At 74.3% G+C, this 54,415-nt stretch carries 55 protein-coding genes and 12 pseudogenes (1 of these 67 cut by a window edge); 33 read left to right on the top strand and 34 right to left on the bottom strand.

Going from position 1 to position 54,415, the window contains the following annotated elements; translation table 11 throughout:
- Positions 1 to 384, top strand: a 384-nt coding sequence (locus KPL57_RS19885) for an EamA family transporter (protein WP_226352727.1), incomplete at its 5' end; no start/stop codon positions are given.
- Positions 385 to 543: 159 nt separating this feature from the next.
- Positions 544 to 693, top strand: a pseudogene (locus KPL57_RS72345) (DUF397 domain-containing protein); the annotation flags it as partial.
- Positions 694 to 738: 45 nt separating this feature from the next.
- On the opposite strand, the gene KPL57_RS19895 reads toward KPL57_RS72345, so the two are convergent.
- Together KPL57_RS19895 and KPL57_RS19900 are read right to left on the bottom strand one after the other, a co-directional pair.
- Positions 739 to 1,605 (bottom strand): helix-turn-helix transcriptional regulator, encoded by an 867-nt coding sequence (locus KPL57_RS19895; protein ID WP_226352728.1) that lies wholly within the window; start codon positions 1,603 to 1,605, stop codon positions 739 to 741.
- A 178-nt stretch (positions 1,606 to 1,783) separates the two neighbouring features.
- Positions 1,784 to 2,404, bottom strand: a complete 621-nt coding sequence (locus KPL57_RS19900) for a thioredoxin domain-containing protein (protein ID WP_226352729.1) — start codon at positions 2,402 to 2,404, stop codon at positions 1,784 to 1,786.
- Positions 2,405 to 2,628: 224 nt separating this feature from the next.
- On the opposite strand from KPL57_RS19900, the pseudogene KPL57_RS72350 reads away from it, so the two are divergent.
- The 3 genes and pseudogenes from KPL57_RS72350 to KPL57_RS72355 form a co-directional block, all read left to right on the top strand.
- Positions 2,629 to 4,858, top strand: a pseudogene (locus KPL57_RS72350) (heavy metal translocating P-type ATPase).
- A gap of 159 nt (positions 4,859 to 5,017) precedes the next feature.
- A complete protein-coding gene (locus KPL57_RS19910) occupies positions 5,018 to 5,500 on the top strand; it encodes a cupin domain-containing protein (RefSeq protein WP_226352730.1) in 483 nt (160 codons plus the stop codon).
- Between the two features lie 152 nt (positions 5,501 to 5,652).
- Positions 5,653 to 5,823, top strand: a pseudogene (locus tag KPL57_RS72355) (helix-turn-helix domain-containing protein); the annotation flags it as partial.
- Positions 5,824 to 6,133: 310 nt separating this feature from the next.
- On the opposite strand, the pseudogene KPL57_RS72360 reads toward KPL57_RS72355, so the two are convergent.
- Positions 6,134 to 7,033: pseudogene (locus tag KPL57_RS72360) on the bottom strand (MFS transporter); the annotation flags it as partial.
- A gap of 65 nt (positions 7,034 to 7,098) precedes the next feature.
- Positions 7,099 to 9,008, bottom strand: a pseudogene (locus KPL57_RS72365) (cytochrome c oxidase assembly protein).
- A 380-nt stretch (positions 9,009 to 9,388) separates the two neighbouring features.
- Here KPL57_RS72365 and KPL57_RS19925 point away from each other — a divergent pair.
- From KPL57_RS19925 to KPL57_RS19945, 5 genes are all read left to right on the top strand, one after another.
- A complete protein-coding gene (locus tag KPL57_RS19925; protein ID WP_226352731.1) occupies positions 9,389 to 9,568 on the top strand; it encodes a hypothetical protein in 180 nt (59 codons plus the stop codon).
- A gap of 39 nt (positions 9,569 to 9,607) precedes the next feature.
- Positions 9,608 to 10,456, top strand: coding sequence for a cytochrome c oxidase assembly protein (locus KPL57_RS19930; RefSeq protein WP_226352732.1), 849 nt, complete (start codon positions 9,608 to 9,610; stop codon positions 10,454 to 10,456).
- 782 nt (positions 10,457 to 11,238) lie between these two features.
- Positions 11,239 to 11,499, top strand: a complete 261-nt coding sequence (locus tag KPL57_RS19935; RefSeq protein ID WP_226352733.1) for a hypothetical protein — start codon at positions 11,239 to 11,241, stop codon at positions 11,497 to 11,499.
- On the top strand, positions 11,496 to 12,203 hold the full coding sequence (locus KPL57_RS19940) for an MFS transporter (RefSeq protein ID WP_264198333.1): 708 nt from the start codon (positions 11,496 to 11,498) through the stop codon (positions 12,201 to 12,203). The genes KPL57_RS19935 and KPL57_RS19940 overlap by 4 nt, the downstream gene beginning before the upstream one ends.
- Positions 12,173 to 12,427, top strand: coding sequence for a hypothetical protein (locus KPL57_RS19945; protein WP_226352734.1), 255 nt, complete (start codon positions 12,173 to 12,175; stop codon positions 12,425 to 12,427). The genes KPL57_RS19940 and KPL57_RS19945 overlap by 31 nt, the downstream gene beginning before the upstream one ends.
- 6 nt (positions 12,428 to 12,433) lie before the next feature.
- Here the strand turns inward: KPL57_RS19945 and KPL57_RS19950 are convergent, their stop codons facing one another.
- From KPL57_RS19950 to KPL57_RS19960, 3 genes and pseudogenes are all read right to left on the bottom strand, one after another.
- On the bottom strand, positions 12,434 to 12,679 hold the full coding sequence (locus KPL57_RS19950) for a helix-turn-helix transcriptional regulator (RefSeq protein ID WP_226352735.1): 246 nt from the start codon (positions 12,677 to 12,679) through the stop codon (positions 12,434 to 12,436).
- A gap of 153 nt (positions 12,680 to 12,832) precedes the next feature.
- The gene (locus tag KPL57_RS19955; protein ID WP_226352736.1) at positions 12,833 to 13,315 is read right to left on the bottom strand and encodes a cupin domain-containing protein; all 483 of its coding nucleotides are present in this window, start codon (positions 13,313 to 13,315) and stop codon (positions 12,833 to 12,835) included.
- Positions 13,316 to 13,474: 159 nt separating this feature from the next.
- A pseudogene (locus KPL57_RS19960) lies at positions 13,475 to 15,699 on the bottom strand (heavy metal translocating P-type ATPase).
- Between the two features lie 224 nt (positions 15,700 to 15,923).
- Between KPL57_RS19960 and KPL57_RS19965 the strand changes: the two are divergent.
- Together KPL57_RS19965 and KPL57_RS19970 are read left to right on the top strand one after the other, a co-directional pair.
- Positions 15,924 to 16,610, top strand: a complete 687-nt coding sequence (locus tag KPL57_RS19965; protein ID WP_226352737.1) for a thioredoxin domain-containing protein — start codon at positions 15,924 to 15,926, stop codon at positions 16,608 to 16,610.
- 113 nt (positions 16,611 to 16,723) lie between these two features.
- The gene (locus KPL57_RS19970; RefSeq protein ID WP_226352728.1) at positions 16,724 to 17,590 is read left to right on the top strand and encodes a helix-turn-helix transcriptional regulator; all 867 of its coding nucleotides are present in this window, start codon (positions 16,724 to 16,726) and stop codon (positions 17,588 to 17,590) included.
- Here KPL57_RS19970 and KPL57_RS19975 read toward each other — a convergent pair.
- Complete coding sequence (locus tag KPL57_RS19975; protein WP_226352738.1) at positions 17,587 to 17,784, bottom strand: DUF397 domain-containing protein; 198 nt, start codon at positions 17,782 to 17,784, stop codon at positions 17,587 to 17,589. The two genes, KPL57_RS19970 and KPL57_RS19975, sit on opposite strands and share 4 nt — an antisense overlap.
- Before the next feature lie 159 nt (positions 17,785 to 17,943).
- A complete protein-coding gene (locus KPL57_RS19980; protein WP_226352739.1) occupies positions 17,944 to 18,888 on the bottom strand; it encodes a DMT family transporter in 945 nt (314 codons plus the stop codon).
- Between the two features lie 55 nt (positions 18,889 to 18,943).
- On the opposite strand from KPL57_RS19980, the gene KPL57_RS19985 reads away from it, so the two are divergent.
- Entirely contained in the window at positions 18,944 to 19,576 is a 633-nt protein-coding gene (locus KPL57_RS19985; RefSeq protein ID WP_020625334.1) for a CGNR zinc finger domain-containing protein, read from the top strand.
- Here the strand turns inward: KPL57_RS19985 and pcaD are convergent.
- Positions 19,548 to 20,318 carry a 3-oxoadipate enol-lactonase gene (gene pcaD / locus KPL57_RS19990; protein ID WP_043279851.1) on the bottom strand — a complete coding sequence of 257 codons (771 nt, stop codon included), beginning with the start codon at positions 20,316 to 20,318 and terminating at the stop codon, positions 19,548 to 19,550. The genes KPL57_RS19985 and pcaD overlap by 29 nt on opposite strands.
- Before the next feature lie 123 nt (positions 20,319 to 20,441).
- On the opposite strand from pcaD, the gene KPL57_RS19995 reads away from it, so the two are divergent.
- The 3 genes and pseudogenes from KPL57_RS19995 to KPL57_RS20005 all read left to right on the top strand — a co-directional run.
- Complete coding sequence (locus tag KPL57_RS19995) at positions 20,442 to 20,777, top strand: aldehyde dehydrogenase family protein (protein WP_374203751.1); 336 nt, start codon at positions 20,442 to 20,444, stop codon at positions 20,775 to 20,777.
- Positions 20,778 to 20,780: 3 nt separating this feature from the next.
- A pseudogene (locus KPL57_RS20000) lies at positions 20,781 to 21,678 on the top strand (IS5 family transposase).
- Positions 21,675 to 22,835, top strand: a pseudogene (locus tag KPL57_RS20005) (aldehyde dehydrogenase family protein); the annotation flags it as partial. The pseudogenes KPL57_RS20000 and KPL57_RS20005, both read left to right, overlap by 4 nt.
- A gap of 316 nt (positions 22,836 to 23,151) precedes the next feature.
- Here KPL57_RS20005 and KPL57_RS20010 read toward each other — a convergent pair.
- The 9 genes and pseudogenes from KPL57_RS20010 to KPL57_RS20045 all read right to left on the bottom strand — a co-directional run.
- Positions 23,152 to 24,061: pseudogene (locus tag KPL57_RS20010) on the bottom strand (IS5 family transposase); the annotation flags it as partial.
- A gap of 89 nt (positions 24,062 to 24,150) precedes the next feature.
- Positions 24,151 to 24,690 (bottom strand): Rieske (2Fe-2S) protein, encoded by a 540-nt coding sequence (locus KPL57_RS20015; protein WP_308252948.1) that lies wholly within the window; start codon positions 24,688 to 24,690, stop codon positions 24,151 to 24,153.
- Positions 24,657 to 24,791, bottom strand: coding sequence for a DUF6529 family protein (locus KPL57_RS66905; RefSeq protein WP_264198336.1), 135 nt, complete (start codon positions 24,789 to 24,791; stop codon positions 24,657 to 24,659). Before KPL57_RS66905 ends, KPL57_RS20015 begins: the two co-directional genes overlap by 34 nt.
- 79 nt (positions 24,792 to 24,870) lie before the next feature.
- A pseudogene (locus KPL57_RS69940) lies at positions 24,871 to 25,698 on the bottom strand (DUF6529 family protein); the annotation flags it as partial.
- Positions 25,688 to 26,230: a hypothetical protein gene (locus KPL57_RS20025; protein WP_226352782.1), complete on the bottom strand. Its 543-nt coding sequence runs from the start codon at positions 26,228 to 26,230 to the stop codon at positions 25,688 to 25,690. The pseudogene KPL57_RS69940 and the gene KPL57_RS20025, both read right to left, overlap by 11 nt.
- A gap of 57 nt (positions 26,231 to 26,287) precedes the next feature.
- On the bottom strand, positions 26,288 to 27,229 hold the full coding sequence (locus KPL57_RS20030; RefSeq protein ID WP_226352741.1) for a hypothetical protein: 942 nt from the start codon (positions 27,227 to 27,229) through the stop codon (positions 26,288 to 26,290).
- On the bottom strand, positions 27,226 to 27,972 hold the full coding sequence (locus KPL57_RS20035) for a DUF4142 domain-containing protein (RefSeq protein WP_226352742.1): 747 nt from the start codon (positions 27,970 to 27,972) through the stop codon (positions 27,226 to 27,228). The genes KPL57_RS20030 and KPL57_RS20035 overlap by 4 nt, the downstream gene beginning before the upstream one ends.
- Before the next feature lie 237 nt (positions 27,973 to 28,209).
- Positions 28,210 to 29,586: a ferric reductase-like transmembrane domain-containing protein gene (locus KPL57_RS20040; protein WP_226352743.1), complete on the bottom strand. Its 1,377-nt coding sequence runs from the start codon at positions 29,584 to 29,586 to the stop codon at positions 28,210 to 28,212.
- A complete protein-coding gene (locus KPL57_RS20045) occupies positions 29,583 to 29,750 on the bottom strand; it encodes a hypothetical protein (RefSeq protein WP_158071556.1) in 168 nt (55 codons plus the stop codon). Before KPL57_RS20045 ends, KPL57_RS20040 begins: the two co-directional genes overlap by 4 nt.
- 242 nt (positions 29,751 to 29,992) lie before the next feature.
- Between KPL57_RS20045 and KPL57_RS20050 the strand changes: the two are divergent.
- Positions 29,993 to 30,902 (top strand): annotated as a pseudogene (locus tag KPL57_RS20050) (IS5 family transposase); the annotation flags it as partial.
- Between the two features lie 180 nt (positions 30,903 to 31,082).
- Here the strand turns inward: KPL57_RS20050 and KPL57_RS20055 are convergent.
- From KPL57_RS20055 to KPL57_RS20070, 4 genes are all read right to left on the bottom strand, one after another.
- Complete coding sequence (locus KPL57_RS20055) at positions 31,083 to 31,898, bottom strand: trans-aconitate 2-methyltransferase (protein ID WP_226352744.1); 816 nt, start codon at positions 31,896 to 31,898, stop codon at positions 31,083 to 31,085.
- Positions 31,899 to 32,007: 109 nt separating this feature from the next.
- The gene (locus KPL57_RS20060; RefSeq protein ID WP_020627427.1) at positions 32,008 to 32,550 is read right to left on the bottom strand and encodes a L,D-transpeptidase; all 543 of its coding nucleotides are present in this window, start codon (positions 32,548 to 32,550) and stop codon (positions 32,008 to 32,010) included.
- A 313-nt stretch (positions 32,551 to 32,863) separates the two neighbouring features.
- Positions 32,864 to 33,190 carry a putative quinol monooxygenase gene (locus KPL57_RS20065; protein ID WP_020627426.1) on the bottom strand — a complete coding sequence of 109 codons (327 nt, stop codon included), beginning with the start codon at positions 33,188 to 33,190 and terminating at the stop codon, positions 32,864 to 32,866.
- Between the two features lie 102 nt (positions 33,191 to 33,292).
- Complete coding sequence (locus KPL57_RS20070; protein WP_226352779.1) at positions 33,293 to 34,318, bottom strand: NAD(P)-dependent alcohol dehydrogenase; 1,026 nt, start codon at positions 34,316 to 34,318, stop codon at positions 33,293 to 33,295.
- A gap of 260 nt (positions 34,319 to 34,578) precedes the next feature.
- On the opposite strand from KPL57_RS20070, the gene KPL57_RS20075 reads away from it, so the two are divergent.
- The 7 genes from KPL57_RS20075 to KPL57_RS20105 all read left to right on the top strand — a co-directional run bounded on the left by KPL57_RS20075 (position 34,579) and on the right by KPL57_RS20105 (position 38,978).
- Positions 34,579 to 35,691, top strand: a complete 1,113-nt coding sequence (locus KPL57_RS20075) for a hypothetical protein (RefSeq protein WP_226352745.1) — start codon at positions 34,579 to 34,581, stop codon at positions 35,689 to 35,691.
- Between the two features lie 17 nt (positions 35,692 to 35,708).
- Positions 35,709 to 36,236 (top strand): PadR family transcriptional regulator, encoded by a 528-nt coding sequence (locus KPL57_RS20080; RefSeq protein ID WP_075309553.1) that lies wholly within the window; start codon positions 35,709 to 35,711, stop codon positions 36,234 to 36,236.
- Between the two features lie 56 nt (positions 36,237 to 36,292).
- Positions 36,293 to 36,742, top strand: coding sequence for a DUF1707 domain-containing protein (locus tag KPL57_RS20085; RefSeq protein ID WP_226352746.1), 450 nt, complete (start codon positions 36,293 to 36,295; stop codon positions 36,740 to 36,742).
- A complete protein-coding gene (locus KPL57_RS20090) occupies positions 36,729 to 37,136 on the top strand; it encodes a hypothetical protein (RefSeq protein WP_226352747.1) in 408 nt (135 codons plus the stop codon). Before KPL57_RS20085 ends, KPL57_RS20090 begins: the two co-directional genes overlap by 14 nt.
- 31 nt (positions 37,137 to 37,167) lie before the next feature.
- Positions 37,168 to 37,800: a class I SAM-dependent methyltransferase gene (locus KPL57_RS20095; RefSeq protein ID WP_226352748.1), complete on the top strand. Its 633-nt coding sequence runs from the start codon at positions 37,168 to 37,170 to the stop codon at positions 37,798 to 37,800.
- A 14-nt stretch (positions 37,801 to 37,814) separates the two neighbouring features.
- Positions 37,815 to 38,198, top strand: coding sequence for a hypothetical protein (locus KPL57_RS20100; protein WP_226352749.1), 384 nt, complete (start codon positions 37,815 to 37,817; stop codon positions 38,196 to 38,198).
- Between the two features lie 375 nt (positions 38,199 to 38,573).
- On the top strand, positions 38,574 to 38,978 hold the full coding sequence (locus tag KPL57_RS20105) for a transglycosylase family protein (RefSeq protein WP_308252944.1): 405 nt from the start codon (positions 38,574 to 38,576) through the stop codon (positions 38,976 to 38,978).
- 59 nt (positions 38,979 to 39,037) lie between these two features.
- Here KPL57_RS20105 and KPL57_RS20110 read toward each other — a convergent pair whose 3' ends face one another.
- The 3 genes from KPL57_RS20110 to KPL57_RS20120 all read right to left on the bottom strand — a co-directional run bounded on the left by KPL57_RS20110 (position 39,038) and on the right by KPL57_RS20120 (position 41,467).
- On the bottom strand, positions 39,038 to 40,048 hold the full coding sequence (locus tag KPL57_RS20110) for a TIGR03617 family F420-dependent LLM class oxidoreductase (protein ID WP_226352750.1): 1,011 nt from the start codon (positions 40,046 to 40,048) through the stop codon (positions 39,038 to 39,040).
- Between the two features lies 1 nt (position 40,049).
- Positions 40,050 to 40,937 (bottom strand): alpha/beta fold hydrolase, encoded by an 888-nt coding sequence (locus KPL57_RS20115; RefSeq protein ID WP_020627415.1) that lies wholly within the window; start codon positions 40,935 to 40,937, stop codon positions 40,050 to 40,052.
- 65 nt (positions 40,938 to 41,002) lie between these two features.
- Positions 41,003 to 41,467, bottom strand: a complete 465-nt coding sequence (locus KPL57_RS20120) for a MarR family winged helix-turn-helix transcriptional regulator (RefSeq protein WP_020627414.1) — start codon at positions 41,465 to 41,467, stop codon at positions 41,003 to 41,005.
- A 57-nt stretch (positions 41,468 to 41,524) separates the two neighbouring features.
- Here KPL57_RS20120 and KPL57_RS20125 point away from each other — a divergent pair, with 57 nt between their 5' ends.
- The gene (locus KPL57_RS20125; RefSeq protein ID WP_226352751.1) at positions 41,525 to 42,376 is read left to right on the top strand and encodes an alpha/beta fold hydrolase; all 852 of its coding nucleotides are present in this window, start codon (positions 41,525 to 41,527) and stop codon (positions 42,374 to 42,376) included.
- A gap of 63 nt (positions 42,377 to 42,439) precedes the next feature.
- Here the strand turns inward: KPL57_RS20125 and KPL57_RS20130 are convergent.
- Together KPL57_RS20130 and KPL57_RS20135 are read right to left on the bottom strand one after the other, a co-directional pair.
- Positions 42,440 to 43,104, bottom strand: a pseudogene (locus KPL57_RS20130) (alpha/beta hydrolase).
- 332 nt (positions 43,105 to 43,436) lie between these two features.
- The gene (locus tag KPL57_RS20135; RefSeq protein WP_226352752.1) at positions 43,437 to 45,197 is read right to left on the bottom strand and encodes a chorismate-binding protein; all 1,761 of its coding nucleotides are present in this window, start codon (positions 45,195 to 45,197) and stop codon (positions 43,437 to 43,439) included.
- A gap of 234 nt (positions 45,198 to 45,431) precedes the next feature.
- Here KPL57_RS20135 and KPL57_RS20140 point away from each other — a divergent pair, with 234 nt between their 5' ends.
- On the top strand, positions 45,432 to 45,722 hold the full coding sequence (locus KPL57_RS20140) for a hypothetical protein (RefSeq protein ID WP_226352753.1): 291 nt from the start codon (positions 45,432 to 45,434) through the stop codon (positions 45,720 to 45,722).
- 42 nt (positions 45,723 to 45,764) lie between these two features.
- Here KPL57_RS20140 and KPL57_RS20145 read toward each other — a convergent pair whose 3' ends face one another.
- Positions 45,765 to 46,421 carry a nuclease-related domain-containing protein gene (locus KPL57_RS20145; protein WP_226352754.1) on the bottom strand — a complete coding sequence of 219 codons (657 nt, stop codon included), beginning with the start codon at positions 46,419 to 46,421 and terminating at the stop codon, positions 45,765 to 45,767.
- A gap of 73 nt (positions 46,422 to 46,494) precedes the next feature.
- Between KPL57_RS20145 and KPL57_RS20150 the strand changes: the two genes are divergently transcribed.
- On the top strand, positions 46,495 to 46,995 hold the full coding sequence (locus KPL57_RS20150; protein ID WP_226352755.1) for a DUF1992 domain-containing protein: 501 nt from the start codon (positions 46,495 to 46,497) through the stop codon (positions 46,993 to 46,995).
- A 96-nt stretch (positions 46,996 to 47,091) separates the two neighbouring features.
- On the opposite strand, the gene KPL57_RS69945 is transcribed toward KPL57_RS20150, so the two are convergent.
- From KPL57_RS69945 to KPL57_RS20160, 3 genes are all read right to left on the bottom strand, one after another.
- Positions 47,092 to 47,577 carry an SRPBCC family protein gene (locus KPL57_RS69945; protein ID WP_308252946.1) on the bottom strand — a complete coding sequence of 162 codons (486 nt, stop codon included), beginning with the start codon at positions 47,575 to 47,577 and terminating at the stop codon, positions 47,092 to 47,094.
- Positions 47,570 to 47,893: a metalloregulator ArsR/SmtB family transcription factor gene (locus tag KPL57_RS69950; RefSeq protein WP_308252947.1), complete on the bottom strand. Its 324-nt coding sequence runs from the start codon at positions 47,891 to 47,893 to the stop codon at positions 47,570 to 47,572. The genes KPL57_RS69945 and KPL57_RS69950 overlap by 8 nt, the downstream gene beginning before the upstream one ends.
- Positions 47,894 to 47,995: 102 nt before the next feature.
- Entirely contained in the window at positions 47,996 to 48,529 is a 534-nt protein-coding gene (locus KPL57_RS20160) for a DUF1707 domain-containing protein (protein WP_226352756.1), read from the bottom strand.
- A gap of 189 nt (positions 48,530 to 48,718) precedes the next feature.
- Here KPL57_RS20160 and KPL57_RS20165 point away from each other — a divergent pair, with 189 nt between their 5' ends.
- From KPL57_RS20165 to aroQ, 3 genes are read left to right on the top strand one after another with little or no spacing between them, the layout of a single operon-like run.
- Positions 48,719 to 50,008, top strand: a complete 1,290-nt coding sequence (locus tag KPL57_RS20165) for a sensor histidine kinase (protein WP_226352757.1) — start codon at positions 48,719 to 48,721, stop codon at positions 50,006 to 50,008.
- A complete protein-coding gene (locus tag KPL57_RS20170; protein WP_226352758.1) occupies positions 50,005 to 50,673 on the top strand; it encodes a response regulator transcription factor in 669 nt (222 codons plus the stop codon). The genes KPL57_RS20165 and KPL57_RS20170 overlap by 4 nt, the downstream gene beginning before the upstream one ends.
- Positions 50,674 to 50,677: 4 nt before the next feature.
- Positions 50,678 to 51,151: a type II 3-dehydroquinate dehydratase gene (gene aroQ / locus KPL57_RS20175; protein ID WP_205015831.1), complete on the top strand. Its 474-nt coding sequence runs from the start codon at positions 50,678 to 50,680 to the stop codon at positions 51,149 to 51,151.
- A 7-nt stretch (positions 51,152 to 51,158) separates the two neighbouring features.
- On the opposite strand, the gene KPL57_RS20180 is transcribed toward aroQ, so the two are convergent.
- Positions 51,159 to 51,569, bottom strand: coding sequence for a VOC family protein (locus tag KPL57_RS20180; RefSeq protein WP_226352759.1), 411 nt, complete (start codon positions 51,567 to 51,569; stop codon positions 51,159 to 51,161).
- A 129-nt stretch (positions 51,570 to 51,698) separates the two neighbouring features.
- Here KPL57_RS20180 and KPL57_RS20185 point away from each other — a divergent pair, with 129 nt between their 5' ends.
- Both KPL57_RS20185 and KPL57_RS20190 read left to right on the top strand, forming a co-directional pair.
- Positions 51,699 to 52,688, top strand: coding sequence for a Gfo/Idh/MocA family protein (locus KPL57_RS20185; RefSeq protein WP_226352760.1), 990 nt, complete (start codon positions 51,699 to 51,701; stop codon positions 52,686 to 52,688).
- Positions 52,689 to 52,717: 29 nt separating this feature from the next.
- Positions 52,718 to 52,870, top strand: coding sequence for a fumarylacetoacetate hydrolase family protein (locus KPL57_RS20190; protein WP_264198342.1), 153 nt, complete (start codon positions 52,718 to 52,720; stop codon positions 52,868 to 52,870).
- Positions 52,871 to 52,949: 79 nt separating this feature from the next.
- Here the strand turns inward: KPL57_RS20190 and KPL57_RS20195 are convergent, their stop codons facing one another.
- On the bottom strand, positions 52,950 to 53,537 hold the full coding sequence (locus KPL57_RS20195) for a TetR/AcrR family transcriptional regulator (protein ID WP_226352761.1): 588 nt from the start codon (positions 53,535 to 53,537) through the stop codon (positions 52,950 to 52,952).
- Between the two features lie 337 nt (positions 53,538 to 53,874).
- On the opposite strand from KPL57_RS20195, the gene KPL57_RS20200 reads away from it, so the two are divergent.
- Positions 53,875 to 54,415: the 5' portion of an MFS transporter gene (locus tag KPL57_RS20200; RefSeq protein ID WP_226352762.1), read on the top strand. The gene runs 797 nt beyond the window's last position; 541 of the gene's 1,338 nt are visible here — the first part of the coding sequence; the start codon lies at positions 53,875 to 53,877; its stop codon lies off the right edge, out of view.

A 54,415-nucleotide genomic window follows, 5' to 3' on the forward strand; every position in this document is an offset into this window, starting at 1 on the left:
GGCGCGATGGTCGTCGGCGCGGTGACGCTCACGGTGACCGGTCTGCTGGGCATCACGCCGTGGCGGGTGGGGGAGTCCAGCGGGAGCCTGGCGGGCACCGACGTGCCGTGGCCGGTGCTGCTGGGGATGCTGGTCGTGCTCGCGACGGTGCTGCCGTACCTCACGGGGATCATCGCGATCCGACGGCTCGACACGCGGGTCGCCTCGTTCGTGGGGCTGTCCGAGGTGATGTTCGGGGTGCTGGCGGCCTGGGTGCTGATCGCGCAGGTCCCGAGCCTGATCCAGGTGGCGGGCGGGGTGCTGATCCTCGGGGGGATCATGCTGATCCGGCGGGCGGAGAACCGGGTCGCGGCGACGCCGGGGGAGATCGCCACCCAGGGCTGAGCGCCACTCCCCGACCGGGACGAACGAGTGAACCTCTCCTCGGCCGGGCGCCGGTCACGCCCTTCGCCGGGGGCGCTCGTTGTACGAGGCGTCGGTGCCGCTCCCCGCACCGACGGTGCTGCCGGCCCCGACCGGCGTGATGCGAAGCCGAGGTCGACAGTGTCCGAGGGGCAGTTCGTCACCAGTTCCTTCTGTGCGAAGGGCGAGTGCGTCGCGGTGGCCGCCGACGCGGCCGGTGTGCGTGTCCGGTCGACGACCGCGGAGGCGACCGTCGTCGGTTTCACCGACGACGAGTGGACGGCCTTCGTCCGCGGGGTCAAGAAACGGCGAGTTCGACCTCGACCGTCTGCGCGGCTAGGACCGCCCCGCGAACCGTCGCTCCAGCATCGCGCGGCTCTCGTCGGGGGACATGGCCCGGTCGAGGAGCTGGCGCCAGATCCGGCGGTAGTCGGCGACGGCCTGCGGGGTGTCGACGAAGACGTCGTTCTCCGTGCCCTCGACGTTGACCATCGGCCAGTCCGTCTCGGGACGGCGTGGGGTGAAGACGGAGAACGTGCTGGTCGCGCTCGTCCAGCCGGCGTGGAACGGCAGGATCTGCAGCGTGACGTTGGGCTGGTCGCCCCGGCGGATCAGCTCGCTGATCTGCGCCCGGAGCACCTCCTGGTCGGCGCACCGGTGCAGTGCGACCTCGTCGAGGAGGACGTGGAGCTCCAGCGGCGGGGCCTCGGCCCGGTCGGGCTCGATGACGTTCTGCCGGCCGAGGCGGATCTCCACCATGCGCTCGATCTCGCTCCGGGCCCGACCGGCGAACACCTCGGTCAGGAGCAACCTCGCGTAGTCCTCGGTCTGCAGGAGACCGGAGATCGGGATGCTGAACGTCTCCTTGGCCCGGGCCTCCGCCTCCAGGGAGATGAGCATGTCCAGGTCGACGCCCGACGGTGCGGGACCGAAGGGCTCCCACCAGCCCGGAGCCTTCGCGTCGTTCGCCCATCCCAGGATCCGCTCGCGTTCGGCGTCGGATGCCTCGTAGATGTCCAGCAGGTCGCGGACGTCACGGAACTTCGGCTCCACCTGCCCCGTCTCGATGCGGGACAGCTTGGAGGGCGAGACCTCGAGGAGCTTCGCGATCTCGGAGAGCTGCCGGTGGCGCCCCGTGCGGAGCTGCTTGAGGGCCCAGCCCAGCCGTTTGCGGATGACGAGTGGGCCGTGTGCCGCGGTCATGACCACACGTCCTCCGGTGGCTCCTGCCGATGGTCGCCCACGATGCTACTGCGGGTGCAATTGCAGATCGGATGGTGCGTCCGCTCCGCCGCCGGGGGCCGGACCCGCGTGGGTCAGCCCGCGGCGACCGCCTGCGCGACGGCCTGCGGGGTCGCGTCGACCTGGGTGCCGTCGACCTTCACGGTCGGGGTGCCGGACACGCCGTCGCGCAGCGCCTGCTGGGTGATCTGGGTGACCCAGGGGCGTAGCGCTGGTCGTCGACGCACTGGGCGAAGTCGCCGCCCGCGCCGACCTTCTGCCCGAGCGCGACCAGCTGCTCGTTCGGGAGCCCGGCGCCGCCCTCGGCGGGCTGGTTGTCGTAGAGCTCCTTCTCGAACTGCGGGAACACCCCCGCCGCGGCCGCGCACCCCGCCGCGGCGCCCGAACGGGTCGAGTACCGGGTCGACGAGGCGCGGTCCAGGATGGCGATGGGGTGGTAGACGATCTTCGCCTGGCCGGAGGAGACGAGCTGGTCGAGGGTCTGCCCGGCCTGCGCCTCGAACTGCTTGCAGATCGGGCACTGGAAGTCGAGGTAGATGTCGATCGTCTTCGGGGCCGCCTCGTTGCCGACGGTCACGCCCTGCGCGGACGCGTTGGCCGGGACCGCGATCCCGCCCCCGGAGTTCTTCCAGTAGACGCCTACACCGACGACGGCCGCGAAGGCCACGACGACGATCACTGCGATCACCGTGAACTGCGACGGTCCCTTCTTCGCGGTGAGCGGGTTCTTCGCCGCCGCCTTCCGCTTCCCGGTGGCCATCAGGGTCTCCTCCTCGGACGTCCGTGTGCCCCGCTCCCGACGACCAGTTGTACGCCCTCTCGTCCCGCAACGGTTCGGCGGGGCATCGGTCCGCCGCAGGTCAGGGGCCCGGGTGGCGGATCTTCGATCGCGTGTAGAACCATGGGGTCGTGAGTACCGACAGCGCCGTGGACCGGTCCGCGCCGGAGACGGACGTCCGTACGGTCGAACTCAAGATCGACGGCATGACCTGCGCCGCCTGCGTCGGCCGCGTCGAGCGCAAGCTCGGCAGGCTCGACGGCGTCGACGCGACCGTCAACCTCGCGACCGAGCGCGCGCTGGTCCGGTACCCGTCGGCGACCCCGGTCGCGACCCTGGTCGAGACGGTCCGCAAGGCCGGCTACGGCGCCACCGAGATCCGTCCCACCGACACCGGTGACGAGGCCACCTCCGACGACACCGCGCTGCGCCGGCTGCGGACCAGGATGGCCGTCGCGCTCATCCTGTTCATCCCGCTGGCCGACCTGTCGCTGGCGATGTCGCTGGTGCCGTCGCTGCGCTTCCCGTACTGGCAGTGGGTGGTCGTGGCGCTCGCGCTGCCCGTCGTCGGCTGGGCGGCGTGGCCGTTCCACCGCACCGCGGTGCTGAACCTGCGTCACGGGACGACGTCGATGGACACCCTCGTCTCGCTCGGCGTGATCTCGGCCTCGGCCTGGTCGCTGGGGGAGATGGCCTTCCTCGACACCCGGCAGACCCTCACGGGGTGGGACGCGGTGCTGCACCCCTCCGGGCCGCTCTACCTCGAGGTCGCCGCCGGGGTGACGACGTTCGTGCTGGCCGGGCGGTACTTCGAGGCCCGCGCCCGCCGTACCGCCGGGCGGGTCATGCGCTCGCTCGCCGCGCTGGAGACCGACGAGGTCACCGTCCTGTCCGGGGGTGCGGAGTCCCGCGTCCCGGTGCGACGCCTGCGGGTCGGCGACCGTTTCCTGGTGCGGCCGGGCGAGCGGGTCGCCGCCGACGGCGTCGTCGAGACCGGGCGGGCCGCCGTCGACACCAGCGCGATGACCGGCGAGCCGGTCCCGGTCGAGGTCGGGCCGGGCGACGCCGTCACCGGCGGCACGATCGCCTCGGGCGGGCGGCTGGTCGTCGTCGCCGAGCAGGTCGGGGCCGACACCCGCCTCGCGCGGATGATCGCGGCCGTCGAGCGGGCGCAGACCGAGAAGTCCGCGACGCAGCGGTTGGTCGACCGGGTGTCGTCGGTGTTCGTGCCGGTGGTGCTGGGGTTGGCGCTGCTCACCCTCGGGGGCTGGCTGCTGGCCGGTGCGGGGTGGGCCGGCGCGCTGGCCCCCGCGATCGCCGTCGTGATCATCGCCTGCCCGTGCGCGCTGGGGCTGGCGACGCCGACCGCGCTGATGGTCGCGACCGGCCGCGGCGGCGCCGAGCTGGGCATCTTCGTGAAGGGGCACCGGGCGCTGGAGACCACCCGGGCCGCCGACACCGTCGTGCTCGACAAGACCGGCACGCTGACGACCGGGCGGATGGCCGTGGTCGAGGTCGCGGCCGTCCCGGGTGGCGACGCGGCGCAGCTGCTGGCCCGCGCCGCCTCCGTCGAGAGCGGGTCCGAGCACGCCATCGCCGTCGCGATCCGTGCCCACGCCGGTTCGGACGTCCCGGCGGTGGAGGACTTCGTCGCGCTGCCCGGGCTCGGAGCCCGCGGGCACCGTCGACGGTCGCACCGTCACCGTCGGTCGTCCTCCGGAGGTCCCGGGTGCGCTCGCACCGCGGCTCGCGGAGTGGGAGGCGGCCGGGCACACCGTCGTCGCCGTGCACGTCGACGAGGCTCTCGCCGGGCTGGTCGCGCTGGCCGACCCGGTGAAGGAGTCCGCGCCGGTGGCCGTCGCCGAGCTGGTCGCGATGGGGCTGCGCCCGGTGCTGCTGACCGGTGACCGGCCCGCCGCCGCGCACGCCGTCGCCGCCGCCTGTGGGATCACCGAGGTCGTCGCCGGCGCGCTGCCCGACGGCAAGGTCGACCACATCCGTGCGCTGCAGGCCCAGGGCCGCACCGTCGCGATGGTCGGCGACGGGGTGAACGACGCCGCCGCGCTCGTCGCCGCGGACCTGGGCATCGCCGTGGGCTCGGGCACCGACGTCGCCCTGGAGGCCGCCGACGTCGTACTCGTGCGCGACGACCTGCGCGTGCTCCCGGCGACCGTCGAGCTGGCCCGCGCCACGATGGGCACCATCCGCGGGAACCTCTGGTGGGCGTTCGGCTACAACACCGCGGCGATCCCCGTCGCCATGGCGGGCCTGCTGAACCCCCTGCTCGCCGGGGCCGCGATGGCGCTCTCGTCGTTCCTGGTGGTCACCAACAGCCTGCGGCTGCGGAAGGCCGCGAGCTGGGCCGACGGGGCGTTGGGCGGGTCACGCACCCCGGTCGGCGAGGAGAGCACCGATTACGTCGAGGCGCGGGACTGACTCCCGTCCGGGGCGGGCCGGTGGGGGATTCCCGCATCGGGGCCGCGGGACGAGCTTCCACTGCCGTGAGCAGCTACCGAGGTGGTCCCGCACCGCGGCCGTGACGAGCCGCTGCGCACCGACCGGAATAGCCGGTCGGGCAGCGTGGCTGATCACGGTGTGACCGCACCTCTACCCGATGCGATCGACTCCCGTCTCGACCGGATGCTCGCCGGCATGGAGTGGGAGCTGCGCCGGTCCCGCCGATCCCGGGTGACCGACGGCGCCGTGTCCACGGTGCTCCGCGACACCGCCGGGTTCGTGTTCCTGCACGACGGCCGCGCCGCGGTCCGGGCGGCGGCCGAGCAGGGCTGGACCGCGGTCGCGGCGGGCGACCTCGTCCTGGTCCCGCGGCGCGCCGACCTGACCGTCCGCGGCGACGGCGGCGCCGAGGCCACCGTCGTCGAGCTGACGCGGCCCCCGGCCGCGCGGCCCGACGAGGGCCCGCTCCCGGACGCGGTGGTCGCCCGGTCGTTCGGGGCCGCCGAGCCGGGCATGGCGGTCCTGGTCCGCGGCATGGCGTGCGGGTGGAGCACCGTCGGCGGGCGGTCCGCAGCGGCGACACGGCGATCTGTTCGCGGATCGCGACCACGATCGCGGTGACCGCGGTGCGCATGTGGGTCGAGCAGCAGCCCTGCTGCGCGGACCAGTGGCTGTCCTCCGCGCTGGACCCGCGCATCGGGCGGGCCCTGCGCGCCGTGCACGCCGACCTCACCCGCGCCTGGACGGTGGCCGACATGGCCCGGGAGGCGACCATGTCCCGGGCCGCCTTCGCCGAACGCTTCACCGAGCTGGTCGGGCGCAGCCCCGCCGGGTACCTGACCGCCGTCCGGGTCGGGGTGGGGCGGGAGCTGCTCGCCGACGACACGGCCACCGTTGCGGAGGTCGCGCACCGGGTCGGCTACCGCTCCGAGCTCGGGTTCGCCCGCGCCTTCCGGCGGGAAGCAGGCATGTCGCCGTCCCAGTGGCGCGCCTCGGCCCGGGCGGTCCGGGCGGGCGCCCCTGACCCGGCCTACGACCGGCTCGGCTCCTGCGGCGCGGACCCGAACGCCAGCCCACCCACCGTCGCCACCACGGCCGCCGCCGCCAGCGTGACGCGGACCCCGACGCCGTCGACGAGCAGTCCGCCGGCGACGGCGCCCACGGTGATGCCGAGCTGGAAGCCCGCGACGAGCAGCCCGCCGCCCGCCTCCATCCGGTCCGGCACCACCCGGCCATCCACGTCGACACGACCGTCAGCCAGGCACCGAACGACAGCCCCCACACCGCGACACCCGCGACGACGACCGGCAGCACCGCGGGGAACGTCGCCACCGACGCGACCCCTGCGGCCAGCACCAGCGGGACGGCGTACCGCACCAGCCGCAGGTACCGGTCCACCAGCATCCCGACGACGAGGTTGCCCACCACCCCACCGGCGCCGAACACCGCGACAGCACGGCCACCCCGCCGGCGTCGAGCCCTGGGACGGTCCCGAGGCGCGGGCCGGACGTAGGTGAACGCGGCGAAGTGCCCCAGGACGGTCAGTACGTGACCGGCCAGCCCACGCGGCATCCCGGGGGCGCGCAGCGTGTCGACCAGCGGGCGCAGCCCGTCGGCGGCGTCCGGCGCGACCCGGGGCAGCACGGTGCGGATCGTGAGCGCGGTCAGCGCGGACAGGACCGCGACACCGACGAACACGGCCTGCCACCCCGCCAGCGCACCGAGGTAGACGGCCACCGGCACCCCGGCGACCGTCGCGAGGGTGGTGCCGGTGTTGACCAGCATCATCGACCGTCCGAGCCGGCCCGGCGTGCTCAGCCGGGACGCCACCGCCAGCGACATCGCCCAGAACCCGCCGATCCGCCGCACCCAGCAGGAGCCGGGCGGCCAGCAGCACGACGAAGCTCGGCGCGATCGCGACCAGCAGGTTCGACACCGCGGCGGCCGCGCCGCGAGCACGGTCAGCAGGGCGCGGCGGTCGACCCGCGGGAGCAGCGCGCCGATCGTCGGGGCGACGAGGAGCCCCACGAACGCCGTCGCCGACACCGCCTGGCCCGCCTGCCCCTCGGTGATGCCGAGCGTGGTGGCCATCGGGGTGAGCAGACCGGGCGGGAGGAACTCCGCGAGGACCAGGACGAAGCTCGTGAGGGCCATGACGCCGACGGCGCCCCAGGCGGTGCGGTCCGGACGGGTGGAGGTGGATGTGGTGGATGTGTCGGTCACGCTGTCAGCCTTCGCCGTGGTGCGGCCGGGTACCCGTCCGATCGTCCGGCGTGACAGACCGGTCGTCCGGATCGGGGCCGTTGGTCAGAGCACGGGTTGCACCGGCAACTCCCCTTGTGCGGCGAACGAGGTGGCGACGACGTGGCCCGCCGCGCCGAGGTCGAGGAACCGGGGCGGCGGGCCGCCGTCGGTGACGTGCCGGCGCCTGGGATGACGGCCGGGCACCACGTCCGCGGTGACCCCGGCCTCGGTGAGCAGCCGGGCGATGCCGTCGATGAGGCCGCGCGGCCCCGCGCGAGCAGGCCCCGACCACCCGCCAGGTGCGCGGGGAGGTCGTCGAGCCGGTGGAAGCACTCCACCGGCGGGTACCAGCCGCCGGTCTCGGACTCGACCAGGACGCGGAGCCGGTACGCCAGCAGCTCCGGCCCCCCGCGCGCACCGCGGACGTACACCGAGTCCGAGATCTCGGTGTGCAGGCGGAGTGCCGGGTGCTCGTCGTGGACCTCGACGTGCGTGACGTCCGGCCCCGGGGTGCCGGCGAGCTCCCAGCCGAGGACGCCGTCGGCGTCGATCCGGACGTGCGTCCGCGCCAGCTCCTCGACGTCCTCCTCCCAGGGTTGGTCGAGGACGAGGTCGACGGACAGCCGCTCGCCCGCGATCCGCACGGCACCGACCCGTGCCTCGACCTGGTACTCCGCGACGACCGTCCCGAGCAGCTCCAGGTCGAGCGGCTGCTCCGCCACGCTCACCCGCCCCCGCCGCATCTGCTCCAGCATCGCGTTGTACGCCTTCAGCTCCGCGTCGTCGTCCCGCTCGGCCTGCCGGTCCTTGCGGGCGGCCTCCCGGGAGTCGTCGCGCGACCACTGCACCACGAGCGTGACCATCACCAGCAGCATCGGGATCTCACCGGTCGCCCAGGCGATCCCGCCGCCGGTGCGCTGGTCGTCGAGCAGGTCCACCCAGGCAGCCCGACCTGGCGGTAGAAGTTCTCGCCGAGCACCGTGAGGAGCTCATCACCCGCGACGCCGAAGAACGCGTGGAACGGCATCGTCGCGAGCATGACGGCGAGCCGGCCCAGGTGCGGCAGCCGGTGCGGGGCGGCGTCGACGCCGATCAGCGGCCAGAGGAACAGGTAGCCGACCAGCACGAAGTGCAGGTTCATCAGCTGGTGGGTCCAGTGGAACCGCAGCGCCCCGTCGAACAGCGGGGTGAAGTACAGGACGTAGAACGAGCCGACGAACAGCACCGCCGCGAACGCCGGGTGCGTCACGACCTTCGCGACGCGCGAGTGCACCGCCGCGAGCAGCCACTCCCGCGGGCCGGGCGGGTTGCCGCGGCCCGCCGGCGCAGCACCCGCAGCGCGAGCGTGACCGCGCCGCCGAGGCTCAGCAGGATCGGCGCGAGCATGTTTCAGCGTCATGTGGCTGATCATGTGGACGCTGAACATGGACGGGGAGTAGAAGCCCAGCCCCGACGACGTCGCGACCAGCAGCGTGGCGCAGCCCAGCAGCCAGGCGACGGTGCGCCCGACCGGCCACCTCACTCCGCGGGCCGCCAGCCGTCGCACGGCGGCCAGGTACAGCCCGGCGAGCACCAGCGCGCCCGGTGCCGAACAGCAGGTTCCAGCGCCAGTCGACGAGCACCGCGAGCGCGCCGAGAACGGCCGGGTGATGTCCCAGCCGATCAGGGTCTGCAAAGCCGAGTCGTCGGCGACGACGAACCGCGGCGGCACCAGCCGGATGCTCGCGACGCCCAGCGTCGCCACCGTCGCCCCCAGCACCGCGACGATCGGCAGCAACCGGCCCGGCACCGGTCCGGCCGGGTCGGCGACGACCCGCGGGCCAGCAGCGCGGTCCAGCGGCACCAGGGCCGCGAGCAGCACCCCGCCCACGACGGCGACCCGCACGTAGGCGACCCGCCGAGCGGTCCGGCGTCGGTCACCACCAGCTGGAAGACGACCTCACCGACCAGGTACACGACCCCAGCCGACGGCGAGCAGGCCGCGGACGCCGGCCCGCGTCCGCCCCTCGACGACGCCCCCGGCACGCGGAACGCGACCAGCGCGGCACCGCCTGGCTGGGGCTGGTCGCCCGCTGGTCGCGTTCCGCGTGCACGGGGGCGTCGTCGAGGGCGGACCGCGGGCCGGTCCGCGGCCTGCTCGCCGTCGGCGGGTCGTGTACCTGGTCGGTGAGGGCGTTCCCAGCTGGTGGTGACCGACGCCGGACCGCTCGGCGGGTCGCCCTACGTGCGGGTCGCCGTCGTCGTGGCGGTGCTGCTCGCGGCCCTGTGCCGCTGACCGCGCTGCTGGCCCGCGGGCTCGTCGCCGACCCGGCCGGACCGGTGCCGGGCCGGTTGCTGCCGATCGTCGCGGTGCTGGGGGCGACGGTGGCGACGCTGGGCGTCGCGACATCCGGCTGGTGCCGCCGCGGTTCGTCGTCGCCGACGACTCGGCTTTGCAGACCCTGATCGGCTGGGACATCACCCGGCCGTTCTCGGCGCTCGCAGGTGCTCGTCGACTGGCGCTGGAACCTGCTGTTCGGCACCGGCGCGCTGGTGCTCGCCGGGCTGTACCTGGCCGCCGTGCGACGGCTGGCGGCCCGCGGAGTGAGGTGGCCGGTCGGGCGCACCGTCGCCTGGCTGCTGGGCTGCGCCACGCTGCTGGTCGCGACGTCGTCGGGGCTGGGCTTCTACTCCCCGTCCATGTTCAGCGTCCACATGATCAGCCACATGACGCTGAACATGCTCGCGCCGATCCTGCTGAGCCTCGGCGGCGCGGTCACGCTCGCGCTGCGGGTGCTGCGCCCGGCGGGCCGCGGCAACCCGCCCGGCCCGCGGGAGTGGCTGCTCGCGGCGGTGCACTCGCGCGTCGCGAAGGTCGTGACGCACCCGGCGTTGCGGCGGTGCTGTTCGTCGCTCGTTCTACGTCCTGTACTTCACCCCGCTGTTCGACGGGGCGCTGCGGTTCCACTGGACCCACCAGCTGATGAACTGCACTTCGTGCTGGTCGGCTACCTGTTCCTCTGGCCGCTGATCGGCGTCGACGCCGCCCCGCACCGGCTGCCGCACCTGGGCCGGCTCGCCGTCATGCTCGCGACGATGCCGTTCCACGCGTTCTTCGGCGTCGCGGTGATGAGCTCCTCCACGGTGCTCGGCGAGAACTTCTACCGCCAGGTCGGGCTGCCCTGGGTGGACCTGCTCGACGACCAGCGCACCGGCGGCGGGATCGCCTGGGCGACCGGTGAGATCCCGATGCTGCTGGTGATGGTCACGCTCGTGGTGCAGTGGTCGCGCGACGACTCCCGGGAGGCCGCCCGCAAGGACCGCAGGCCGAGCGGGACGACGACGCGGAGCTGAAGGCGTACAACGCGATGCTGGAGCAGATGCGGCGGGCGGGTGAGCGTGGCGGAGCAGCCGCTCGACCTGGAGCTGCTCGGGACGGTCGTCGCGGAGTACCAGGTCGAGGCACGGGTCGGTGCCGTGCGGATCGCGGGCGAGCGGCTGTCCGTCGACCTCGTCCTCGACCAACCCTGGGAGGAGGACGTCGAGAGCTGGCGCGGACGCACGCCCGGATCGACGCCGACGGCGTCCTCGCTGGGAGCTCGCCGGCACCCCGGGGCGGACGTCACGCACGTCGAGGTCCACGACGAGCACCCGACTCCGCCTGCACACCGAGATCTCGGACTCGGTGTACGTCCGCGGTGCGCCGCGGGGGCCGGAGCTGCTGGCGTACCGGCTCCGCGTCCTGGTCGAGTCCGAGACCGGCGGCTGGTACCCGCCGGTGGAGTGCTTCCACCGGCTCGACGACCTCCCCGCGCACCTGGCGGGTGGTCGGGCCTGCTCGCGCGGGGGCCGCGCGGCCTCATCGACGGCATCGCCCGGCTGCTCACCGAGGCCGGGGTCACCGCGGACGTGGTGCCCGGCCGTCATCCCAGGCGCCGGCACGTCACCGACGGCGGCCCGCCGCCCCGGTTCCTCGACCTCGGCGCGGCGGCCACGTCGTCGCCACCTCGTTCGCCGCACAAGGGGAGTTGCCGGTGCAACCCGTGCTCTGACCACGGCCCCCGATCCGGACGACCGGTCTGTCACGCCGGACGATCGGACGGGTACCCGGCCGCACCACGGCGAAGGCTGACAGCGTGACCGACACATCCACCACATCCACCTCCACCCGTCCGGACCGCACCGCCTGGGGCGCCGTCGGCGTCATGGCCCTCACGAGCTTCGTCCTGGTCCTCGCGGAGTTCCTCCCGCCCGGTCTGCTCACCCCGATGGCCACCACGCTCGGCATCACCGAGGGGCAGGCGGGCCAGGCGGTGTCGGCGACGGCGTTCGTGGGCTCCTCGTCGCCCCGACGATCGGCGCGCTGCTCCCGCGGGTCGACCGCCGCGCCCTGCTGACCGTGCTCGCGGCGGCCGCCGCGGTGTCGAACCTGCTGGTCGCGATCGCGCCGAGCTTTCGTCGTGCTGCTGGCCGCCCGGCTCCTGCTGGGTGCGGCGATCGGCGGTTCTGGGCGATGTCGCTGGCGGTGGCGTCCCGGCTGAGCACGCCGGGCCGGCTCGGACGGTCGATGATGCTGGTCAACACCGGCACCACCCTCGCGACGGTCGCCGGGGTGCCGGTGGCCGTCTACCTCGGTGCGCTGGCGGGGTGGCAGGCCGTGTTCGTCGGTGTCGCGGTCCTGTCCGCGCTGACCGCGCTCACGATCCGCACCGTGCTGCCCCGGGTCGCGCCGGACGCCGCCGACGGGCTGCGCCCGCTGGTCGACACGCTGCGCGCCCCCGGGATGCCGCGTGGGCTGGCCGGTCACGTACTGACCGTCCTGGGGCTTCGCCGCGTTCACCTACGTCCGGCCCGCGCTCGGGACCGTCCCAGGGCTCGACGCCGGCGGGGTGGCCGTGCTGCTCGCGGTGTTCGGCGCCGGTGGGGTGGTGGGCAACCTCGTCGTCGGGATGCTGGTGGACCGGTACCTGCGGCTGGTGCGGTACGCCGTCCCGCTGGTGCTGGCCGCAGGGGTCCGCGTCGGTGGCGACGTTCCCCGCGGTTGCGCCGGTCGTCGTCGCGGGTGTCGCGGTGTGGGGGCTGTCGTTCGGTGCCTGGCTGACGGTCGTGTCGACGTGGATGGCCCGGGTGGTGCCGGACCGGATGGAGGCGGGCGGCGGGCTGCTCGTCGCGGGCTTCCAGCTCGGCATCACCGTGGGCGCCGTCGCCGGCGGACTGCTCGTCGACGGCGTCGGGGTCCGCGTCACGCTGGCGGCGGCGGCCGTGGTGGCGACGGTGGGTGGGCTGGCGTTCGGGTCCGCGCCGCAGGAGCCGAGCCGGTCGTAGGCCGGGTCAGCGGGCCCGGACCGCCCGGGCCGAGGCGCGCCACTGGGACGGCGACATGCCTGCTTCCCGCCGGAAGGCGCGGGCGAACCCGAGCTCGGAGCGGTAGCCGACCCGGTGCGCGACCTCCGCAACGGTGGCCGTGTCGTCGGCGAGCAGCTCCCGCCCCACCCCGACCCGGACGGCGGTCAGGTACCCGGCGGGGCTGCGCCCGACCAGCTCGGTGAAGCGTTCGGCGAAGGCGGCCCGGGACATGGTCGCCTCCCGGGGCCATGTCGGCCACCGTCCAGGCGCGGGTGAGGTCGGCGTGCACGGCGCGCAGGGCCCGCCCGATGCGCGGGTCCAGCGCGGAGGACAGCCACTGGTCCGCGCAGCAGGGCTGCTGCTCGACCCACATGCGCACCGCGGTCACCGCGATCGTGGTCGCGATCCGCGAACAGATCGCCGTGTCGCCGCTGCGGACCGCCCCGCCGACGGTGCTCCACCCGCACGCCATGCCGCGGACCAGGACCGCCATGCCCGGCTCGGCGGCCCCGAACGACCGGGCGACCACCGCGTCCGGGAGCGGGCCCTCGTCGGGCCGCGCGGCCGGGGCCGCGTCAGCTCGACGACGGTGGCCTCGGCGCCGCCGTCGCCGCGGACGGTCAGGTCGGCGCGCCGCGGGACCAGGACGAGGTCGCCCGCCGCGACCGCGGTCCAGCCCTGCTCGGCCGCCGCCCGGACCGCGGCGCGGCCGTCGTGCAGGAACACGAACCCGGCGGTGTCGCGGAGCACCGTGGACACGGCGCCGTCGGTCACCCGGGATCGGCGGGACCGGCGCAGCTCCCACTCCATGCCGGCGAGCATCCGGTCGAGACGGGAGTCGATCGCATCGGGTAGAGGTGCGGTCACACCGTGATCAGCCACGCTGCCCGACCGGCTATTCCGGTCGGTGCGCAGCGGCTCGTCACGGCCGCGGTGCGGGACCACCTCGGTAGCTGCTCACGGCAGTGGAAGCTCGTCCCGCGGCCCCGATGCGGGAATCCCCCACCGGCCCGCCCCGGACGGGAGTCAGTCCCGCGCCTCGACGTAATCGGTGCTCTCCTCGCCGACCGGGGTGCGTGACCCGCCCAACGCCCCGTCGGCCCAGCTCGCGGCCTTCCGCAGCCGCAGGCTGTTGGTGACCACCAGGAACGACGAGAGCGCCATCGCGGCCCCGGCGAGCAGGGGGTTCAGCAGGCCCGCCATGGCGACGGGATCGCCGCGGTGTTGTAGCCGAACGCCCACCAGAGGTTCCCGCGGATGGTGCCCATCGTGGCGCGGGCCAGCTCGACGGTCGCCCGGGAGCACGCGCAGGTCGTCGCGCACGAGTACGACGTCGGCGGCCTCCAGGGCGACGTCGGTGCCCGAGCCCACGGCGATGCCCAGGTCCGCGGCGACGAGCGCGGCGGCGTCGTTCACCCCGTCGCCGACCATCGCGACGGTGCGGCCCTGGGCCTGCAGCGCACGGATGTGGTCGACTTGCCGTCGGGCAGCGCGCCGGCGACGACCTCGGTGATCCCACAGGCGGCGGCGACGGCGTGCGCGGCGGCGGGCCGGTCACCGGTCAGCAGCACCGGGCGCAGCCCCATCGCGACCAGCTCGGCGACGGCCACCGGCGCGGACTCCTTCACCGGGTCGGCCAGCGCGACCAGCCCGGCGAGAGCCTCGTCGACGTGCACGGCGACGACGGTGTGCCCGGCCGCCTCCCACTCCGCGAGCCGCGGTGCGAGCGCACCCGGGACCTCCGGAGGACGACCGACGGTGACGGTGCGACCGTCGACGGTGCCGCGGGCTCCGAGCCCGGGCAGCGCGACGAAGTCCTCCACCGCCGGGACGTCCGAACCGGCGTGGGCACGGATCGCGACGGCGATGGCGTGCTCGGACCCGCTCTCGACGGAGGCGGCGCGGGCCAGCAGCTGCGCCGCGTCGCCACCCGGGACGGCCGCGACCTCGACCACGGCCATCCGCCCGGTCGTCAGCGTGCCGGTCTTGTCGAGCACGACGGTGTCGGCGGCCCGGGTGGTCTCCAGCGCCCGGTGCCCCTTCACGAAGATGCCCAGCTCGGCGCCGCGGCCGGTCGCGACCATCAGCGCGGTCGGCGTCGCCAGCCCCAGCGCGCACGGGCAGGCGATGATCACGACGGCGATCGCGGGGGCCAGCGCGCCGGCCCACCCCGCACCGGCCAGCAGCCAGCCCCCGAGGGTGAGCAGCGCCAACCCCAGCACCACCGGCACGAACACCGACGACACCCGGTCGACCAACCGCTGCGTCGCGGACTTCTCGGTCTGCGCCCGCTCGACGGCCGCGATCATCCGCGCGAGGCGGGTGTCGGCCCCGACCTGCTCGGCGACGACGACCAGCCGCCCGCCCGAGGCGATCGTGCCGCCGGTGACGGCGTCGCCCGGCCCGACCTCGACCGGGACCGGCTCGCCGGTCATCGCGCTGGTGTCGACGGCGGCCCGCCCGGTCTCGACGACGCCGTCGGCGGCGACCCGCTCGCCCGGCCGCACCAGGAAACGGTCGCCGACCCGCAGGCGTCGCACCGGGACGCGGGACTCCGCACCCCCGGACAGGACGGTGACCTCGTCGGTCTCCAGCGCGGCGAGCGAGCGCATGACCCGCCCGGCGGTACGGCGGGCGCGGGCCTCGAAGTACCGCCCGGCCAGCACGAACGTCGTCACCCCGGCGGCGACCTCGAGGTAGAGCGGCCCGGAGGGGTGCAGCACCGCGTCCCACCCCGTGAGGGTCTGCCGGGTGTCGAGGAAGGCCATCTCCCCCAGCGACCAGGCCGAGGCCGAGATCACGCCGAGCGAGACGAGGGTGTCCATCGACGTCGTCCCGTGACGCAGGTTCAGCACCGCGGTGCGGTGGAACGGCCACGCCGCCCAGCCGACGACGGGCAGCGCGAGCGCCACGACCACCCACTGCCAGTACGGGAAGCGCAGCGACGGCACCAGCGACATCGCCAGCGACAGGTCGGCCAGCGGGATGAACAGGATGAGCGCGACGGCCATCCTGGTCCGCAGCCGGCGCAGCGCGGTGTCGTCGGAGGTGGCCTCGTCACCGGTGTCGGTGGGACGGATCTCGGTGGCGCCGTAGCCGGCCTTGCGGACCGTCTCGACCAGGGTCGCGACCGGGGTCGCCGACGGGTACCGGACCAGCGCGCGCTCGGTCGCGAGGTTGACGGTCGCGTCGACGCCGTCGAGCCTGCCGAGCTTGCGCTCGACGCGGCCGACGCAGGCGGCGCAGGTCATGCCGTCGATCTTGAGTTCGACCGTACGGACGTCCGTCTCCGGCGCGGACCGGTCCACGGCGCTGTCGGTACTCACGACCCCATGGTTCTACACGCGATCGAAGATCCGCCACCCGGGCCCCTGACCTGCGGCGGACCGATGCCCCGCCGAACCGTTGCGGGACGAGAGGGCGTACAACTGGTCGTCGGGAGCGGGGCACACGGACGTCCGAGGAGGAGACCCTGATGGCCACCGGGAAGCGGAAGGCGGCGGCGAAGAACCCGCTCACCGCGAAGAAGGGACCGTCGCAGTTCACGGTGATCGCAGTGATCGTCGTCGTGGCCTTCGCGGCCGTCGTCGGTGTAGGCGTCTACTGGAAGAACTCCGGGGGCGGGATCGCGGTCCCGGCCAACGCGTCCGCGCAGGGCGTGACCGTCGGCAACGAGGCGGCCCCGAAGACGATCGACATCTACCTCGACTTCCAGTGCCCGATCTGCAAGCAGTTCGAGGCGCAGGCCGGGCAGACCCTCGACCAGCTCGTCTCCTCCGGCCAGGCGAAGATCGTCTACCACCCCATCGCCATCCTGGACCGCGCCTCGTCGACCCGGTACTCGACCCGTTCGGGCGCCGCGGCGGGGTGCGCGGCCGCGGCGGGGGTGTTCCCGCAGTTCGAGAAGGAGCTCTACGACAACCAGCCCGCCGAGGGCGGCGCCGGGCTCCCGAACGAGCAGCTGGTCGCGCTCGGGCAGAAGGTCGGCGCGGGCGGCGACTTCGCCCAGTGCGTCGACGACCAGCGCTACGCCCCCTGGGTCACCCAGATCACCCAGCAGGCGCTGCGCGACGGCGTGTCCGGCACCCCGACCGTGAAGGTCGACGGCACCCAGGTCGACGCGACCCCGCAGGCCGTCGCGCAGGCGGTCGCCGCGGGCTGACCCACGCGGGTCCGGCCCCCGGCGGCGGAGCGGACGCACCATCCGATCTGCAATTGCACCCGCAGTAGCATCGTGGGCGACCATCGGCAGGAGCCACCGGAGGACGTGTGGTCATGACCGCGGCACACGGCCCACTCGTCATCCGCAAACGGCTGGGCTGGGCCCTCAAGCAGCTCCGCACGGGGCGCCACCGGCAGCTCTCCGAGATCGCGAAGCTCCTCGAGGTCTCGCCCTCCAAGCTGTCCCGCATCGAGACGGGGCAGGTGGAGCCGAAGTTCCGTGACGTCCGCGACCTGCTGGACATCTACGAGGCATCCGACGCCGAACGCGAGCGGATCCTGGGATGGGCGAACGACGCGAAGGCTCCGGGCTGGTGGGAGCCCTTCGGTCCCGCACCGTCGGGCGTCGACCTGGACATGCTCATCTCCCTGGAGGCGGAGGCCCGGGCCAAGGAGACGTTCAGCATCCCGATCTCCGGTCTCCTGCAGACCGAGGACTACGCGAGGTTGCTCCTGACCGAGGTGTTCGCCGGTCGGGCCCGGAGCGAGATCGAGCGCATGGTGGAGATCCGCCTCGGCCGGCAGAACGTCATCGAGCCCGACCGGGCCGAGGCCCCGCCGCTGGAGCTCCACGTCCTCCTCGACGAGGTCGCACTGCACCGGTGCGCCGACCAGGAGGTGCTCCGGGCGCAGATCAGCGAGCTGATCCGCCGGGGCGACCAGCCCAACGTCACGCTGCAGATCCTGCCGTTCCACGCCGGCTGGACGAGCGCGACCAGCACGTTCTCCGTCTTCACCCCACGCCGTCCCGAGACGGACTGGCCGATGGTCAACGTCGAGGGCACGGAGAACGACGTCTTCGTCGACACCCCGCAGGCCGTCGCCGACTACCGCCGGATCTGGCGCCAGCTCCTCGACCGGGCCATGTCCCCCGACGAGAGCCGCGCGATGCTGGAGCGACGGTTCGCGGGGCGGTCCTAGCCGCGCAGACGGTCGAGGTCGAACTCGCCGTTCTTGACCCCGCGGACGAAGGCCGTCCACTCGTCGTCGGTGAAACCGACGACGGTCGCCTCCGCGGTCGTCGACCGGACACGCACACCGGCCGCGTCGGCGGCCACCGCGACGCACTCGCCCTTCGCACAGAAGGAACTGGTGACGAACTGCCCCTCGGACACTGTCGACCTCGGCTTCGCATCACGCCGGTCGGGGCCGGCAGCACCGTCGGTGCGGGGAGCGGCACCGACGCCTCGTACAACGAGCGCCCCCGGCGAAGGGCGTGACCGGCGCCCGGCCGAGGAGAGGTTCACTCGTTCGTCCCGGTCGGGGAGTGGCGCTCAGCCCTGGGTGGCGATCTCCCCCGGCGTCGCCGCGACCCGGTTCTCCGCCCGCCGGATCAGCATGATCCCCCCGAGGATCAGCACCCCGCCCGCCACCTGGATCAGGCTCGGGACCTGCGCGATCAGCACCCAGGCCGCCAGCACCCCGAACATCACCTCGGACAGCCCCACGAACGAGGCGACCCGCGTGTCGAGCCGTCGGATCGCGATGATCCCCGTGAGGTACGGCAGCACCGTCGCGAGCACGACCAGCATCCCCAGCAGCACCGGCCACGGCACGTCGGTGCCCGCCAGGCTCCCGCTGGACTCCCCCACCCGCCACGGCGTGATGCCCAGCAGACCGGTCACCGTGAGCGTCACCGCGCCGACGACCATCGCGCCGGAGATCATCAACAGCGGTGGGACGCCGCCCCGGTCGTCGCCGCCGGGGAGGAGGAAGTAGACGCAGACGCACGCCGCCGAGCCGAGGCCCCACAGGATTCCCGTCAGGTCGACGCGTTGCGGCCCGAACGGGTCGACGACCAGTACCAGCCCGACCAGCGAGACCAGGCAGCCGACGAGCGTCACCGCCGCCGGGGCGGTCCGGGTCCGCGCCCACGTCCAGCCGACGAGCAGCACGGGCGCGAGGAACTCCAGCAGCAGCGCGACGCCCACCGACAGGTGCTGCAACGCCTGGAAGAAGCACAGCTGGACACCCGCGACGGCGGCCAGGCCGTAGAGCAGGACCTTGCGGGCGTTCGGCGCGCTGAGCGGGTAGCGGCGCAGCATCACGACCGTCACCGGGAGGAGCAGGACCGCCGCGCCGGCGATGCGCAGCAGCGTCGTGAGCCCGGGCGACCAGCCCGCCTCCAGGAACGCCGCACCGAGCGGTCCGGAGAAGCCGTACGCGGCGGCCGAGACCAGCGCCCACAGCAGCCCGCGGACCACGTGATCCCGTGTCACGACCGAAGCACCAATAGACTCCTGACACTAGGAACCGACCATGTCAGGGGTCAACATGGAATTCGCCCATGACACCCAGGTGCTGCTCGCGGCGGCCGCGGCGCTGGTGAACACCCGTCGGGCCGACCCGGACCCGCTCGACGACGTGCCGGGCTTCGCCGCGTGGCTGGCCGAGCAGCCGTACTCGGGGCGCCGCGCCGGCTCCGACGACGAGCGCCGGGCCGTCCGGGTGCTCCGCGAGCGGCTGGCCGGGCTGTGGCCCGCCCACGGCGAGGACGACGGCCCCGACCGCGACGGCACCGTCACCCTGGTCAACGCCATCCTCGCCGAGACCGACGCGCGCCCGCACCTCGCGCGGCACGACGGCTGGGACTGGCACCTGCACGTCACCCCGCAGGACGCCCCGCTGGCGGACCGGATGGGCGCGGAGATCGCGATGTCGGTCGTCGACCTGGTGCGCCGCGACGACCTGTCCCGGCTGCGCCGCTGCGCCGCCGAGGACTGCGACGCCGTGCTGGTCGACCTGTCCCGCAACCGTTCCAAGCGCTTCTGCGACACCGGCAACTGCGCGAACCGCGCGCACGTCGCCGCCTACCGCGCCCGCCGCGCCACCCGTTCCTCCGAGCGCCCTTCCTCCGGCGCGGGCGGGCCGGGGCGGGTCAGCTCCGGGCCGTCAGGTGCTCGGTGAGCAGGGCGTTCACCTCGTCGGGGCGCTCGTAGTTCAGTAGGTGGGCCGAGTCGGCGACCTCGGCGTAGCGGGCGCCGGGGATCGCGTCGGCGATCTCGTGCAGCGACGACGGCGGCGTCGCCGGGTCGTCCGCCCCCGCCACGGCGAGTGCCGGCACCGACACCCCGCCCAGCTCGGCGCGGATGTCGAAGGCGCCGATGGCGGCGCAGCAGGCGGCGTAGCTCTCGTCGTCGGAGGCGCGCAGCATGTCCAGCAGCCGCTGCTCTCCGGCCGGGTCGCGCTGCGCCCAGGACTCGACGTACCAGGTCCCGGGGCGGGAGCCGACCATCGCGGCGGTGCCGTCCGCCCGCACGGTCGCCGCGCGCTGCGGCCACGAGTCCGGGTTCGGGAAGCGCGCCGCCGTCGCCAGGACCGCGATGCTGCGCACCCGCTCCCCGCCGTGCACGCCGAGCCACTGGCCGATCGCCCCGCCGATCGAGACGCCGACGTAGTGGAAGTCCGCGACCCCGGCGGCGTCGGCGGCGGCGAGCGCGCCGCGGCCGAGGTCGGCGATCGTCAGGTCACCGGTGACGGGGGCCGAGTCGCCGTGGCCCGGCAGGTCGAACCGGACGCAGCGGAAGCGGTCGGACAGGGCCGCCACCTGGGCGTCGAACAGGTGCAGGTCGGTACCCAGCGACGGGCCGAACAGCACCGCCGGTGCGTCGGCCGGACCGTCCACGACGTGGTGCAGATCGAGTGCCATGTGCCCATCCTGCACCGGCTGCGGATCGCGGCCCGGGTTCGTAGGGTCGTGGGCGAGGACGTGTGCGTCACCGGAGCCGCTGGAGAGAGGACCGTCCATGGCCGAGCTCGAGAGACGTTCAGGATGCTGATCGGCGGGAAGCCGTCCGACGCGGCGTCCGGCCGCACCTTCGAGACGCAGAACCCGTTCACCGGAGCGCCCTGGGCGACCGTGCCGGACTGCGGCCCCGACGACGTCGACGCCGCCGTCGCCGCCGCCCGCAGCGCGCTCGACGGCGAGTGGGGCGCTGACCCCGTTCGGCCGCGCCGCCTGCCTGCGTCGGCTGGGCGACCTGATCACCGAGAACGCCGAGACGCTGGCCCGGACCGAGGTCAGCGACTCCGGGAAGCTGTACCGGGAGATGATCGGCCAGCTAGGGCGTGTCTCCCAAATAGGCGGACCGGGGTGCGCGATGCTTGATCGGTGCCGCGCACCGCTGTCCTGACCGATGCCCAGTGGGCCCGTCTGGCGCCGCTGTTGCCCTCCTCCGAGGGGCGTCGCGGGCGCCCGTTCCGCGATGACCGCCGGGTGCTCGAGGGGATCATCTACCGGTATCGGTGCGGGCTTGCCTGGCGAGACGTCCCGGCCGAGTTCGGGCCGTGGCAGACGTTGTGGAAGCGGCACCGCCGCTACAGCGGAGACGGCACCTGGGACCACATCCTGGCTGCTCTTCTGGTCGAGGCCGACGCCGCCGCGGTGCTCGGGTGGGCGGTCAGCGTGGACTCCACGATCATCCGTGCCCACCAGCATGCCGCGACCCTCAAGCGCGACACAGGGGGCCGGATCGAACTACACGAATCTGCTCGCCGAACCAGCAGATCACGCGCTGGGACGGTCCCGCGGAGGGCTGTCGACGAAGATCCACCAGCTCGTTGACGGGCACGGCCGCCCGCTGGTGGTCCTCCTCGGCCCCGGCCAGGGCGGCGACTCGCCAGTGTTTCCGCACCTGATGGCGCACCTGAGCATCGCCCGACCGGGCCCGGGACGACCCCGGACCCGGCCCGAACGCGTGCGCGCGGACAAGGCCTACTCCTCACGCGCGATCCGCCGGCACCTGCGCGAGCGCCGGATCATCGCTGTCATTCCGGAGCCCTCTGACCAGCAGGGGCACCGCAAACGACGCGGCTCACGCGGCGGCCGACCGCCCGCATTCGATCCGGTCGACTACCGAAACCGCAACGTCGTCGAGCGCGGGTTCTGCCACGTCAAGCAGTGGCGCGGTCTGGCCACCCGTTACGACAAGCTCGCCCTGACCTTCCGCGGCGGCGCCGTCCTGAAAGCGATCCTCACCTGGCTCCGCGCATTGGGAGACACGCCCTAGGCGGTCTCGGCGGCTGGTACCAGTACTACGCCGGGATCGCCCCGACGATCGAGGGCCGCCAGATCCCCACTCCGAACCCGAACTACCTGGTCTACACGCGCAAGGAACCGGTCGGCGTCGTCGCGGCGATCACGCCGTGGAACTCCCCGCTGCTGCTGATGACCTGGAAGGTCGCACCCGCGCTGGCCGCGGGCTGCACGATCGTCGTGAAGCCGTCGGAGCACGCGCCCGCCTCGACGCTGAAGTGGGCCGAGCTGATCGAGAAGGCCGGGATCCCGGCCGGCGTTGTCAACGTCGTCACCACGAACGACCGGGACACCGCCGCGCACCTGGCCGGGCACCCGGGCGTCGACAAGGTCGCGTTCACCGGCTCCACCGCGACCGGACGGTCGATCGCGAAGGCGGCCGCCGAGAACCTGAACACGGTCACCCTGGAGCTGGGTGGCAAGTCCCCGCAGGTCGTGTTCCCCGACGCCGACCTGGAGGCCGCCGCGAACGGGATCGTCGCCGGCGTGTTCGCCGCGACCGGCCAGACCTGCATGGCGGGGTCGCGGCTGATCGTGCACGCCGACGTCCACGACGAGCTCGTGCGGCTCGTCGCCGAGCGCGCGGCGACGATCACCCTCGGCGACCCGAACGCCGAGGACACCGAGATGGGTCCCGTCGCGAACGGGCCGCAGTACGAGAAGGTGCTCGGCTACTTGGAGACGGCGAAGGCGGAGGGCAACACCGTCGCCTACGGCGGGGCCGCCGAGTCCGGCCTGGGCGGCTACTTCGTGCAGCCGACCGTGATCACCGGGGTGACGCCCGAGTCCACGGTCTACCAGGAGGAGGTGTTCGGCCCGGTGCTCGCGGCGCTGAGGTTCACTGACGAGGACGAGGCGGTGAACCTCGCCAACGACACCCCCTACGGCCTGGCCGGTGCGGTGTGGACGAAGGACGTGCACCGTGCGCACCGGGTCGCGGGGAGGATCCGCGCCGGGACGGTGTGGATCAACGCCTACCGGGTGGTGTCGCCGAGCGTCCCGTTCGGCGGGTTCGGGCACTCCGGGCTCGGCCGGGAGAACGGCGTCGCGGCCGTCGAGGAGTACCTGGAGAACAAGTCGGTGTGGGTGGAGCTGACCGGCGGCACCCGCGACCCGTTCACCCTCGGCTGAGGCCGGACTCCGGTTCCGGGGATGTGCAACCGCCGCGCCCGGGGTCGAGGTCCCGGGCACGGCGGTCCTCCGGCGCCGCGGGCGGGACGCGCGGGCCCGGCGACGGGGAGCGTCGCCGGATCCAGCGGCCACGTCGTGCGGCGTGGAAGTCGGGGAGCGACCACGGAACCGATGCGGACAGCACGCTACGACCGGCGGCGGCCGCCGCTCGCGGACTGAGACCCCGACCGGTGGACGGACCCGCGAGCGCGACGGGTGGGAAAGCGTTCCGCCGTCCGGAGCAGTCGGACCCGTCGGTCGCGCGCGGGGCTCTCAGAGCGTGTTTGGAAATTCTAGTGGGTTGAGGGTGTCGTGTGTTTCTGCTGGCGGGTGGCGGGGTATCCACGGGCGATGCGGCGGGTGATGGTGTTGATCGCGGCCCAGCGGATCATGGCTTCGGATGTGGTGGGGTGGCGTTCGTAGTCTCGGGCCAGGCGTCGGTGTGCGGTGAGCCAGGCCAGGGTCCGTTCGACCACCCACCTTCGTGGGAGGACGGTGAATCCGCGCTGCTCGGGTGGCTTGCGGATGATCTCGATCGTTGTCTGCAGGATCGTGGCGGCCCAGTCGAGCAGTCGCCCGGCGAAGCCGGCGTCGGCGTAGACGAACCGCACCCTGGTGCGCAGGTAGAGGTTGAGCAGGATCGGCTTGGCGCCGTCGCGGTCCTGTACCGAGGCCGAGCACACCATCGTGGTCAGCAGCAGACCGAGGGTGTCGGTCACGATGAACCGTTTCCGTCCGCCTGTCTTCTTCCCGGCGTCGTAGCCGCGGGAGTCCTGGCCGACGGTGTCGGCGCCCTTGACCGACTGGGAATCGATGATCCCCGCACTCGGCTCCGGATCACGGCCCTCGGCGATACGTAACTGCCCCCGCACGACCGGGAGGATCTTCTCGGTGACCTTCTGCTGTTCCCACTGGTTGAAGTACCAGTAGACGGTCTGCCAGGGCGGGAAGTCCACCGGCAACGCCCGCCAGGCACACCCGGTCCGCACGACATACAAGATCGCGTCCAGCACGTCCCGACGAGCATGAGCAACAGGCCGCCCCCGCCGCGCGAGCGGCGGTAACAACGGCTCGATCACCACCCACTGGGCATCACTGGTGTCCGAGGGGTACCGGCGCGGTCGTTCCTGCATGCCGACCACGATGGAGCACCCCAGCCGTGTCGACCATCCCGACACACCCACCATTTCCAAACACGCTCTCAGCGGCCGCCGGACAGCCCGCTCCCGGGACGACGGCGGTCGGCACCTCGGCACCCCCGGCGGCCTCGGCACCGTCAGGCCAGGACCACCTGCCCGCCCTCGACCCGCACCGGTCGCGAGGTGAGCGGTGCCCGGGCGGGTCCGTCGAGCGGGGCCCCGTCGGAGACGGCGAACAGGCTGCCGTGGCAGGGACAGGAGATGCCGGCCCCGGAGACCTGGTCGACGAGGCAGCCCTGGTGCGGGCAGGTCGCGTCGAAGGCCAGGACGGTGTTCGCGTCCGGGCGGGTCACGACGACCCGCTGCTCGGCGAAGACCCGCCCGCCGCCGACCGGGACGTCGTCGACGGCGGTGAGTCCGGCGGGCGCCGGGGCGGCGGCGCTGCTCGGCGCGGGCGCCGGAGTGGTCGGCTCGGGTGTGGGGGTGGACGGTGCGGGCGCGGCGGGGGCCGTGTCACGCGGGGTTCCGTAGGTGGCGCAGCCCGCGGCACAGCAGGCCACGGCAGCGCCGGCGCCGGCGAGGAGCCGGCGGCGCGGGATCGGGGACACGGGGACCTCCGGGGTTCGGTGGGAGCGGTCGGGGATCAGAACGACAGGCCGTGGCCGGTGAAGAACCACAGTGCCGAGGTGAGCCAGACCCCGGCGAGCACGGCGAGCAGCACCCCACCCGCGACGGCGAGCAGCCACCCGGGCACGCCCGGGCGCCGCAGGAGCAGCATCTTGGTGACGAACGCGCCGGTAGAACAGGCAGCCGAGCGCGGAGTGCAGCAGCGCCGACGTCGTCGCGCCGGACCAGCCGAACGCGTAGAGGCACTGCACGGCGACGGGCACGGTCACCAGCACCGCGACCCGGCCCGACCACCGGTGCGCGACCGCGGTCGCCGGGTCGGCGTAGCCGCGCATCATCATCCGACCCGTCACCCCCTGGACGATCGCGAGGACCAGGGCGGCCGAGCCGAGCCAGGCCTTCGCCGCGGCCCCGCTGGAGAACCCGGCGAGGTTCACCGCGACGCCGGTGCCGACGTGCTGACGGGCCCAGACCCCGAGGGCCACCGCGACCAGCGACCCGACGACGACCGGGACGGCGACGACCCGCCACGACGGGCCCTCCGCCGGGACGGCGACCTCCTGGGCCGCCTCCGCGGCCGGGCGGCGACGCGCGCGGGTCGGGTCGGGTCTCGCCGCGCGGGACCGGCGACGGTCGGGGGTGCTCCCGGCCCGGGCCGCGTCGTCGGCGCCCGTGGACCATCCGGGCTGCGGGACGTCATCGGCGGCCCGGCGCGGGCGGCCGGGACGCGCGCGGTCCCGGCGTCCCGCGCCGGGCGGCGCGGCGTGGTGACCCCGTGGGCGCCCGAACCGCCGCCCGGGGGCGGGGTGAGCGGGCCGGTCGGGGTGAACAGGTCCCCCGCGACGGCGTCGCGGCGCCGGTCGGCGGTGCCCGCCCACCGGTCCGCGGCCGTGTCGGGGTCGTGATCGGGTGCTCGGGACGGCTCCGGGACGGCGGCCCAGCCGCCGCTGTGCTCGGGGCCGCGCGGGTTCGGGATGTCCGCGGGGACCGGGGCGAACCCGACCGGATCGGTGAGGTCGCGGTCCGCGTGCCGCGCGCGGGGGGACATCAGTACCCACCGCCGTAGCCGCTGCCGCCGGTGGCCGGGGCCTCGGCGGCCGCGGGCTCTGTGCCGGGGGCGGGTGCCGTGTCGGACGCGTCGGTCCGGGCAGCGGTGAACTCCCAGGACCGCCCGTCGGCGCGGGCGGTGCCGGTGGCGACGCCGTCGGCGACGGTGTACGCGACCTCCGCGCCGTCCTTGCCGGTCAGGCGGGTGGTGCCGCCGGGGGTGGCGGTGCCCGTCGTCCAGGACTCGACGCCGCGGTTGTCGCAGACGTAGGCCTTCACGGCGCCGTCGGTGACCCAGATGTCGACGGTGACCGTCCCGTCCGTCGACCGGCCCGTGTAGGCGACCGTGCCGGTCGCGGCCGGGGCGGCCGTCGGAGCGGGCGCCGCCGGAGGGGCGAGCGAGCCCGCCGCCTGGTCGACGGCGGCGGGGGCCGCTGCGGGCAGCGGTTCCGGTTCCGCGGTGAGCACGACGTTGGCCGTCGCGGCCCCGGCGGCGACCGCGCCGACGGCGGCCATGGTCAGGAGGGGTCCGGAGAGTCGCATGTCAGCCCACCTCGATCCGGACCGAGTCGAAGGCGGGTGTCTGGTTGGCCCGCTGCATCATCGGGGTGCGGTGCGACCCGTCGCCGGCCCACGACGAGCACTGCAGCTCGCCGGTCTGCTCGACCCGGGCACGTCGATCGTGACGCTGTCCGGCCGTGCTCCTCCGCCGCCGTCCTCGGTGGCCAGGAAGAACAGCGGGTCGGGCGCCGAGTCCGGTGCCTCGCCCGGATCGGGCAGGATCCGGCAGGCGGTGTGGAAGTGGCCGCGCTGGAGCCCCTGGCCGTTCAGCAGGGACGCCTCGGCGTAGTAGCCGCCCTGGGCCGCGGGCAGGAACCGGTCGCGGACCAGGTTCCGGGTGCTGACGGTCAGGCGGAACGCCTCCCCCGGGCGGACCTTCGTCGGGGCCTGGGTGATCAGCAGCGACGGGCTGCGGCCGGCGTCGGCGACCTCGCCGAACGCGGTGGACACGCAGCGGGGCGCCTTCTGGAACCCGTCGTGGGCGGTGAGCCTGCTGCCGGAGCAGTCGACGGCGAGGATGTCGAGCGCCGACGGCGCGCCCGTGCCGTTCCCGTCGGCCTTCCCGGCTGCTCCGCCCCCCGCGCCGTCGGAACCCCGGCCGTCGGCGGCACCGGAGCCCTGGTCGTCGGCGGCACCGGACCCCGAGCCCGATCCGTCGGCGCCCGAGGTGCCCGAGCCCGCGCCCGAGGTGCCCGAGCCCGCGTCCGAGGAGTCCGGCCCCGAGGAGCCGGACCCCGTGTGCCCGGAGTGGTCGTGCCCCCCGCCCCCGGAGGAGCCCGCGGCATCGGACGTGTTCCCGGCCCCGTCGGACGAGCCGGACCCGCCGGACGAGTCGGACGGCCCGGATGCGACGTTCGCCGGCCGGTCCCCCCGGTCGACGGAGGCGGCCCCGGCGGCGTAGGCGGCGGGCCCGGCGACGAGCAGGCCCAGTGCGAGCGCGGTGACCGCGATCGTCCTGCTGCGGCTGGTGGTGGATCTCATCGGTATCGGCTCCTCGGGGCGGTGCGGTGCGCGCCGGTGGTGCGGGAGGGCGGCGCTCCGGTGTCGGTGTCCAGGTCGAGGTCGTGGGGGGTGGCGTCGGCGAGGCCGGGATCGGGCCGGGGCCGGACCGGCGGCACGTGCGCCAGCTCGTCCCAGGGGTCGGGCGGGCCGACCGGCAGGGCCCGCCGGGCGCCGTCGCGGGGGTGGCGCGGGGCGGGGACGAGGGCGGTGGCCGGGCCGGCAGCGGGCCGGCCACGCCGGTGCAGGGTCATGAGCAGCCCGCCCGCGGCGAGCAGCGCGACCCCGACCACCAGGGCCGGCACGACGACGTCGGTCGCGCTGCGGGCGCCGGTCGGCACCGGATCGGGTGGGGCGGGCAGGGCCGCGTAGTCGACCAGCCCGGTCGACTCCAGGTAGCCGATGTGCCGGGTGACGTACACCGACGCCTCGTTCGCGAACTGCCGCATGAGCTCGTTGCGGGTGCCGACCTTGACGTCGGTGATCACCGGCAGGACCGAGCCGTGCGCGGCGCGCAGGAGCTGCACGAACTGGCGGTCGTAGTCGGTCCCGGTGCGGGCGGTCAGGTCGTTCATCCAGCCGATCTGCTGGTCGTTCGGTCTGCTGGGCAGCAGGACCCCGAGCTGTTCGGCGGTGGAACGGACCAGTGCGTCGAGATCGTGGTGCTCGACGCCGAGCTTGCGCGCGACCCTCGCGGACCGCCGGCGAGGTGGCCTGCTGCTCACCCTGCTGCCCGGTCGGTGCCTCCCAGAGACCGGCGAGGCGCACCTTCTGCAGCAGGTCGCGGTCGGCGGGGCCGAGCGGCCCCCACCGGGTCTGCGTCCATCCCTGCTGCTGGTCGGTGGTGGCCGAGGTGGCCACCCAGTACTGGGCGAGCGCGACCGCGGCGACCGCGGCCAGCGCGGCGAGCACCGACCAGCGGAGCGGGCCGGGGATCCGGCGGGACATGGGCTCTCCCCTTCTCAGACCTGGGCGAACTGCTCGGTGTGCACCCGGTCGTCCGGGACACCGAGCGCGGTGAGGGTGGCGAGGACGTCGCCGACGAGCTGCGGCCGGCCGCAGACGAAGTAGTCGAGGCGGCGGGCCGGGTCGTCGAGATCGGTCAGGACGGCGGCGAGCAGCGCGGTGTCGATCGGCCCGGTGGCCCCGGCCCAGTCCGCGGACGGGCGGCGCAGCACCTCGGTGACCTGCAGGTCGATCAGTGTGCGCAGGTGCGCGAGCTCGGCCCGGAACAGCAGGTCGGCGCGGTCGCGGGCGTGCACGACCAGCCGGTACGGCCGCCGGTCGTCGCGGTCGGCTGCGGTGCGCAGCATGCTCATCATCGGCGTGATCCCGACGCCGCCCGCGATCAGCACGAGCCCGGTCGACGGCACCGAGTCCGGGGTGAACGAGCCGTACGGGCCGTCCACCCAGACCGGGTCGCCGCGGCGCAGCTCGCGCAGCCGCCCGGCGAAGTCGCCGGTGTGCCGGACGGTGAACTCGACCCGCCCACCGTCGGCCGCCGACGAGGCGATCGTAAACGGGTGCTCCTCCACCGACATCCGCTCCAGCCGCAGCCAGGCGAACTGGCCGGGCCGGAACCACGGCCCGGCGTGCCGGCCGGGCCGGGCGAGCACGAGGGTCGACACGGTCGGGCTCTCCGGGCGCACGACGTGCACCCGGAACTCGCCGGTCGCCGCGCGGGCACCCCAGCGGAGCACCAGGACCGCGACCAGCAGCAGGCCGAGCCCGCCGAGCACCGGCCCCATGACGGCGTCGCCGACCAGGTTGTTCAGCCACAGCACGTGCAGCGACGACGCGCCGACGACGACCGCGGCCAGGCTCAGGTGCAGCCAGCGCCACACCTCGTGCGAGCCGGTCCGGACCCCGCGCAGCGCGAGCACCAGCAGCACGACGACCGCGACCGTCGCGAGGGTGGCGGCCTGGCCGCGGGCCGGCGCGGCGAACGGCACGAGCAGCCCGACGCGTTCCGGGTGGTCGGCCACCACACAGGCCAGGTGCAGGGCGACGAGCACCCCGGCCAGCACACCGAGCCTGCGGTGCAGGCCGAGCAGGGTCTCCAGGCCGAGGGCTCCGGAGAGTCCGCGCACCCGGGACGGCAACACCGCGACGATCACCATCGCCGACAGCGCGAGCAGCCCGGTCAGGACCGAGAGCTGGTGCAGCAGCGGCTGCGGCCCGGAACGGAGCATCCAGATCAGCGACGGGCCGACGAGGACCGTGACCAGCACGGACCCCCACACCGTGCGGGCGCGGCGGTGCGCCAGCCAGGCGTCGGCGGGCGGCGGGGTGTCCCGCCGCAGAGGTGCGGTGACCGGATGCGGAACCGGGCGGTTCACCGGTCGCCGGGCGTGCGCCCGGCCGGTGAGGGTGCCCGCAGCGGGCGGGGGTGGTGGGTGCGCGAGCGGTGGACCGTCACCGACCGGCCTCGGGCCGGTCGTGGGTGCGACGCTGCGGTCGCGCGGACGCCGGGGGTGCGTCCGCGCAGGGCGGGGCGGGTCATCGGATCACTCCGGTTCGTGGAACCGGCCGGGTGGGGAGCCCCGGCCACCGCCACGGCGTCCGAGGGGGAGCGGGCCGCGGTGCGGTGACACGAACATAGGAACCCCACCGCGGCGGGGTTGCGTTCCTGAGAGCACCCGCCGCCGTCCGGTCGTCGCCGTCCGGCGGGCGGGGTCCGATCGCTCCGGTCGGCCTACCGACCTACGGCCGACCGCCGCGACGACTCTCAGAGCGTGTTTGGAAATGGTGGGTGTGTCGGGATGGTCGACACGGCTGGGGTGCTCCATCGTGGTCGGCATGCAGGAACGACCGCGCCGGTACCCCTCGGACACCAGTGATGCCCAGTGGGTGGTGATCGAGCCGTTGTTACCGCCGCTCGCGCGGCGGGGGCGGCCTGTTGCTCATGCTCGTCGGGACGTGCTGGACGCGATCTTGTATGTCGTGCGGACCGGGTGTGCCTGGCGGGCGTTGCCGGTGGACTTCCCGCCCTGGCAGACCGTCTACTGGTACTTCAACCAGTGGGAACAGCAGAAGGTCACCGAGAAGATCCTCCCGGTCGTGCGGGGGCAGTTACGTATCGCCGAGGGCCGTGATCCGGAGCCGAGTGCGGGGATCATCGATTCCCAGTCGGTCAAGGGCGCCGACACCGTCGGCCAGGACTCCCGCGGCTACGACGCCGGGAAGAAGACAGGCGGACGGAAACGGTTCATCGTGACCGACACCCTCGGTCTGCTGCTGACCACGATGGTGTGCTCGGCCTCGGTACAGGACCGCGACGGCGCCAAGCCGATCCTGCTCAACCTCTACCTGCGCACCAGGGTGCGGTTCGTCTACGCCGACGCCGGCTTCGCCGGGCGACTGCTCGACTGGGCCGCCACGATCCTGCAGACAACGATCGAGATCATCCGCAAGCCACCCGAGCAGCGCGGATTCACCGTCCTCCCACGAAGGTGGGTGGTCGAACGGACCCTGGCCTGGCTCACCGCACACCGACGCCTGGCCCGAGACTACGAACGCCACCCCACCACATCCGAAGCCATGATCCGCTGGGCCGCGATCAACACCATCACCCGCCGCATCGCCCGTGGATACCCCGCCACCCGCCAGCAGAAACACACGACACCCTCAACCCACTAGAATTTCCAAACACGCTCTCAGGTCGGGGATGGTGACCACACGCTGTGCGTCGGCCATCCCGGCGGGTCCGTCGGCGTCGACCGTCATGGCTCCGGACGGTAACCAGGAACCGCCCGGTCACGACAGGTCCACGTCGACCTGACGAGAACGCCCGGACGGTCCAGCGACCGCACCGCCACCCGGCCCAGCCGACCCCTCAGGAACGACGTGCGCGGACTGCGACGCCCGGCTCCGGGCGGCGCGGGGACGGCACCGCGACCTCGGGGTGGACGACGACGGCGAAGCGGGCCCCGGCGCCGTCGGGACCGACACCGTCGACGGTCTCGTGCGCCCGGACCGTCAGTCCGCGGGCGGTCGCGGCGGCGACGAGCGCCTCGTGCACCCGGTCGGCCGTCCCGGCCTGACCGAACGCCCCGCGGTAGTGGTAGGCCAGCAGCATCCCGCCCGGCCGCAGGCGGTCCAGCAGGGCGGTCAGACCGACCCGCAGCGTGACCGTCTCCCAGTAGTAGAGGACGTCGGAGCAGACGATCAGGTCGAAGTCGCCCTCGGGCATCTCGTGCGGGAGCGTGCGACGGACGAAGGTCCCCGACGGCACCCGGGCGGCGGCCCGCTCGACCGCGGCCGAGCAGATGTCCACCCCGAGCAGGGCCGCGGTGTGCCCGGCGAGGCGGACCGAGAGGTCTCCCTCGCCGCAGCCGACCTCCAGCACCCGGTCGAAACGGCGGCCGGCGAGCGCGTCCATGACGCTGCCGTACTTCTGCTGCTCGTAGGCCGACAGCCCGATCGAGTACGGGTCAGGGCTGCGGTAGAGCCGGTCGTGCGTGCGGCGCCCCCAGCCCGGCTGCCAGAGCCAGGTCTGGCCGGTCCAGCGGGGGTCGTGGGCGTCGCGGCCGAGCCGGGCCAGGCCGCGCACCGGGACCGCGGCGGCCCGTGCTCCGCCGCTGAGGGAGAGCCGGGCGACCCGCCGGGCGTGGTCGATCGGCGTGCGACGGACGGGTCGGCTCTCGGCCATCGGGCGCTCCGGGGGACGTGCGGGTGATACGTCCGGTGTGTCGCCGCACGACCGTCTCCGCGTTACGCCGGACGTCCCAGCAGCCCCCGATGCGGTGACTCCCCGCGAGCTAGCCCTTACGGGCCGCTGTCTCCTCGGAGGCCTTCACGACCTGCACCTGGTCGCCGATCTGCAGGTAGTCGAAGTACGCCTTGGCGTCGGCCGGCGGGACGTGGATGCAGCCCGCGGAGGAGCGGTTCGGGTCGCCGCTGTGGAAGGCGATGCCGCCGTCGTTGAAGAAGACCGACCACGGCATCGGAGCGGGGTCGCCGTTGGGCAGGCGCGACTCCTCGCTCTTGTGCTCGGCGTCCTTGCGGTAGACGCGCAGCGAGTGGCCGACCGGGGTCTCCTGGCCGTTGCCGCCGGAAGAGATGCCGATCGGGCCGCGGATGACCTTGCCGTCCTGGATGAGCCAGGACCGCTGCGAGTCCAGGTCGACGCACGCCTTGGCGGTGATCGAGCAGGGGGTGCCGGGGACGAGCGGCTGCGCGCGGGCCTGCTCGGCCGCGGGGGAGGCGGCCAGGGCGGTCCCGGCGACGGCGACACCCGCGATGGTGGCCAGTCCGAGGCCCAGTGCGACGAGGCGGCGGGGCCGCTGCCGGACGGTGTCCATGGGGTGCTCCTGTTCGTCCGCGTCGCCCGGGGCGGCGACGCCACGTGATCGTTCCGTCACCGTGGGAGACGCGTGGGGAGCGCTCAGGTTGCGTGACGAAAGGTTCGGCCGTGCCGGGTCAGTCTGCACCCCGTTCCCGACCGGCCCGGACGCGGTGCGCTCCCGTCCCGATCACCCGGAAGGACCGTCTCGGTTCCGATGTCCGGTCCGCCCGGGTTCCGCCGTCCGGTGCAGGCGGACCACCTGCTCGCTGCGCCCGGACACGACGATGCCGGCGACCCGTGGGGCCGCCGGCATCGTCGGGAGGGTCGGGTCAGTGCGGGGTGACCTCGCCCATCTCGACCCAGACGTCCTTGCCGTCCTCGCTCTGGAAGTTGATGAGCGGCTTCTCCGGCACGACCGAGCCCATGAAGTCGAAGAACTTCTGCGCGTGGTCGGTCTTCACGTGGGCGTCGCCGGCCGCGCTGTCCTTGAAGACCTCCACGATCACGAACTCGTTCGGCTTCTCGAAGTTCTCGTAGTAGTCGAAGGAGATGTTGCCCGGCTCGGAGTTCACGTCCTTCGTGTACTGCGCGATGCCGGTCAGCCACTCCTCGCGCTTGTCCGGGCGGATCTGTGCCTTGAGCACGATGAGGATCATGTGAGCCTCCGGTCACGGTCGTCGGGAACGTCGCGGGGATCGTTCCACGGATCGGTGGCGTGCGGGCGTCTCAATCAGGGACGCCCACCGGGTTGACAGCGCTCAGGAGAACGTCGCGGTGTCGATCACGAAGCGGTAGCGCACGTCGCCCCGCACGACCCGCTCCCAGGCCTCGTCGACCTGGTCGCAGGAGATCGTCTCGATGTCGGCGCCCAGGCCGTGCTCGGCACAGAAGTCGAGCATCTCCTGGGTCTCGCGGATGCCACCGATCTTCGAACCGGCCAGGCTCCTGCGGCTCGCGACGAGGGAGAAGCCGTGGTACGAGAGCGGGCCCTCCGGCACGCCGACGTTGACCATCGTCCCGTCGAGCTTGAGCAGCCCGAGGTAGGCGTCGACCGGGATTTGCGCGGCGACGGTGTTGACGATCAGGTCGAAACGGCCCGCCAGCTCGCTGAACGTGCTCTCGTCCTCGGTGGCGAAGTAGTGGTCCGCGCCGAGCCGCTTCCCGTCCTCCTGCTTGGACAGCGTGCGGGACAGGACGGTCACCTCGGCACCCATCGCGGCGGCGATCTTGACGCCCATGTGGCCGAGGCCGCCCATGCCGACGATCGCGACCTGCTTGCCGGGGCCGGCGTTCCAGTGGCGCAGCGGCGAGTACAGGGTGATGCCGGCGCACAGGAGCGGAGCGGCGACGTCGAGCTCCACGCCGTCCGGGATGCGCAGCACGTAGTTCTCGTCGACCACGATCCGCGTCGAGTAGCCGCCGTAGGTCGGCTCGCCGTCGTACTGCCGGCCGTTGTAGGTCTGCACCTCGCCCTTGAGGCAGTACTGCTCCTCACCGGCGAGGCAGTTCTCGCACTCGCGACAGGAGTCCACGAAGCAGCCGACGCCGACGCGGTCGCCCACCGCGTAGCGCGAGACCTGGTCGCCGACGGCGGAGACGACTCCGGCGATCTCGTGGCCGGGGACCATCGGGTAGATGCCCTCGCCCCACTCGTCGCGGGCCTGGTGGATGTCGGAGTGGCAGATCCCGGCGTAGGCGATGTCGATGACGACGTCGTGCGGCCGCGGGTCGCGGCGCTCGACGGTGCCGCGCTCGAACGGCTTGTTCGGGCCGGCGGTCTTCATGGCGGACACGGTCGTGGGCACGGTTCCTCCTCGTGGCGTCGCTGCCGACGCCGTGGTTCGGGTGTGGCCGGGCGCCGGTGCCGCGGCGGGATGCGCGGCCGGTCGTACGGCCGCATCGCCATGTGTCTACCCATTGATCGTTGTGTGCGATGCATCGACGGGCTGTGCGACACGTCTCCCACTCGCGGAGGAGCGCCGGGCGCCGAGGATCGGTCGGACGAGGGATCCGTGACCGTGCCGTGGCGCCCTACCGTCGGCCCATGACCGGGACGAGGGGGGACGCCGCGGTGCGGCGGGAGGACGTTGTGGACGGCGCCGCGGTGGCCGGGGCGGCGGAGGCGGCGGCGCCGCGGCCGTGGTGGAACCGGGTGGCGTGGGCGCTGCACGCGCTGCTGCGGTTCGTCCTGATCCTGCTCATGCAGCCCTACGTCTGGTCCAAGCTGAACCTGACCCAGATGGGTCGGGCCGACTACTCCGAGGCGCTCGTCATGACCGGCGAGAAGAGCCCGATGGGGCTGCTGTGGGGGTTCATGGCCTACTCCCCGGTGATCCAGTTCCTGGCCGGGTTCGCCGAGCTCGTCGTCGTGCTGCTGCTGGTGTTCCGGCGCACGGCGTGGATCGGCGGCCTGCTCGGGACCGTCGCCCTCGGCACGGTCTTCCTGCTGAACATGACCTACGACGTGCCGGTCAAGCAGCTCGCACTCGCCCTGACGGTCGGGTTCGCGCTCGTCGCGGCCCCCGAGCTGCCACGGGTGGTCCGGTTCCTGGCCGGGCGTCCGACGGCGGCGACCGAGGGGTCCCCGCGGCTGCTGCCGTGGCCGCGGGTCCGCCGGGTGACCCGATGGCTGGTCCCGGTGCTCGGACTGGTGCTGATCGCCGCGCAGGGCGCGCTGTTCCAGCAGTTCCAGCCCCCGTTCCAGCGCTCCGACATCGCGCTCGCCGGGGTCTACCGGGTCGTGGAGGACCCGACGGCCCCCGCCGGGCGGCTCGCCGACGACCGCCGCTGGCAGCACGTGGCCGTGGGGCAGTGGACCTACGTCGGCCCGTCGCTCCCGGTACCCGGCTACCCGCAGACCGGCTCCGCCGGGATCTCGGTGCGGCTCGCCGACAGCACCGTCGTCCGCGGGACCTGGCGGCCCGTCGGGGACCGGACGATCCGGGTCGAGTGGAACGCGCCGCAGTCCGGCGCGACCTCACTGGTCGAGCCTGCCGTCCGGACCGCCGAGCTGACCTGGACGCCCCGGCCCGACGGCCGGGTCGAGCTGACCGGGGACGGCCAGCGGCTCGTGCTGGAGAGCGACCCCGAGCTGCGCTTCCTCTACGACCGCGGCTTCTCCTGGGATGCGGGGAACGAGGCGACCGTCCACCGCTGAGGCCCTACGCTGGCCCGATGCTTCCACGGCTCGGGCTCGCCGAGTGGGTCGTGCTGGCCGTGGCCGGCGAGCGCCCGGTGCACGGTTTCGCCGTCGCCGCGCTCACCGCCGCCGACGGCGAGCTGGGCCGGGTCTGGCAGATCCCGCGCCCGGTCGTCTACCGGGCGATCGGCAGGCTGGTCGACGCCGGCCTGATCACCGCCGAGGCCGTCGAGACCAAGGGCGGCCCGCCCCGCACCCTCTACGCCGCCACCCCCGCCGGCCGCGGCCACGTCGACGCGTGGCTGGGCATCCCGGTGCCGCACGTGCGGGACCTGCGCTCGGAGTTCCTGCTCAAGCTGGCGGTGCTGCACCGGCACGGCCGGGACGCGACCGCGCTGGTCGAGGCCCAGCGCCGCGAGCTGGCCCCGATCGTCGCGGCGCTGCGGGCGGAACAGGACCGCGCCGCAGCGGCGGGGGACGGCGGCGACGAGTTCGACCGGATGCTGGCCGCCTGGCGGCGCACCTCGGCGGAGGCGGCGCTGGCCTTCCTCGACGAACTCTGACTTGTGCTCCCGAAACGGATAGTGGATAGTTCTGGTATCCGAGTGGGAGGGTGGTCGTGGTGGACGTACGCATCGGTGACGCCGAGCGGGAGCGCGCACTGGAACGGCTCGGCAGGCACGTGAGGGACGGGCGGCTCGACCTCGCCGAGTTCTCCACCCGCAGCGAGCAGGTGGCCGCGGCGCGCACGGCGTCCGAGCTGGCCGCCGTCGAGGCGGACCTGCCCCGGCTGCCGCGTCCCGTCGACCCGGAGCGCGAGCGCCGGGCCCGCCGGGTCGTCCTGGCCGCGACCTGGGGGCCGTGGGCGCTGACCGCGGTGATCGTCCTGACGATCTGGGCGGCCGTCGCACTGGGCGGGGGCGGGGGGTACTTCTGGCCGATCTGGGTGATCGGGCCGTGGGGGGCCCTGCTCGCACTCGGCACGCTCACCGGCCGCTCGGTCGCCGGTCCGTGCGGGCGGGCGAGAACCGCCGCGGAACGGGTACACCGGGTGCATGCCCCGTCGTGACCTGACCTGGATCCCCCGCCTGCTGGGCGCCGCCACCGCCGCCTACGGTGCGGCCGTCGCCGCGGAGCCGGAGGTGCTGCTGTCGCCGACGAAGCTGTCCGGCGGCGGGCGGACCCCGTCCGCGGGCACCACGCTGCTCGCGCGGGCGGTCGGCGGGCGCGACCTCGCGTCCGGCCTGGCCATGGCGCTGGCCCCGGCCGGCACCCCGCTCAAGGCCGCGATCGCGGTGCGGGTCGGCGCTGACGTCGTCGACCTCGTGGTGCTGGGCTCGCAGCTCCCCGACCGCGACGCCAGGGAGAAGGCGACCATGGTCGCCGCCGGCTGGGGCGCGCTGTGCGCGCTCTCCCTGCTCGCCGCCGACCCGCCGCGCCGGGGGTTGCTCGGGCGCGCATGACAGCCCACGGGCCGTCCACCATGATCGGGCGATGGCCACGAGCACCGGGGGCGACCCCCATCTGGAACGCGCCTACTCGCTGAGCGGCCCGGCCGACGCCCGGGCGCTCTACGACGAGTGGGCCCCCACCTACGACGCCGACCTCTCCGGTGAGGCCCAGGGCTACGTCGCGCCCGCGGTCACCGCGGACGCCGTCGTCGCGGCCGCGGGCCCCGGCGGCGAGATCCTCGACGCCGGCTGCGGCACCGGGCTCGTCGGCGTCGCCCTGCGCGAGCGCGGTGCGACCACCGTCGACGGGATCGACCTGTCGCCCGGGATGCTGGAGCGGGCCCGCGCCACCGGGGCGTACCGGGACTTGCGCGAGGCCGACCTGACCGCCGCGCTGGCACTGCCCGACGACTCCTACGACGTCGTCGTCTGCGTCGGGACGCTCACCCACGCCCACGTCGGACCCTCGGCGCTCGCCGAGTTCACCCGGGTCGTGCGGCCGGGCGGGTACCTGGTCGCGACCGTCCTCGACGACGTCTGGGAGTCCGGTGGCTACCGTGCCGAGGTCGACCGGCTCGCCGCCGCCGCCGTCTTCGAGGCCGTCTCGATCGAGGTCGCGCCCTACCGGTCCGGGCAGCAGGTCGACTGCCGCCTCCTGGTGCTGCGGGTGCGGTAGGCGAGGATGGCCCCATGAGCGACGACCGCGGCCTGGTGACCGGACGCCGGATCCTGACCGTGCTGCTGGTGCTCTCGGCGGCCGTGCACGTCCGGCTCGCGTTCGGCGCCCCCGGGCCGGTCCTGGCCGGGCTCGACGGGCTCGTCGCCGCGGCCGCCGTCGTGTCGCTGCTCCTGCTGCTGCGCCGGACCGACGGTCCGGCGCTGCTCGCCTGCGCCGTCGCCGGCGGGCTCGGTGTCGCGCTGTTCCTCGTGCCCGGGCTCCTCGCCGTCGCGCAGGGGACGAACTGGACCGCCTGGCTCGACGCGTGGTCGTTCGGCGGTCTGCTGCTCGACGCGATGGTCGTGCGGATCGCGGTGTTCACCCTGCGCCGGGCCGAGGGCGTACAGCGCCGTTGAGACCGGTGGAACATCTCCGGATCGAAAGTATCGCTGCCTTTTCGGTCGGTTCCGTGATCGGCAGAAGATGCCTCTGAGCTGCGATGATTTGCTGTGCCGTTATTGTCGTGTGATACGTCACTGGTCATCCGCTTGACCTGATCTCGGCCGGTCGGCGACCTTCGTGGTCGCTCCGGTCCACTGGACCGGGCTGCACCGAAGCGCCGGAACCGCCCACGCCACCACGGCCCCGTCCCGCGGTCCCCGGCCAGTCGATCTGCACGGACCGGGACGGGGCCGCGGGCCGCGAGTCCTCTCGCGTCGACACCGGCACTGCGCTCCCCGCGCGACCGGCCCGCCCGGAAAGCCGTGGGTCCGGACCTCAGGTGATCAACAATGAGCAGCACTCGCATGTCCATCCGTGGGCGTTTCGTCGGAACTCTCGTCGCCGGTGTCCTGGCGTTCGGCGCTCCGCTCGCCCTGGCCGGGCCCGCGACGGCCGCCCCCGAGACCTCGGCCCAGGTCGCTCCCGCGGCGGTCGTGGCGCCGACGCAGTCCGTCTCCACCTCGACGTGGGACAAGCTCGCCGAGTGCGAGTCCAGCGGGAACTGGAACACCAACACCGGCAACGGCTTCTCCGGCGGCCTGCAGTTCAAGCAGTCCACCTGGAAGGCCTTCGGTGGGTCGGGCAAGGCGCACAACGCCAGCAAGTCCGAGCAGATCCGCGTCGCCGAGAACGTCCTGGAGGCCCAGGGCTGGAAGGCGTGGCCGGCCTGCTCCAAGAAGCTGGGCCTGCGGTAGTACGCAGCACGACCGGCGGCCGGTGACCCGAGTGGGTCACCGGCCGCCGTCGTGCGTGCTCAGGCCGCGCGCAGCCGGGTGACGACGTCGAGCACCAGGGCGGGGTCGGCGTCGTAGGGGGTGTAGAGCGACACCCGGTCGACGAGGTCCCGGTAGCGGTCCGCGATCCCGGAGGCGACCGTTGCCGGGTCCCCGGCGACGGCGAACAGGCCCAGCAGGTCGTCGTCGACGAGGCCGGCCATCTCGTCCCATGCCTGCCGGCGCGACAGCCCGTTGAGCTCGTCGGCGAGCGCCCCGCGGCCGTGGTGCTCCAGCACCGGGCGGTACGGCGGGGTGGAGGCGTAGAAGGCGATCTGACGGCGCACCCCGGCCTCGGCCACGGCCCGGGCGTCGGCATCGGCGCCCAGGACGGTGAAGACCGGCAGGCAGACGTCGAAGCCGGTGAGGTCGTCCCGGCCCCGCCCGCGGCGCAGCGCGGGCAGCGTCACCTCCGCCAGGTACGACGGCGAGGTCAGCGAGTGCGCCAGCAGACCGTCGGTGACCCGGCCCGCGACCTCGGTCATCCGCTCGCCCACCGCGGCCAGCATCACCGGCGGCATCCCGTGCGGGTTCGGCCCCGGCGAGAAGAACTCGGTCATCAGGGTGTGGGAGTAGAACTCGCCGCGGTGGTGCAGCCGGTCCCCGGTGGCCCAGGCGTGGAAGATCGCCCGCAGCGCGGAGACGAAGTCCTCCATCCGGGCCGCGGGCCGGCTCCACGGCATCCCGAACCGGCGCTCGATGTGCGGGCGGACCTGCGAGCCCAGCCCGAGGTCGAACCGACCGCCGGAGAGCAGCTGCACGTCGTTGGCCTGGTAGGCCAGCGTCATCGGAGTGCGGGCGAAGGCCACCGCGATCGCGGACTGCAGCCGGATCCGGCTGGTGGCCCGGGCGGCCAGCGCCAGCGACACGAACGCGTCGTGCGCGGTCTCGGGGACCGACAGGGCGTCGTAGCCCGCGGCCTCCGCGGCGACCGCGGCCGCCTCGGTCTCGAGCGGGGAGGCGGAGAAACCGCCGGTGGTGTCGACGCGCACCTCAGGCGTCCCGCTTGCCGGGGACGACGCGGTCGAGCCAGGACAGCAGGTCCGCGACGACCTCGTCGCGGTTGGTCTCGTTGAACACCTCGTGCCGGGCGCCCGGCCACACCTTCAGCGTGACGTCGTGCAGCCCGGCCTCGGCGTAGCGCTCGACCAACGGCCGCACCAGGGCCAGCCCGGCGTTGACCGGGTCCTCGTCCCCGACGACGACGTAGACCGGCAACCCGCCCGGGATCCGCTTCAGGGTGGCGACGTCGCCGAGCGGCCGGCCCGCGGCGAACATCGCCTGCGTGCCGGGCAGGTCGATGCCGAAGCCGCAGCGGGCGTCGGCCACGTAGGCGTCGACCTGCGCGGGGTCGCGGCTGAGCCACTCGAAGCCGGTGCGCTGCTCGAACGGCGCGTTGAACGACGACAGGTCCAGCGGCGCGGACAGGTCCAGTCCCTGCTCCATGAGGTCGAGCAGCGCGGTGCCGGACAGCACCACCGCGTCCGGCGGGGTCCCGTCCGCGACGAGGAACTGCTGCACGGCGAACGAGCCCATGCTGTGGCCGAGCAGCACCAGCGGGGCGCCGGGGTGCTCGGTGCGGGCGTGCGCGGACAGCAGTCCGATGTCGGTGACGAGCTGGGCCCAGCCGTCGTCGCCGAGGACGCCGAAGTTCTCGGGCCCGCCCGCGGTGGCGCCGTGGCCGCGGTGGTCCTGGGCGTAGACGGCGAAACCGCGGGCGGTCAGCGCCTCGGCCAGGGGGAGGTAGCGCAGGGCGTGCTCACCCATGCCGTGGGTGATCTGGACGATCCCGCGCACCGGGTCGCCCGCCTCGCCGGGGAGCCAGCGGTAGGCGGTGACGGCGGTGCCGTCGCGGCCGGAGAAGGTGAACGTGTCGGACATGCGTGGGCACCGCCAGTGGTGAGGGGTCGATCTCGGTCGGATCGTGCGTCACGGGGCCGAGGGGGTCAATGCCCGCCGCCGGGTTCGACCTCGGCGAGGTCGGCGACCATCGTCGCGAGGACGCGCAGGGTGGCGTCGACGTCGGCGGCCGGGAGGCGCTCGGCGACCGCCCGCAGCCGGGCGTGCTCGCGCCCGACGACGTCGTCGATCACCGCACGGCCGGCCGCGGTCGCGGCGACGAGCTTGGATCTGCGGTGCCGCGGGTTGTCGATCCGCTCGACCAGCCCCGCGGCGAGGGCCTCGTCCACCATGCGCTGCACGAACTGGCGGCTCAGCGACTGCGACCGGCCGATCTCGGGCACGGTCATCGGGCCGTGCCGCCGGAGCTGGTCGAGGACCGCCCGCACCCCGGCGGACACCCGGTTCTCCGGCGCCATCCCCTCCACCTCGTGCAGCACGCGCCGGTAGAGCGGGCCCACCAGGACGTACACCTCGGCGAGCTTCTCGGCGGTCCGGTCGATGTCGGTCACCCGGCAAGTATGACACCTCGGTTGTCAAAACGGCCGAAGCATGACACCTTGGGTGTCATGACTCTCGCTCTCGCCCGGAGTACCGTCCCGGGGTTCCTGCCCGTACCGGGCGGTCGCATCGCCTACCGCGACACCGGTCCGCACCCCGACGGGCGGCCGCCGCTGGTCCTGCTGCACGGCGGAGCGCTCGACGGCCGCATGTGGGCCCGGCAGGTCGAAGCGCTGTCGGCCCGGCACCGGGTCGTCGTCCCGGACGCGCGCGGGCACGGCGCCTCGTCGGACCCGGGCCCCGACGGATACCGCCCGCACGACGACGTCGCCGCGCTGCTGGACCACCTCGGTACCGGGCCGGTGGTGCTGGTGGGGCTCTCGATGGGCGCGCGGACCGCCTTCGACACCGCGCTGGAGCGGCCCGACCTCGTCGACCGGGTCGTGCTCAGCGGCGCCGGCGCCGGTGCGCCCACCTGGACCGGCCCCTGGATGCTCGACAGGCTGGCCCGCTGGGAGCAGGCCCGCCTCGACCTCGACGCCGAGCGCTGGATCTCGGTGTTCCTGGAGTTCGTGCCCGGACCGCACCGGACCGCGGCCGACGTCGACCCGGAGGTGCTCGCCGAGGTCCGGCTGATGGCCGTCGACATGCTCGCCCACCACCTGCCCGCGGACCCGGCCGCACCGCCGCCGCCGATCGGCTTCCTCGACGACGCCCTGGACCGTGCCCCGGCCCTGGCGGTGCCGCTGCTCGGCGTCGTCGGCGAGCTGGACTCCGACGACCACCTGCGGATCGTTACCGACACCGTCGAACGGGTCCCCGACGGGCGGCTCGTGACGGTGCCGGGCACCGCCCACTACCCGAACATGGAGCGCCCTGCGGAGTTGGCCCGGGCGCTGGGCGAGTTCCTCGGCCGGTAGGCGCCTGGTCCCGCGGAACCGGTCCGCGAGCCGGTCGCGCTGCTGCCGGACCTGGCCGGGTGGTCAGCCGCCGAGCGCGCCACGCAGCCAGGCGACCGAGCGCGCGGTGAAGTCGTCGGCGATCGCGATGCCCTTGCCCCAGCCGTCGAAGCCGTGCGGGGCGCCGGGGACGACGTCGAGCTCGACCGGCACCCCGGCCTCGCGCAGCCGCCGCGCGTAGGTGACGTCCTCGTCGTGGAACAGGTCGACGTCGCCGACGCCGATCCCGGCGGGCGGCAGCCCCGACAGGTCGGGGCGACGGGCGGGCACCGCGTACGGGGCGGGCTCACCGGTCCCGGGCGGGCGCCCCAGGTAGGCGTGCCAGCCGACCTCGTTGTTGCGGTTGTTCCACACCCGGTGCGGGGGCCGGTCGAGCTCGCGGCGGGCGGCGGTGCGGTCGTCGAGCATCGGGTAGACCAGCCACTGCGCGACCGGCTGCGGGCCGCCCTCGTCGTGCAGGCGCTGGACCAGCGCGGCAGCCAGGCAGCCCCCGGCGCTCGCCCCGCCGACGGCGATCCGCGCCGGGTCGATCCCCAGCCGGCCGGCGGCGTCGCGCAACCAGGTCCAGCCGGCGTGGCAGTCGTCGAGCGCGGCCGGGAACGGGTCACCGGGGCGAGCCGGTAGTCCACCGAGACGACGACGATCCCCAGCTCCGCGGCGAGCCCGCCGCACCGCTCGTCGTCGATCATGGGGGAGCCCAGCACGAGGCCGCCGCCGTGGAACCACAGCAGCGCCGTGGGCGTCGTGCGGTGGTCGGGGACGTGCACGCGCAGCAGCGGCGGGCCCGGATGCGTGGTCGACCGGACCCCGTCGACGGCGGCGGGCCTGCCGCGCCGGGACAGTCGCTGCAGCAGGCGCAGGAACCGGGGGCGGTGCAGCGGGAGCGGCGGGACCCAGCGCAGGGGGCGGCGCAGCTCGGTGGCGATCCGGTCGGTGCTCACGACCCGATCCTGCCGGTGCGGCGGACCTCGCACATCTTCCGAGGACCTCGCACGGTCTGCAAGGTGTGCGAGGTGGGGGACTACCGTGCGAGGTCGGGCGGGGCGCGGGGACCACGTCCGTGGAGCGGGGGCGCGGTGGCGAGCCGGCCGGGCGGCGCCGACGCCGGGCGACGGGTCAGCCCGACAGGGCCTCGGCGAGCCGGCGGGGTCAGCGGGTCCGGGGCGGTCCAGGCGGCGACGGTGCGGCCGTCGTCGTCGACCCGGCGCACCCACTGCACTCCGCGCAGCGCGTTGACCAGCAGGAACCCGTCGGCCTCAGCGAGCGCGGCCAGGGGTAGCGGCGCGATGCGCACGGCGTCGGGGCCGAGCAGGTCGAGCAGCGCGCGTCGGCCGGTGCCCGGGAGGATGCGGCCGTCGAGCGGGGGGACCCACAGCCGGCCGCGGTGCACGGCGGCGACGGCGGACCGCGTCGTCTCCAGCACCAGCCCCGTCGGGTCGCACAGCAGCGGCGTGCCGTCCCCGCCCGCCGCCGTGGCCTCGTGGGCGTCGAGCCACCGCCGGTCGGCGAACTTGTGGGACTCGCCGTCGGTGCTGCGCCGGACCACGGCGACCACACCGCCCTGCGCGTCGAGCGGGACCGGCCCGGGCCAGGGGACCGCGCGCACCGTGACCCGCGACGGGTCGTCCGGCGCCGCCTCGACCCGGACCCGGTGGTGTCCGGCAGCCCCCGCGACGGCCGCGGCGGCCTCGGCCTCGACCCGCGCGTCGAGGGGGCGGCCGGTGACCGCGAGGTAGGAGCGACGCAGCCGGGCCGCGTGCTCGCCGACCCGGTGGGCCCGGCCGTCGACGCAGGCCAGCGTCTCGAACAGGCCCGCGGCCCGGTCGGCGGGCCGCACGACGTGCGGCCGGACCGGCCGTGGCGGGCCGTCGAGCGCGGCCAGGACCGGGGCCGCCTTGGTCAGGACCTCGCCGAACTCCTCCGCCGGGTCGGAGTCGACGGTGATGCCCCCACCGACCCCGAGCCGGCCGGTGTGGCTGCCGTCGGGCCCGGCGGGGCCGAGGTCGAGGGTGCGGATCGCGACGTTCAGCTCCAGCCCGGCCAGCGGGCTCACCCCGCCGACGGCGCCGGTGAACAGCCCGCGGTCGCCGTCCTCGCAGTCGGCGATCACCTCGCAGGCCCGGATCTTCGGCGCCCCGGTGACCGAACCCGGCGGGAACGTGGCGGTGAGCAGGTCGGCGTCGGTGACGTCCTCGCGCAGGGTCGCGTGCACCCGCGACACCAGGTGCCACACCCCCGGGTGCGGTTCGACGGCGAGCAGCCGCCCCGGCCGCACCCCGCCGGGCCGCGCCACCCGGGCCAGGTCGTTGCGCATCAGGTCGACGATCATGACGTTCTCCGCCGCGTCCTTCACCGAGGCGCCGAGCCGGGCACGTTCGGCGTCGTCGGCGTCGCCGCCGGTGCGCGGCCGGGTGCCCTTGATCGGTGCGGTGGTGACCCGGTCGCCGGCACGGCGCAGGAACAGCTCCGGGCTCGCGCCCACCGCCGCCCGCTCCGGCGTCACGACGAGCGCGGCGCGGGCGGGCGCGACCGGCTCGACGAGCCGGGCCCACGCCTCGTGCGGGTCGCCGTCGAGCCGGACCTCCAGCCGGGTCGCGATGTTGGCCTGGAAGATCTCGCCGCGCCGGATCTCGGTGACGCACCGCTCGACCGCGGCCAGGTGCGCGTCCCGGTCGGGCCACCGGGTGACCGCGATCCGGGCCGTCCGTTCCGGCGCCGGTCGGGCGAGGTCGGCGCACAGCCGTGCGTACCGGCGCTCGGCCGAGCAGGAGTCGGGGTGCACCGCGCCCGGTGGTCGGGCGGGCCCGGCAGCGGGGCGCCGCAGGCGACCAGCGCCTCGAACCACCAGCGCTCGCCGTCGTGGCGCAGCACGTCGCGGTACCAGGACAGCGCCGCCGTCGGTCGCACGCCGGGCGGGGCGTGGTCCACCAGCCCGAACCAGCCGCCCCCGACAGCCCTGTCGATCCCTGCGTCGATCCCTGCGTCGATCCCTGCGTCGGTCCCGGTGCCGGTTCCGGTGTCCGCCCCCGCGTCCCGGGGCGAGCCCGGGGTCGCCTGCGGACTCGCGGACCGCGGCGGCGCGTCGAGCACGGCGAACGGGTCGGCCCCGGCCGGCGCGGTGAACACCGGGTCGGTGGCGACGAGCGCCCCCCAGGACCAGCTCCCGCCGAAGGCGACCAGCCGCGGCCGGTGGGCGAGCCGGCGCACCGCCGCCGCTACCCCGGACGGCGCGACGTCCGCCGGGATCGGGACACGGTGCAGCCCGGTCCGGGCCGGTGCGGTCGAGGTCACCGGGAGAGCATGCTGATCCGCCCCCGCGCGGGGAAGGCGCCGTGACCCGGCGCACGCCTCACCCCCAGCTCTCCGGGCGCCGTGCCACGGCGTGGATCCGGTCCACCTCCCACGGGTCGAGCACCGGTGTCAGCCCGCGCAGGGCATGCACCAGCGCGCCCTCGGTGGCGACCACGACGTCGTCGGGCCAGCGGCGCACCCGGATCGGCGCCCCGACCAGCGCGATCACCGGGCGGACCGGCGTCGAGGCGGCGGCAGGCCCGAGGCGGGGGAGCAGCAGCTCACGGACCCGCTGCGCCTCGGCCCGGGCCCGCGGGACGGCGTCCGTGGCCGTCCCGGCGACGACCAGTCGCTCGCCGTCGAGCAGCAGGGAGCGGCCGCGGTGGTGGCGGGTGTCGATGACGCAGATGCCGGGCGGCCCGATGAGGACGTGGTCGAGATCGGCGGCGCCGCCGTCGAGCGGGACCGAGTGCAGGACCTGCCACGCCGCGGGCCTGCCGAGCAGCCGGTCCCGTCGGGTCCGCCCGGTCAGCGCGGTCAACAGGTGCGCGGTGCGCTGCTCCCCGTCGGCCCCGAGGCGCCAGTTGCGGTCGGGGAACCCCGCGCTCCGCTGCTGCGCCGCGACGTGCCCGGCCCGCCGGCCGGGGTAGTGGCGCGCCAGGTCGAGGGCGCGGGAACGATCGGTGGTGAGTCTCGCCGAGGAGGTGGTCGTCATGGCCGGGAGTGTGCACCCGAGCACCGACAGGAATCGGTGCCCGCCGGTACCCTCGTGACGGGGTGGTGCAGCCATGAACGGTGTTGACCCGCGGTTCGAGTCGCCGGTCGACCGGACGATCCGGGAGGCCGTCGAGCGGGGCGACTTCGACGACCTGCCCGGCAAGGGCAAGCCGTTGCCCGGCGCGGGACGGATCGGCCCGGTCGACGAGAACTGGTGGATCCGTGGCTACCTGGAGCGGGAGGGCGTCCCGGGTGACGCGCTGCTCCCGCCGTCGCTCCAGCTGCGCAAGGAGCTGGACCGGATCGACGAGACCGTCACCCGCTTCGTCGACGAGCGCCGCGTGCGCGAGCACGTCGAGGAGGTCAACTCCCGGGTCGTCGACCACATGCGCCACCCGATGGGCCCGCGCGTCCCGATCCGCAGGCTCGACGCCGACGAGGTCGTCGCGCGGTGGCACGCGGCCCGGGAACGCCGCCGCGCCGCCGCCCGGCCCGCGACGGTGGGGCCCGGCACCGGGTCGGAGCCCGGAAGACGGTCCCGCGGCTGGTGGGCCCGCCTGTTCGGCCGCTGAGACCGGCGATCACGGCGCCCGTCGGCCACCGGGACCGGGCCGTCGCCGGGCCCGGTCGGCGGTCCGGACCGACGGTGAGCAGGTCCGGGCGCGGCCTCACCGGGCAGGCGCCGCTGGTGTCCGTGGTGCGAAGTGACCGGGGGAGGCCAGCGGACGGCCGGTCTCCAGCAGCGTCTTGAGCGCGGACAGGAGCGCGGGCCAGCCCTCGCCGACGTCGCGGGCGTCCCGTGCGCCCTGCTCGTCGTCGGTGAAACCGGTGTGGACGACCTGCAGCTTCACCGCCTCGTCGCCGAACGGGGAGAGCGCGAACTCGACGACGGTCGGCGGCCGCCCCGCGGCCCGTTCGGCGCGGCCGGTGAAGGTGTAGGACAGCCGGTGCGGCGGCTCGACGGCGAGGATCTCGCCGATGAAGTCGTCGTGGTCGGGGTGGACCGCCTCCAGCGGGCTCCCGACGCGCCAGTCCGAGGTCAGCTCCGCGCCGCCCCAGTACTGCATGGTGAACTCCGGCGTGGTCAGCGCCCGGAACACCTGCTCGGCGGTGCTGCGGATGTAGGTCGTGTAGACGTAGCGACGCTCACTCATCGTTCTCCTCCAGCGCCGCGCGCAGGGCGGTGACCGCCTGCACCCGGCTGCGCTCGAACTTCCCGATCCACCGGTCGTGGATCTCCTGGATGGGGACCGGGTCGAGGTGGTGGAGCTTCTCCCGGCCGCGCCGCAGGGTCGTCACCAGTCCGGCGGCCTCCAGCTGCGCGAGGTGCTTGGACACGGCCTGCCGGCTCATGTCCAACCCCGCGCACAGCGCGCCGAGCGTCGACTCACCCTGCTCGTGCAACCGGTCGAGGATGCGCCGTCGCGTCGGGTCCGCGAGTGCGCGGAAGACGGCGTCCAGGTCGGCCACGCGACCAATTATGCAACTATTTGGTTGCCTGTCAATCGTCGTCGGTCCAGGCGACCGCGAGCAGTACGCGCACCGTCCGCCCGGCCTGCTCGGCGACGGCGGTCACCGCAGTTCCTCGGGCAGCTCCTCGTCCGGCGAGACCTCGCGCTCGGCCCGCCGGGAGTGCACGAAGAGGATCAGTCCCAGCCAGAACGCCGGCCCGATCGGCGCGAACAGCGGCGCCGGCCCGAGCACCGCGCCCAGGACCAGCAGGAGCAGCACGACGACGGTCACCCCGGCGTGGATGCGCAGGTTGCGCCGAGCGCGGGGGGTGAGCGGACCACGCCGGGGGTGCCGTGGCCGCGGCGGGCGGGGCAGCCCGGCGAGCAGCGGGACGAGCTCGTCGCGGGTGCGGTCGGCGTAGGCGGCGGCCTGCCGCTCGTCGGACTCGGCGAGGGTCAGCCGCCCCTCGGCGGCGGCGGTCCGCAGCCGGGCGGTGACGTGCTCGCGCTCGGAGTCGGAGGCGAGCACGGCGTCCGACCGGAGCGGAGTCGCCGGGCCCTGCGCGGTCGGTGTGGTCGCGGCCGGGAGGGGCGTGGCCGGTACCGGGGTGCTGTCCGGTCCGGGTGCGGGACGGGTGTCCGGAGTCGCTGTCATGACAGCCAGCGTCGCGGTGCCGGGGGGTCGCGGGCGTCCGCCCTCGGTCGCCGATCCCGCTGCCGCCACCGGGGGAGGAGCGCCGGTCCGCGTACTCCCCCGGGTGTACGGCACCGGTCATCGTCCGGACGACGCCTGCTGTCGGTGCCCCGGTCTACGGTGTCCCGCGTGCTCGCCGACCGACGTCCGATGTGGGGTCCGATCGCGCGGGTCCTCGTCCCTGCCCTGGTCGTCGGCCTGTTCACCGCGGGCGGGACGGCGTTCACCGTCGCCCGCATCGCGCGGTACCCGGACCCGGGCACGACGGCGCTCCCGCTCGACGTGCTCGCCGTCGTGCTCCTCGCGGCGGGGCCGGTCGCGCTGCTGTTCCGGCACCTGGACCGGGTCGTGGCGCTCGCGGTGTGCGCGGCCGCGGTCGTCGTCTACCTGGGTCTGGGGTACCCGCTGATGGGGCCGCTGGGGTTCGCGTTCGCCGTGGCGCTGGTGTCCGCGGTCGCCGCGGGGCACCACCATCGGGCCCTCGCGGTGGTGGTCGTCGCGGCGGCGGTGCTGACCGGGTGGCTGCTCGTGACCGGGCGGCCGATCCCGTGGCCGGCGACCGCCCCGGTGCTGGCCTGGCTGGCGGCGCTCGTCGCGGCCGGTGCCCTGTGGCGGGTGCGGCGCGAGCGCACGGCGCAGGCCCGGCGGGCCGCCGAGGCCGAGCGTCGGCGCAGCGCCGACGCCGAGCGGCTGCGCATCGCCCAGGAGCTGCACGACGTGCTGGGCCACCACGTCTCCCTGATCAACGTGCAGGCCGGGGTCGCGCTCTACCTGATGGACGACGATCCGGAGCAGGCCCGCACCGCGCTCACCGAGATCAAGCGGGCCAGCCGCGACCTGCTGCGCGAGATGCGCTCCACCCTCGGGGTGCTGCGTGGGGTCGACGAGCAGGCCCCGCGTGCGCCCACCCCCCGGTCTGGACCGGCTCGACGCGCTGCTCGACGAGGTGCGCGCCGCGGGGCTACCGGTGCGGCGCGCCACCGAGGGGACCCCGCGGCCGTTGCCGACGGGGGTCGACCTGGCCGCGTACCGGATCGTGCAGGAGTCGCTGACCAACACGCGTCGGCACGCGGGGGCGGGCACCGCGGTGGTCACGCGCTGCGGTTCGGCGACGACGCGCTGGACCTGACCGTCGACGACGACGGTGCCGGCCCCGCCCCCGGCGCGGTGGACGGCACGGGGCTGACCGGCATGCGCGAGCGTGCGCGTTCGGTCGGCGGGACGTTGGCGGCGGGGCCGGGCCCGGAGCAGGGGTTCCGGGTGCACGCCCACCTGCCCGCACCCCCGGCCGGCCCCGCCGCCACCGGCCCCACCACCGCTGACCCGGCCACCGCTGATCCGGCCGCCACCGAACCCGCCGCCACCGAACCCGCCCCGGCCGACCTCCTCGCGCGGGGCCGCGTCCCCGACCACCCCACGACCCCGGGAGCCGACAGGTGATCCGTGTCCTGCTCGCCGACGACCAGGCGCTCGTCCGCTCCGGGTTCCGCGCGCTGCTCGGCTCCCAGCCCGACCTGGACGTGGTCGCCGAGGCCGCCGACGGCGCGCAGGCCGTCGCCGCGGTCCGCGACCACCACCCGGACGTCGTGCTCATGGACATCCGGATGCCCGGCACCGACGGCATCACCGCGACGCGGGAGATCACCGGCGACCCGGACCTCGCCGGCACCCGGGTCGTCGTCCTGACCACGTTCACCGACGACTCCTACGTCTTCGACGCGATCCGCGGCGGTGCCAGTGGCTTCCTGGTCAAGGACTCCGAACCGGCCGACCTCATCCACGCCATCCGGGTCGTCCACAGCGGGGAGGCCCTGCTCGCCCCGGCGGTCACCCGCACCCTGATCGCCGAGTTCGCGGCGCGCTCGCGGGGCGGCCCCGACGGCACCGTCCGGCTCGACGAGCTCACCGACCGCGAGCGGGAGGTCCTCGCCGAGGTCGCGGCCGAGCTGTCCAACGACGAGATCGCCGCCCGCCTGCACATGAGTCCGACGACGGCGAAGACCCACGTCAGCCGCACGATGACCAAGCTGGGTGCGCGGGACCGCGCGCAGCTGGTCGTCCTGGCCTACGAGTCGGGCCTGGTCCGCCCCGGCTGGCGCGGCTGAGAGGATCGCGGGTGTGACCACCGTCTTCGTGTTCAACGGCCCGAACCTCAACCTGCTCGGGACCCGCAAGCCGGAGGTGTACGGGACCACCGTGCTCACCGACGTCGAGGCGCTGTGCCGGGAGTCGGCCGCCGCGCACCACCTCGAGCTGGACTTCCGCCAGACCAACCACGAGGGCGTCCTCGTCGACTGGATCCACGAGGCCGGTACCGCGGTGAAGCGCGGCGACGCGATCGGCCTGGTCCTCAACGCCGCCGCCTACACCCACACCTCGGTCGCGCTGCACGACGCGATCGAGGGCGCCGAGCTCCCCACGGTCGAGGTGCACATCTCCAACGTGCACGGTCGCGAGACCTTCCGGCACCACTCGTTCGTCTCGCCGGTGGCGGCCGGGATCGTCGTCGGGTTCGGCATCGACGGCTACGCGCTCGCGATCGACGGACTCGTCCGCAAGGTGCGCCCGCTGCGCGCGGTCTGACCCGGGCTCACTCCCCGGCGACGGCCGACGGGTCCATCCACACGAACTCGAGGTGGTGGCCGTCCGGGTCGTCGATGCCGCGGCCGTACATGAAGCCGTGGTCCTCGGTCTTGCCGGACAGGGTGCCGCCGGCGGCCAGACCGGCCTCGATCAGCCGGTCGACCTCGTCGCGGCTGTCCACGCCGAAAGCGTTGATGACCTCACGGGCGGTCCGCGGGTCGGCGACGCCGGGCTGCTCGGTGAACTCCCGGAACCGGTCCTGGGTCATCACCATCACGACGATGGCGACGCTGACGACGAACGAGGCGGTGCGCTCGTCGGAGAACTGCTCGTTCAGCCCGAAACCGAGCGCGGAGTAGAAGGCCTTCGCCGCGGCGAGGTCGGCGACCGGCAGGTTGACGAAGATCATGTTCGGCATCGCGGGCTCCTGTGTGGATCTGGGCTCCGGGGGTTCCGGCGCCGTTCGAAGGGGTGGACCGGGCGCGGTGACCGGACTCATCGGCCGGCCGCCGGGAACTTCCCGCCGGGGCCGGGCAGGATCGGGGCCATGAGCGTGAAGTGGGGAATCATCGGTCCGGGCCGCATCGCCGACGCCGTCGCGCCGGACTTCGCGCACGTGCCCGGCGCCGAGCTCGTCGCCGTCGCGTCACGTTCCGCGGAACGCGGCGCGGAGTTCGCCCGCCGGCACGGGATCGCGCGGGTGCACACCGGCTACCGGGCGATCCTCGACGACCCGGACGTCGACGTCCTCTACGTCGCGACCCCGCACCCGCAGCACCGGGCGATCGCCCTGGCCGCGATCGAGGCGGGCAAGGCACTGATGGTGGAGAAGGCGTTCACCGTCAGCTCCGTCGCGACCCGCGAGATCGCCGCGGCCGCCCGCAACCGGGGCGTGTTCGTGATGGAGGCGATGTGGACGCGGTTCTTCCCCGCCGTCGTCCGGCTGCGCGAGCTCGTCGCCGAGGGCGCGATCGGGGAGGTCCGCTCCGTGCAGGCCGATCTCGGCGTGCGCAACCGCACCGCCGACGACGACCGCTTCTTCTCCCCGGAGCTGGGCGGCGGTGCCCTGTTCGACCTCGGCGTCTACGTGGTCTCCTTCGCCCAGATGATGCTCGGCAGCCCGAGCACGGTCGCCGCGAGCGGCGCGCTCACCCCGTCCGGTGTGGACCTGGAGGAGTCGATCCTGCTCGGCTGGCCCGACGGCCGCAGCGCCGCGCTGCAGGTCAGCCTGCAGTGCGCGATGCCCGGCTCGGCCCGGGTGATCGGCACCGAGGGTTGGATCGAGGTGCCGCCGCGGTTCCACCACCCGGATCGGATCGTGGTGCACCGGCACGTCGCCGACCCGGAGGAGCTCGTGCTGCCGGCCACCGGGCGCGGCTACAGCCACGAGATCGAGGAGGTGACCCGGCGGGTCGCGGCGGGGGAGACGGAGAGCCCGGTCATGCCGCTGGCGGACACCGTCGCCGTCCAGGACGTCATGGCCGCCGTGGCGGACCGGATCGGGATGATCCCGGAAGAGGGGCCGGCAGAGCTCTGATCCACCCGGTCGGACCCCTGATCTCCTACCTGTCACGGCAGACGACGCTGGAGCCCGGCGACGTCGTGATGACCGGGACCCCGGCGGGCGTCGGGCATCCACAGGGGCGCTACCTGCGGTCCGGCTCGGAGGTACGGATCGCGATCGAGGGGATCGGCACCCTGGTCAACCGCTGCGCCTGATCGACCGCTGCGCCTGATCGACCGCTGCGCCTGGTCGACCACCGCGCCCGAGTCGCGCGGCCGCCGCGGTCGGGCGGGCTCAGTCCGACGGGACCGGCGCCGGCAGGTCGCGGGCGCGGGCGGAACCCAGGACCGACTCGAGGAGGAACCGCATGAGCTGAGCACCCGGGCGCGGCGGCGCGCCCTCCACGTTGAAGCCCTCGAAGAGGGTGACGGCGGTGTCGGCGACGAGCTCACGATCCACCGACGGGTCGTCGAGGTCGTCGACCATCTTCCGGACGAGGTCACGGATCCAGTCGAGGAAGCGGTCGTGGGCCTCGCGCACGGCTTCGGACTGCAGGAGCCTGCCGTGCATGGCCTGGTGCAGCGGCCGGAACACGCGCATGTCGTTGAGGCCCCGGACCAGGTGCGACATCGGGTCGTCGTCCGCGTGGTCCTCGTCGAGGATGCGGATCTCCCGGCTGAGCATGCGGTCCATGACCGCGGCGAAGACGTCGTCCTTGGACGGGAAGTACCAGTAGACCGCCGCCGGCGCGACGCCGGCGGCGCGGCTGATGTCGGCCATCGTGGTGCCGGCGTACCCGTGGCTGAGGAACAGCTCGGTGGCGACCGCCAGCACCTCGGCCTTCCGCTCCTCGCGCGGGATGTGCTGCCTGTTCCGGGGCACGGCCGATCGCCTCCTTCGGGTGCTCCGCGCGGCGCAGAGGCGGCTCCAGCTTAGCCATCCGCGGCGAGACGGTCGGAGGTACCTCTTGATCGATCCTCATCCTCTTCGCCGGGATGCCGCCGATCCCGCAGCCAACCGCACCACAGCGACATCCTTGACACTGCTCTTGATCGCCATTCATCATTCGTCCCCATCGCAGCGGCACGGCCCGGCGCGCCCCTCCGCCCGCCGGTTTCCCGACCCCACCGTGATCACGCCGAGCACGGCAGGTCTCACGCACGAACACTCACGACAGAGGAGTCCAGTGTTCCCGCAGAGCGAATCCCCACCCGCCCCCGTGAGGTCGGGCACGCGCCACACCCGTCGGGTCGCCACGGCGAGCTTCGTCGGCACCGCGATCGAGATCTACGACTTCAACATCTACGGCCTGACGGCGGCGCTGATCTTCGGCCCGCAGTTCTTCCCGACCTTCTCGCCCGTCGCGGGCACCCTGGCCGCCTTCGTGACCTTCGGCGCCGGGTTCATCGCCCGGCCGCTGGGCAGCGTCGTCCTCAGCCACCTCGGTGACCGGGTCGGCCGCAAGTCCACACTGGTCGCGTCGCTGGTCATCATGGGTGCGGCCACGTTCCTCACCGGGCTGCTGCCCACCTACGCGGTGATCGGCGTGTGGGCACCTGTCCTGCTGGTCGTGCTGCGCCTGGTGCAGGGCTTCGCGGTCGGCGGGGAGTGGGGCGGTGCGGTGGTGCTGGGCGTCGAGCACGCCCCGACGCACCGGCGCGCCTTCTTCGGCTCGTTCACCCAGATGGGCAACCCGGTCGGCATCGTCCTGGCCTCGCTGACCTTCGTCCTGCTGACGACATACCTGCCCGCCGACGTGT

It is taken from the genome of Pseudonocardia sp. ICBG601 (assembly GCF_020496245.1).

What these genes read in the sequence shown, in the direction of transcription:
- KPL57_RS19895 (WP_226352728.1), bottom strand. Translation starts at nt 1,605, where the DNA reads ATGACCGCGGCACACGGCCCACTCGTCATCCGCAAACGGCTGGGCTGG.
- KPL57_RS19900 (WP_226352729.1), bottom strand. Translation starts at nt 2,404, where the DNA reads ATGGCCACCGGGAAGCGGAAGGCGGCGGCGAAGAACCCGCTCACCGCG.
- KPL57_RS19950 (WP_226352735.1), bottom strand. Translation starts at nt 12,679, where the DNA reads ATGTCCCGGGCCGCCTTCGCCGAACGCTTCACCGAGCTGGTCGGGCGC.
- KPL57_RS19965 (WP_226352737.1), top strand. Translation starts at nt 15,924, where the DNA reads ATGGCCACCGGGAAGCGGAAGGCGGCGGCGAAGAACCCGCTCACCGCG.
- KPL57_RS19970 (WP_226352728.1), top strand. Translation starts at nt 16,724, where the DNA reads ATGACCGCGGCACACGGCCCACTCGTCATCCGCAAACGGCTGGGCTGG.
- KPL57_RS19985 (WP_020625334.1), top strand. Translation starts at nt 18,944, where the DNA reads ATGGAATTCGCCCATGACACCCAGGTGCTGCTCGCGGCGGCCGCGGCG.
- pcaD (WP_043279851.1), bottom strand. Translation starts at nt 20,318, where the DNA reads ATGGCACTCGATCTGCACCACGTCGTGGACGGTCCGGCCGACGCACCG.
- KPL57_RS19995 (WP_374203751.1), top strand. Translation starts at nt 20,442, where the DNA reads ATGCTGATCGGCGGGAAGCCGTCCGACGCGGCGTCCGGCCGCACCTTC.
- KPL57_RS66905 (WP_264198336.1), bottom strand. Translation starts at nt 24,791, where the DNA reads ATGCTGCTCCTGCGGCGCCCGGGCGTGCCCGGGTGGCTGCTCGCCGTC.
- KPL57_RS20025 (WP_226352782.1), bottom strand. Translation starts at nt 26,230, where the DNA reads ATGCGACTCTCCGGACCCCTCCTGACCATGGCCGCCGTCGGCGCGGTC.
- KPL57_RS20030 (WP_226352741.1), bottom strand. Translation starts at nt 27,229, where the DNA reads ATGAGATCCACCACCAGCCGCAGCAGGACGATCGCGGTCACCGCGCTC.
- KPL57_RS20045 (WP_158071556.1), bottom strand. Translation starts at nt 29,750, where the DNA reads ATGACCCGCCCCGCCCTGCGCGGACGCACCCCCGGCGTCCGCGCGACC.
- KPL57_RS20055 (WP_226352744.1), bottom strand. Translation starts at nt 31,898, where the DNA reads ATGGCCGAGAGCCGACCCGTCCGTCGCACGCCGATCGACCACGCCCGG.
- KPL57_RS20060 (WP_020627427.1), bottom strand. Translation starts at nt 32,550, where the DNA reads ATGGACACCGTCCGGCAGCGGCCCCGCCGCCTCGTCGCACTGGGCCTC.
- KPL57_RS20065 (WP_020627426.1), bottom strand. Translation starts at nt 33,190, where the DNA reads ATGATCCTCATCGTGCTCAAGGCACAGATCCGCCCGGACAAGCGCGAG.
- KPL57_RS20070 (WP_226352779.1), bottom strand. Translation starts at nt 34,318, where the DNA reads ATGAAGACCGCCGGCCCGAACAAGCCGTTCGAGCGCGGCACCGTCGAG.
- KPL57_RS20075 (WP_226352745.1), top strand. Translation starts at nt 34,579, where the DNA reads ATGACCGGGACGAGGGGGGACGCCGCGGTGCGGCGGGAGGACGTTGTG.
- KPL57_RS20080 (WP_075309553.1), top strand. Translation starts at nt 35,709, where the DNA reads ATGCTTCCACGGCTCGGGCTCGCCGAGTGGGTCGTGCTGGCCGTGGCC.
- KPL57_RS20090 (WP_226352747.1), top strand. Translation starts at nt 36,729, where the DNA reads ATGCCCCGTCGTGACCTGACCTGGATCCCCCGCCTGCTGGGCGCCGCC.
- KPL57_RS20095 (WP_226352748.1), top strand. Translation starts at nt 37,168, where the DNA reads ATGGCCACGAGCACCGGGGGCGACCCCCATCTGGAACGCGCCTACTCG.
- KPL57_RS20100 (WP_226352749.1), top strand. Translation starts at nt 37,815, where the DNA reads ATGAGCGACGACCGCGGCCTGGTGACCGGACGCCGGATCCTGACCGTG.
- KPL57_RS20105 (WP_308252944.1), top strand. Translation starts at nt 38,574, where the DNA reads ATGAGCAGCACTCGCATGTCCATCCGTGGGCGTTTCGTCGGAACTCTC.
- KPL57_RS20115 (WP_020627415.1), bottom strand. Translation starts at nt 40,937, where the DNA reads ATGTCCGACACGTTCACCTTCTCCGGCCGCGACGGCACCGCCGTCACC.
- KPL57_RS20125 (WP_226352751.1), top strand. Translation starts at nt 41,525, where the DNA reads ATGACTCTCGCTCTCGCCCGGAGTACCGTCCCGGGGTTCCTGCCCGTA.
- KPL57_RS20145 (WP_226352754.1), bottom strand. Translation starts at nt 46,421, where the DNA reads ATGACGACCACCTCCTCGGCGAGACTCACCACCGATCGTTCCCGCGCC.
- KPL57_RS20150 (WP_226352755.1), top strand. Translation starts at nt 46,495, where the DNA reads ATGAACGGTGTTGACCCGCGGTTCGAGTCGCCGGTCGACCGGACGATC.
- KPL57_RS69945 (WP_308252946.1), bottom strand. Translation starts at nt 47,577, where the DNA reads ATGAGTGAGCGTCGCTACGTCTACACGACCTACATCCGCAGCACCGCC.
- KPL57_RS20160 (WP_226352756.1), bottom strand. Translation starts at nt 48,529, where the DNA reads ATGACAGCGACTCCGGACACCCGTCCCGCACCCGGACCGGACAGCACC.
- KPL57_RS20165 (WP_226352757.1), top strand. Translation starts at nt 48,719, where the DNA reads ATGTGGGGTCCGATCGCGCGGGTCCTCGTCCCTGCCCTGGTCGTCGGC.
- KPL57_RS20180 (WP_226352759.1), bottom strand. Translation starts at nt 51,569, where the DNA reads ATGCCGAACATGATCTTCGTCAACCTGCCGGTCGCCGACCTCGCCGCG.
- KPL57_RS20185 (WP_226352760.1), top strand. Translation starts at nt 51,699, where the DNA reads ATGAGCGTGAAGTGGGGAATCATCGGTCCGGGCCGCATCGCCGACGCC.